The organism is Paenibacillus sp. FJAT-26967, assembly GCF_001541095.1.
GTDB lineage: Bacteria > Bacillota > Bacilli > Paenibacillales > NBRC-103111 > Paenibacillus_F.
The window spans coordinates 1-57,671 of the sequence record NZ_LMXH01000010.1 but is presented as its reverse complement, the minus strand read 5'-3'; the positions used below and the strand labels follow the sequence as shown (position 1 = coordinate 57,671).

Sequence of the window (57,671 nt, the reverse complement as noted above, 5' to 3'; positions counted from 1 at the left end):
GAGAGGATGCAACCTGCTCGGCCAACGCTTCAATTAATTTGAAGGTTCGCTTCTCGACGACTTCTTTTATTACCGCATATGCATCGGCATAATTGATCGAATCGTCGATATTGTCAGTCCGTCCAGGCTTATCGAGAGGAAGGCACATCTCCACGTCCACATAATACCGCTGACCTAATTTGTTCTCTTCCGCATAGACACCGTGATAGCCATAAAACTGCATGCGTGTAAGCGTCAATTTATCCATTGGGTCCTCCATTAGTTGCGTACAACTGATAATTAGATTCATTATTTATTCAGCAGCCACATATCGCTAAAGCTGTACACGCAGGTCCGACCCGCGGACAATCGCATCCGTCATGACGGCCGTACGCTTCATCTCCCGTACATCGTGCACGCGCACAATATCACACCCTTGTGCGATGCCAAGAACCACCGTCGCAGCCGTCCCCTCCAGAACATCCTCTGGAGGAAGCCCCAGCGTGGTGCGGATCATACTCTTGCGAGAGGTGCCGAGCAGAACCGGATATCCGAGATCCGCTATATCGCGGAGCCGGTTCATCAGCCACAGGTTCTGCTCGTGGCTTTTCGCAAAGCCGATGCCGGGGTCCAGCATGATATTCTCCGACGCCACTCCGGCATCCAGAGCAAGCTGCACGCTGTCCCGCAGGTCTTGAAGCACATCCGGCAGGAAGTCGTTGTAGACCGCCTCCTCACGGTTGTGCATCAGGATAACGGGACAGCAGGCTTCGGCCGCCACCCGCGCCATATCCGGATCGGCCTTGAAGCCCCACACATCATTGATGATGTGTGCCCCGGCCGCGATCGCCTGTCTGGCAACCTCCGCTTTGTACGTGTCTACGGAGATCGGCACATCAATGTACTTGACCAGTTCCTTGATTACAGGCACAACCCGCTGCAGTTCTTCTTCAAGAGAGACTGGCTCGTGGCCTGGCCGGGTGGATTCTCCCCCGATGTCAATCAGATCAGCCCCCTCTTCCACCATCCGAACCGCATGACGGACCGCCTGCTCTTGCGCGAGATAGGCGCCGCCGTCGGAGAAAGAATCCGGCGTAACATTAAGAATACCCATAATTTGAGTACGCCGGCCGAGCTCCAAATTTATTTTGCCCATCGAAAAAACGCGATTCATTGGCCACCAACCTCCTAACTCCTTGCTTCTAAAGCACTTTAAGGAAAAGTCTGCTATTATCCATGAAGCCTAGCCGCCCGTGCTTGTCTGTGTATGATGTTGATACAACTCTGCCAGACGTCCGGTCAGCCGGCCCGGTGTACCCGTCCCTATTCTGGTCTCATGCCCGTGTTCGTCAAGCAGCCGATCCACAGCGACTATTTCTTGAACAGAATTGGTCATGAAAATTTCATCCGCACCGGATAGAGTCTCCCTATCGAAGCATCCTTCGATTATTTGCAGCCCGCATTCCTCTGCCAGCCTCATCACGTAAGCTCTTGTAATACCAGGCAGTATACCCGTCTCCAAGGATGGAGTAAAGCAGATTCCGCCTTTGATCCAGAATAAATTGCTCACAATTCCTTCCGCTACATGACCGTCATCTGTCAAAAAAAGTCCCTCGGCCCCTGCCGCCCACGGATAGGTCATGAGTTCCCTTTTCGCGAGAATATTGTTCATATAATGAAAGGACTTGCGACGCAGCGTTCCTTCGGGCGAATTTCTTCTGACCTGCAGAAACTGAAGCGGACGGGTAGAAACATTGTCTGCTAAGCGGGCAGGAAGTTCTTTGATATAGAGAATTTCTGTAGGCTCTTTATAAGAAGAACCGGATGGCAGACCCAGCACATCTACTCCGGCAGAAATCGTGTACCGGATATACGCATCCTGAAGCTGATTAACTTTCAACAGATCATAGACTCGAAGTTGTATATCCTTCACGCTTGATCGCAGAGGTATACCAAGCTCCCGGCAGCCTTCCTGCATCCGATCCAGATGTTCTTGTAGCAAAAAGGGTTGTCCGTTATACGTGCGAAACGTCTCGAACAGCCCCATGCCATATAGAAAGCCGTGGTCATAGACTGAAACCACCGCTAGTTCTTCCTCTATGATTTGACCATTAAACCATATTTTCATGCTTTTACCTCCGCTGACACCTTCATGGACAAAAAATTATTCAAGAGCGCATGACCATGTTCGGTACTAATGGATTCGGGATGAAATTGCACACCTTCAATCGCATATTCCCTATGACGAAATCCCATGATTTCACCCTCCGGTGTAGCGGCACTGATTTCAAGACAATCGGGAAGTGTCTTCTTATCAACAATCAGGGAATGATAGCGAGTAGCGGTATAGGGTGAAGGAATGCCTGTAAAAATGCTCTTCCCGTCGTGTTGAATGAGCGAAGTTTTACCATGCATCGGCCTGACTGCCCGTATTACATCCCCGCCAAAGGCCTGGCCTATCGCTTGATGCCCGAGGCAGACACCGAGAATGGGGATTTGCCCCTTGAAACGGCGAATCGTCTCCAGACTAATCCCTGCATCATTAGGCGCGGCGGGACCCGGAGATATTAGAATATGGTCGGGAGCCAGCTGCGCGATCCCCATAATGTCTATAGCATCATTACGTTTTACGACAATATCATGTCCCAGTTCGTCCAAATACTGCACCAAGTTGTATGTAAACGAATCGTAATTATCAATGACAAGGATCATGCTCTCTTCCCTTCTGGCTCATGCTGTTCTTGCTAGGCCGATGCTGTTGTAGTGACAATGTCACGATTGTCACTTAGTATACTTGAATCGCAAGCAAATAAAAAGTCTTCAGCTGTAGACTACAGCTGAAGACTTGGAAGGGCGGCTTGCGTCCATCGCTATCTTTATTGCTCGTCGAACTGGTAAAGCGGCGTGCTCAGGTAACGTTCTCCGTTACTAGGAATTACAGCGATTACACGCTTGCCAGGTCCAAGTTCCTTGGCTACTTTGAGCGCTGCATAAATCGCCGCTCCCGATGAGATGCCACCCAAGATACCTTCCTCACGCGCTACACGGCGGGACGTTTCGAAAGCATCGTCGTTATCTACCGGAATAATCTCACTGTAAATTTCCGTGTTCAGAATATCCGGTACGAAACCGGCTCCGATACCTTGAATTTTATGAGGACCTGGTTTGCCGCCAGACAGAACAGGAGATGCACTTGGCTCAACAGCAACAATTCGAATTCCAGGGAAATTCTCGCGAAGCACTTCGCCTGTTCCTGTAATGGTACCGCCTGTACCGATCCCCGCAATGAAGGCATCCAGCTTACCGTCATGCCCTTTAATCGCTTCAACGATTTCCGGTCCGGTTGTTTCGCGGTGAACCTTCACATTAGCCTGGTTCTTAAATTGTTGAGGAATGAAATAACCCGGATTCTCAGCTTGCAGCTCCTCTGCTCGGCGGATCGCGCCCTTCATGCCTTCTGCTCCAGGAGTGAGGACAAGCTCAGCGCCATAAGCGCGAAGAAGGTTGCGGCGCTCCATGCTCATCGTCTCCGGCATGACCAGGATAGCGCGATAGCCCTTAGCTGCCGCTACCATTGCCAGACCAATGCCAGTATTCCCGCTCGTTGGTTCCACGATGGTATCACCAGGCTTTAATTTACCTTCTTGCTCAGCCGTTTCGATCATCGAAATAGCAATCCGGTCTTTCACGCTAGAACCCGGATTCTGGTACTCAAGTTTAACATAAATTTCCGCACTGTCTTCCGGTACGACCCGATTTAATTTAACTAGCGGAGTATCCCCGATTAATTGTGTAATATTCTGCACCAATTTAGCCATGCGTGTCACCCTCCCAAAATATAAAAAAAATGAAAGTTATTCCGAGTTGTTAGGTTGGTATTATATCCCTAATATTATCAGTGCTCGCGCCCCTTGTCAACTCTACACATTTCCAGCTAAGGTTTCAAAGTGGATTCCACAATAACCGCCTGCCATTTGGTGCGGATGTTAATCAAATATTCGTTCAGGGAGGGTCCTTCCTGTAAAGCAAGCATCTTACGGACCGATTCCCGGATCACGGTATTCTCCTGATCTTTCTTTTCCCTTTTCTCTGAAAGAAGAATAACGGCATAACCGTCCTTGATCTTAATCGGTCCGCTTATTTGTCCCACTTCCAGTTTACGGGCGGCCTCCATAATAGGCGCTGGTTGAAAAGGATCCCCCTCTTCCACCCATCCGAGATCTCCGCCCTGGCTGCCGCTTTCGTCAATCGAACGGTCCCGCGCCAATATAGCAAAATCTTCTCCACTGTTGTAAGCTTTGATCGCTTTCTTAGCTTGATCCAGTGTGGACAAGATTATTTTATGCAAATGCCATTCATCCGCTTGTTTAAATAATTCCGGGTTTGCCTGTATGTACTGGTCTACTTCCGTGTCGGAAACAACTATCTGACGGATTGCCAATCTCTCATGCAGCAGCTTGTAGTGCAAATCTTCTTTAATTTCTTCTTTACTCAAACCTAGCTGCTCTTGCATCGAAGCGAAATAAGCTTCTTCATTGTCATATCCCTGCTGCATTTGCTTTAATTCACGGTCCATCTCCGCTGCGCTTACTTCGACTCCCAATTCCTTGGCCTCTAAACGGAGCGCCTCTCGGTCGAGCATCCGGTTAAGCATTTCCGCACCATAGTGTTTGGTCAATTTCTCCGCTAACTCGCCTTGTGTAAATTCGCGGCCGCCTATTCTGGCCACGACGTGCTGGCTGGACTCAGCACCTGGTGACTGGTCTGCTCCCGGCTGCTTAGCTCCGCCCATCTCCGTCAAATACAGCGATAATAGGACAATAATCCCTACCGACAAAGCGAGGATGGCTCCCCACAACACTTTTACGTTGTGCATGCTCTCTCCCTCAAAACTATTTCTTTATATTCTTCACCATAGCTTGAAGCTGCTCGCCTTCAAATTGGTAAGCCTCGTTGCAAAAGTGGCAAACAACTTCAGCTCGTCCTTCTTCTTCCATGATGGCTTCTAATTCCTCATGTCCCAAGCTTATCAGCGTCTGTTCAACTCGTTCAGCGGAACATTTACACTGGAAGAAAACCGCTGAACGCTCCATAATTTCCACATCCGGCAGTAATCCCTTCAGAATTTCTTCCAGCGATGCCCCACTGTCAAGCAATGTGGTAATCGGTTCAATGGTCGATAATTGCGTTTCAATTGCTGTAATTTCATCATCCGTTAAACCTGGCAGCAGTTGAATAATAAACCCGCCGGAAACTTTGACAGTCCGGTCTACGTCTACAAGCACTCCAAGCGCTACTGCAGAAGGTGTTTGTTCGGATTTTGCAAAATAATAAGTAAAATCTTCAGCGAGCTCACCCGAAACAATCGGGATACTTCCTCTATAGGCTTCCTTCATGCCGAGATCCTTGATTACATGCAAAAACCCGTCCGTTCCGACGGCTCCAGCCACATCCAGCTTCCCTTTGGCATTCAGGGGTAAATCCACATCCGGATTGTCTACGTACCCACGCACTTCTCCTTTGGAGTTGGCATCCACAACAATCGAGCCGATCGGACCTCCGCCCTTAATTTGTAGAGTCAGTTTTTCTTCCCCTTTAAGCATGGCACCCATCATCAGACCTGCCGCTGCCGTTCTTCCCAGTGCGGCCGTTGCTGTAGGTGTCGTATGATGACGGCGGCGCAGTTCCTCTGTAATCGAAGTGGTCAGAACGGCAATCGCCCGTACTCTTCCTTCGAGAGCTGTTCCGCGGATCATATAATCATTCATCACATAACCCCGTTTCTTGTTAGTTGTCTGCTGAGCGTGATCTTAATCCTGTTTGGCATTCTTGGCATAGATAAAGCGCAGCCCCTCAAGGGTAAGCATGGGATCCACCACATCAATTACCCGCGATTCGCTGGCGATGAGCTCCGCGTGACCTCCTGTCGCGATCACTTTGGGAGTCACATTATATTCTTCCCGGATACGGGTTACAATACCATCCACTTGGCCTACATAACCGTAAATAATTCCCGCCTGCATGGCGGAAATTGTGTTACGACCCACCACACTCTTGGGCTTAATAAGCTCTATGCGGGGCAGTTTGGCTGCTCTTTGGTACAATGCTTCAGTAGAAATGCCTATGCCCGGCGCAATTGCACAACCGAGCAGCTGCCCGTTTGCATCAATATAATCATAAGTCGTGGCGGTGCCGAAATCAACGATGATGCAGGGCGAACCATACAACTCGATAGCCGCCACGGCGTTGACAATCCGATCGGCCCCTACCTCTTTGGGGTTATCTACGCGGATGTTGAGTCCGGTCTTGATTCCCGGGCCTACAATAAGCGGAGTTCTCTTCATATATTTTAAACAAAGCTGTTCAAGCGCAAACATGAGCGGCGGCACAACAGACGAAATAATGACGCCCTCAATCTGATCGTTGCGAATGCCTGCATATTGGAAAAGATTATGAAACATCATGCCATACTCATCTACCGTTGCCGAACGATTTGTGCTAAGTCTCCAATGATGCAGCAAATCCGAGCCTTTGTAGATACCCAGAACAATATTCGTGTTGCCGACGTCTACGACTAAAATCACAAGGAAACCCCTTTCTGTTCGTTCAGATCGAGGCTGATGTCAAGGGCAGAGACCGAGTAAGTAAGCCTTCCGACGGAAATGACATGCACACCTGTTTCCGCAATTGCTTTAATGGTTTCCAATGTGACCGAACCTGATCCTTCAATTATGATATGGGGAGCCTGACTCTTAATGATAGCGACTGCCTCGGCCATTACTGCGGGCTTCATATTGTCCAGCATGATAATATCGGCTCCCGCGGCGATTGCCTCGGCCAGCTGATCAAAATTCTCCACTTCTACTTCGATTTTCATCGTATGCGGTATACGTGAGCGGGCCGCTCTTATCGCAGGAGTAATTCCACCGGCTCCTTTAATATGATTATCCTTAATCATCACCGCATCATACAAACCGAAACGGTGATTGTATCCTCCGCCTACACGAACCGCGTACTTTTCTAAAAGCCTGTGTCCCGGCGTTGTCTTACGGGTATCCACAAGACGTGTCGGAAGGCCCTCCAGAGCGTTCACGTACTGCCTGGTACGCGTCGCAATGCCCGATAACCGCTGCAGCAAATTCAGAGCAAGTCTCTCTCCCAGCAGAATACTGCGGGTATTGCCTGTCACGATCGCAATGACGGTGCCTTTCGGAGCAAATTCACCTTCTTTAATTTGCGCATTAAATTGAAGCGAAGAATCCACTTCAGCAAATACTTCGGCTGCAATGCGCAGGCCGGCTACAAAACCGGACTCCTTCAGGTGAATGAGAGCTTTACTATGTTGATCAGCAGGAATCGTACTCATGGTAGTCATATCTCCGGTTCCGATGTCTTCATCGAGCCACTGCCGAATGCTTTGTCTAATTTGTTTAAAGTTTAATTCCATCATTAAGTATCCACTCCTCCGTCAGACCGCATTCACGATTGAATACGGTATGCTTCAGCCACTGCTCATCGCTGCGCAGCGGGTAATCTTCACGATAATGACCGCCGCGGCTTTCCTCGCGCCTAAGAGCAGCCTCTGTCGTTAACAAGGCACATGTCAACAGGTTGGCAAATTCATAATCCTCTCTCCGGGACAAGCAGGAGTCAAACATCGGCAGGTGCCGCTGCAGCTCCTCCAGGCCTCGTTTCAGACCTCTTTCATCCCTGCGGACTCCTGCATAACGAACCATAACTTTTTGCAGCTTCAACCTTTTCTCCACCATAGCCTGCTTGGGAGGTTCCAGACGCAGATTGTGTGAAGGTATGTAATCCAGTATAACGGGTCCGAGCGAAGGAAGCGATTGAATCCGCCTAATGATTCGCTTTCCGAATACGATTGCTTCCGAGAGCGAGTTACTGGCGAGACGGTTAGCTCCATGAACACCGGTGGAGGATACCTCGCCGCAGGCAAATAGGCGCTTGATATTGGTTTCTCCATGAAGGTCTGTCTTCACTCCACCCATCATATAGTGGGCGGCAGGAGCGACAGGAATCCAATCTGTGGTCAGATCCAAGCCTATGCCGAGACAAGTCTCGTAAATGGTCGGGAACCGGTGTTTGATCATTTCCTCGGACTCATGCGTAATATCCAGGTAAATAAAGCTTGATCCGGTTTCTTCTATTTCACTGACAATAGCTCTAGCCACAACGTCACGGGGGGCAAGCTCCAGCTGCGGATGGTATTTTTCCATAAATCGTTCGCCTTTAATATTACGCAAATAGGCCCCTTCACCGCGAACAGCTTCCGATATAAGAAATCGGGGAGCACCTGGATAAAAAAGCACCGTAGGATGAAATTGAATAAATTCCATATCTTGAATATCTGCGCCCGCCCGGTAAGCTATCGCAACTCCATCTCCTGTAGCCACGTCCGGATTCGTCGTATAGCGGAATAGTTGGCCTGTTCCGCCCGTACATAAGACTGTAGCGCTGCCTTGTACGTAAATACGCTGGCCATCCGGCTTCTGGACAAGAGCCCCCCTGCATTCGCCATCTACCGTGATCAGATCAATGACGATGTGATCGTCCCACAACTCAATGTTCTCACTACGCTTTGTTTCCTCCGATAGAGCTCGTACGATTTCTGCCCCGGTCGCATCTCCATTGGCGTGTAAAATGCGGCGCTGGCTATGAGCGCCTTCTTTAGTTAAGGCGATTTCACCATTCTCTAAGTCAAACTTGGTTCCCATCCGGATCAGATCCTGCACCCCCGCAGGACCCTCATGAACAAGGATATCAACGGCTTCGCGTGAACAAAGACCGGCACCAGCAGCGAGCGTGTCTTGTGAATGGTATTCGGGTGAATCATCATCCGATATGACAGCTGCAATCCCGCCTTGCGCATATCTCGTATTGCTGTCCAGCAGTGACTTTTTAGTGATTAGCAGAACTTGCTTAGTCTCACTAGCCTGCAGAGCCGTGTATAACCCTGCAATACCGGCACCAATGACAATAACATCAGTGTGGTAGTGCGGGATCGCGCTTAGATCCGTATCTGTTAAATATCTAGGTATCATTCGGTCCCACCCGTACCTTAACAAAGAGAGTAGCGCATGCTACTTGACTTGTAACATGCGCTCTAAGGACAATCTTGCTTTTTCAGCCGTTTCCGGCGTTACATAAATCTCCGGCTGCATCGTCTCGAGGCACCGCACTACTTTTTTAAGATTATTTACTTTCATATTCGGACAAACCAAATATTTGGTTGCAAAATGAAACGTTTTATCCGGACTGTCTTTACGTAATTGATAACCGGTCCCGTCCTCTGTGCCCACAATAAATTCCTGGCACTCCGATTCACGGCAATATTTGATGATCGCTGTTGTGCTTCCCACAAAGTCACCCAATTGAACGACCTCAGGCCGGCATTCGGGATGAACAACAAATTGTGCGTTAGGATGGGCAGCTTTCATCTCTTCCACATCTTTAACGGTCAGCATATCATGGGTGTTGCAGTAGCCTTCCCAGATAATCATTTTTTTGTTTGTGAATTTTGATACATAGTCGCCCAAATTTTTATCAGGTACCCAGATAATCTCTTCTGCATCAATAGATTCTATGACTTTTCTTGCATTAGCAGAAGTACAGCAAATATCCGTTTCTGACTTTACTTCAGCAGAGGTGTTGATGTAAGCAACGACTTTGGCTTTGGGATGCTGCTGTTTGAGAGCACGAAGCCCGTCTACATTCACCATATCCGCCATAGGACAGCCCGCTCTCTCATCAGGAATGATCACGGTCTTACCGGGTGCCAGAATCTTAGCGCTTTCTCCCATGAAGTGTACACCACAGAAGACGATGACATCCGCATCGGTTTCCGCAGCCTTCTGAGCTAGAAGAAAGGAGTCTCCACGAAAATCAGCAATCTCTTGAATTTCGTCACGCTGGTAGTAATGGGCTAGAATAATTGCATTACGTTCTTTCTTCAGCTCTATAATCCGCTCTTTAAGCAGCTTGTTCTGTTCTGCTTTTCTTTCAAGAGCCAATGCCTCCATAATTGCATCCTCCTTATATGAAGCGGCACGCCTATAGCGGTGATTGGCGATAGCGGCTATCCTTACGATCCAAAAACTTGTGTATAAGTTTTAAAGTTTCACAACTAAATTTACACAACATGCTCGGAAGTGTCAATCCGTAATTGGTTATCTGAATATAGAAAAACCGGGGGTCCAGCAGGACCTCCGGTTCTATAACTATCTATTTCAACCGCTTCGTTTAAGCTTGATTTTTACCGTCATCATCCGGTTTATCCGGTGGGTTCAGCGGGGTGCGTTCCGGTGTCTCTGTTTTTAGTTCCACTTCAGGAGTCGGCTCCGGTTTGTCGCCCTGGCTCTGAATTGTCACTTTCACTTCGTCGTCTCCGGAAATTTTACCACTCTCAAGCAATTCCACGATCTGCTCTTTGTCCAGTGTTTCTCTTTCGAGAAGCGTCTGTGCAACGAGATGGACTTTATCCTTGTGCTCATTCAGAATCTGCTTCGCACGGTCGTAACATTCGCGAATAATAAGCTGCATTTCCTGATCAATCTCATAAGCAATCGCGTCACTGTAGTTCTGTTCATGACCAATATCACGGCCCAAGAACACTTGACCTTGACTGCTTCCAAACTGCATCGGTCCAAGCTTATCGCTCATACCGAACTCCATCACCATTCTACGCACAATGCCTGTCGCCTTCTGGAAATCGCTATAAGCACCTGTCGCGATTTCACCGATGAAGATTTCTTCCGCGACACGACCACCGAGGAGTCCCGTGATTTTGTCGAGCAGTTCATTCTTGGTCTGCATCATCCGGTCTTCGCCTTCTTTAGGCAGCATCATTACATAACCGCCTGCACGTCCGCGAGGTACGATCGTTACCTTATGAACCATATCTGCATTCTCGGCATAGTAACCGATAATCGCGTGTCCGGATTCATGGTAAGCAACTGTGCGCTTCTCGCGCTCGCTGATTACGCGGCTTTTCTTCTGCGTACCTACAATGACTCGGTCGAATGCTTCTTCGATCTCCGCCATCGAAATATCCTTGCGGTTGCGACGGGCTGCGATCAAAGCTGCTTCATTAAGAAGGTTCTCTAAGTCCGCGCCCGTAAATCCGGTGGTGTAGCGGGCGATCGATTCCATCTTCACATCTTTGGCCAGCGGTTTGTTCCGTGCGTGTACTTTAAGTACCGCTTCACGTCCTTTAACATCCGGGCGGTCAACCGTAATTTGACGGTCAAAACGTCCCGGACGAAGAAGCGCCGGATCCAGAATATCCGGACGGTTAGTCGCGGCTACGATGATGATTCCTTCGTTCGCACCGAATCCGTCCATCTCGACGAGCAATTGGTTGAGCGTCTGCTCACGCTCATCATGTCCGCCGCCGAGGCCTGCGCCACGTTGACGGCCGACGGCGTCAATCTCATCGATAAAGATAATACACGGAGCGTTCTTCTTAGCGTTCTCGAACAAGTCACGTACACGTGATGCACCGACACCGACGAACATTTCGACGAAGTCGGAACCCGAGATGCTGAAGAAAGGTACCCCTGCTTCACCGGCTACAGCACGAGCCAGAAGCGTTTTACCGGTTCCCGGAGGACCGTTGAGGAGTACGCCTTTAGGAATACGCGCTCCTACTGCAGAGAATTTACGCGGATCTTTAAGGAATTCAACAACTTCGATCAATTCCTGTTTCTCTTCGTCCGCGCCGGCCACGTCCTCAAACGTGACGCGTTTTTTCTCTTCATTATATAAGCGGGCACGGCTCTTGCCGAAGTTCATGACTTTGCCGCCGCCACCCTGGGCCTGATTCATCAAGAAGAAGAAGAGAACAAAGATAATCACAAACGGGATAATGGAGGTCAGGAACGAAATCCAGACGCTATCGCCTTCCATTTTGAGATATTCTTCTTGAACACCGGCTGTTTCGACTAACTTTACAACACTGGAATCAAAGGGACCACGGGTAACGAATTCTTTCTTATCCGCTTCCTTAGGCGCCTTATAACTTCCGTTAATCAGGTACGTACCCCCGTCGACTTTAATCTGTAGTTTCTCGACGTTCTTGGCCGCTATTTCCTGCCGGAACTCGTTGTAGGTAATCGGGTCTTTTTGATCGTTCTGCGTACTAATGAAATGCACAATACCGACAGTTACCAGGAAAATCAATAAATAAAAACCGGTATTCCGGATAAAGCGATTCATCCGCTACCTCCTCTCAAACGGCACACTTTTTATATTTTACCACAGCATGTCTCAGCATCACAACAAAGCTGGCCATGGGACATACTCGACACGCCTAGGTGGAATAAATTTCGGGTTTAAGAACGCCGATGTAAGGTAGATTGCGGTATTTCTCCGCATAATCAAGCCCGTAGCCGACAATAAACGCATCCGGAATTTCGAAGCCGGCATAATCCGGCTGTAAATCCACCGTTCTTCTTGCAGGTTTGTTGAAAAGCGTTACAACGGAAACGGACTGCGCGTTCCGTCTTTCGAGTACATCGATCAGGTAGCTGAGCGTTAAGCCGCTATCTATAATATCTTCGACGATCATGACGTGACGTCCTTCTACGGACACGTCTAAATCTTTGATGATTTTGACGACCCCTGAAGATTTGGTCGATTGTCCGTAACTCGAAACCGCCATGAAATCAATCTCAAGCGGAATCGTTACTTGTTTAACCAGATCCGCCATGAAGATAAAGGCTCCTTTGAGCACACAAATGACCAGTGGATTGCGGCCTTCGAAGTCTTTGGATATTTGCTGCCCGAGCTCCTGTACTTTAGCCTGAATCTGTTCTTCTGAGTAGAATACTTCTTGAATGTCTCTAAACAAGGATGCTCCCCCTACTTTATAATATGAAAACAGTCAAAAATCATTCTCAGGGTCCTTCTGCCGCGCCATCCCCAGCTTCAATCCGCAGATAAAGCGAGCGTATAGTTCCAGGCCTGATTAAAGCATGACGGGAACGGCGAATGCCCGGTATCCACAGTACAGTGCCTTCCGCATCCACAAGCAACGGAAGCCTGGCTCTACGGCTGGGCGGTATTTTGGCATCCATGAGAATATCTTTTACTTTTTTGGTCCCGTTTAAACCAAAAGGCTCCAAACGGTCCCCGACTTGCCGGCTCCTTACATACAAGGGCAGCCGAAGGGCATCGAGGTCAAACCAAACCCCTTCCTCATCAGCTTTCGCTGCAGCATCGGCTTCCTCCGTAATCAACTCACCAGATAGGGTCTTAAAGGTTAAGGCAGCATCGGCTTGAGGAATAAGAAGGTAACTCTGGCTTAAATCCAATGGATACAAAAAAGCCGCATCGGCTGAATCTGACATCTTGGACCGAAAGCAGATGCAATCGTACTCACGAATCAAGTGAAAAGCCCCGTCAATAGGCATTGTAAAATTAGCAGGCTGCTCCTGAACGATACCCGTACGAATCGCCTCTAATCTTACGTAATCGACGTTTTCCGCTTGAAAAGTAAGATAATTTAATATTAGTTTAATCACACGCCTTTGTAAAGCGACGTGCAATTGAACGAAGTCAGCCCGCTGCATGGTGACAGCCCCTGACTCCAAAGCAGCAATAGAAGCGAATGCACCTTCCGCTTCTTTCTCCATGTAAGCATTCTCTTCCGTCATAATCTCACCAAGCCGGTTCAGAGATTCGGGGAGCTGTCCGTTGAATTGCTGCAAAAACGGCATCGCATCCAACCGGATGCGGTTGCGATTATATTTGCGCGACTCGTTACTGCTGTCACGGCAATAAGCAAGCTCCTCGAAACGACAGTAATTACTTACCTCTTTCTTGTATATACGAAGCAAAGGACGGACGAGTTCCACTTTTTTTTCGAATCTTCGTTGAGGAATTCCCGTTAAACCTGCCGGACCGGTCCCCCGTAAAATCCGCATAAGGATAGTTTCCGCTTGATCATCAGCATGGTGGGCAAGCGCGATCCGGCTAGCACCGTACCGCCGGGCAGTTTCATATAGAAACTGATAGCGTTTCTTCCGGGCGGCCACCTGAGAGTTCAAAGATGTTTCTTCTATATAAGCGGGAACATCGATATTCCCCACTTCACAGGTAAGCCCGAGCTTCTTTGCAAAAGAGGCTACAAAATCAGCTTCACGGTCGGACTCCTCACCGCGGAACCTGTGGTTGACGTGAGCGACGATGAGCTTCCAATCCCATGCTGTGGAAAGCTTATGCAGCAGATGCAGCAGCGCTACCGAATCAGGACCTCCAGAGACACCGACCACTATCGTATCGCCCCGCTCGAGCAATCTTTCCTCGCGGATGACACGCTCTACCACAGCACGAAGCCGGAACCCCGCATCCAGGCCTCCGGTTAAATGTTCCCTATCCGCTCCCGCAGCATCCGGCTGCTTGGGTCCTTTCATTGTGACTTCCCCGCTTTCCGTGCAGACGGGTACATTTTGACATCATGCACTCATCCTGATTACTTACTGCACTTAGATATAACGGACATACTGGCACATTCATTACCAACCTGCTTGCCTAACGGCTATTGATTAGCTCAAAAGCAGGGTCTACGGTTATTTCCAGTAGAAATAACCAAGTGTGCCAAGGAGAGCGATAAGAGAGGCCGCCAAAGACAGCAGCATCCAGGGGGATGCATGGCTGTCAGGTGCCTGTGCAGCGGCCCGGAGCCTCTTCCCCTGCTCTCTCCAGGCGATCAAGGCTTCATTCGAGTTTGCGAACTGCCCTCTCAAAGCCCGCAGAAGAAACGGAGCCATCTCCTTTAAGCGGTCATTGCGCTGCACGATTTCCTCCAGCATAGATAGACATCTATTCTGAGGAAGCGATTGAATGGCAGAACGGAATGAATCGTTCTTATCCAGCGTTTTGATGATCAGGACGGCAAAGGAGAACAGGTCGTAACTATCCTCGGCGATCCGCTCTCCCGCATACCAATACCCCCGGTCAAAAATCTCCGTAAATTGCTTGATCGCTCTGCCCTTAGCGGTCATACCGCCAAAATCAACGATTTCAACACGGCCGTGTTCCATCACAACCAGATTATCTGATTTGAGATCCCCATAGATATAACCACTTTGGTGAAGTTCCACCAACTTTTTAAGCAAATTAGAGCCAATCACGTAAATCCAGCCAGTACCATTAGCGCGTATGTATTTGGATAATGAAGATCCCTCAATATACGGCATGACAAAAAAAGAGAGCCTTTTTCCCTCGTATTCCGCATCATCGGTGTCCAGTAGAAATTGCCCAAACGATGTGTCAGTCCTGGAAAGTGACTGCAGCGCGTTGACCTCGAACTGGTGATCGAGCGGATCATACCCGATCTTCATGGCATACCTGCGCCCACCGCGCCGCACCAGAAGCACTTGCCCGTTAGAGCCGGAACCTAGTCTGCGTTCTACCGTATAGGTTCTGCCATTCCATCGCCCGCTGAGAGTCGTTCCGAAAGGCAACGAGGGCTCATACGACGTAGTCACGAAGCATCCCGTCCTCATCATCGCTTGAATAAGCAGGCTTCTCCGCGACATACTGCACAACCTTAAGCAAGGCAGGGCCAGTCGGGGTTGTACCCTTCATGTTTAATTTATAGAACATCCTATCCAAATTTGCAAGGTTGGCGGTCCACCCCGAGTCCATCTCCACCTCGGGATCCGTACTGTGGTGGCCGGGAAAATGAAACACGGCCAGTTCGCTTGGGCCCGACCTCGCGCGCAGGCTCAGCAGCAGGTCCGAGATGGCCTCGCGCACAGCTGCCATCTTGGGCTTCATGCTGGCGCTGGCATCTACGAGGAGCGCCACACGGAGCGATCCTGTCTCTGCGAGGTCGTCAATGACGCGCACGACTTCGGAGCGCTGAGCCGGCGGCAGCTCGGTCACGTCACCGCTGCCGAGGATGCTGTGCAGCTCGCGGCTGACTGCCTGCTGCACCGTCTGCGACACCGTCCTGCGCGTCATCATCTGGATGGTCTGTGACAGCTGCTGGGAAGTGGCGATCCTGCTCATCCCGCCGCCTGCCCTTGCAATGTCACGAATCTCCTCGGCGCCGAGCAGGCCGAGCTCCCCCTGGTCAACCACGCCGATCACATTGACCGTAATCCCTTCAGCACGCGCTTGTGCAGCTGCTGTTGTCGGGCTGATCCCGACGTTAGAGCACCCGTCGGTGATTAGTAGAATTTGTTTCATGCTCTCTTCGCCTCCAGTCTATGATTGTTCTTACTAGTTTCGCCAAGTATGCGAGATTCTAATCATAGGAACACATCTGGGCAGCGGGATATCTTCAATGTGATTACAAGCAAACACAGCCCCATACAAACCAAATATAAAGCGCCCCTCAAGGGAGCGCCTATATCCTTTCATTCACGACCTTCATTCATACCCCTCATCCATGCTCTGCTTTCTTAGCCTTCTTTCATGTCTTACTATCCACCAAATCCCTCCTTCGTTTTTCCAGTTCCTATCCTTCTTATTACCAGTAGCCACTAGCTAATATCACCATCCCCTCAAGGTCACGTCCAGCCGGACTACAACCTTCCTGAATCAGCTCACCACCTTAGGACGCTCGATGCGGTTCACCCCCGGCCAGCGGAACGTCGCCCATTCGGGCTGATGTTTCTCGATACGGGCGGCAACGACCGTCATATCATCAATAATCTCACCATGATGGCAGCGGACCACGCGATCCAGCAGACAATCGGCAAAATCCTGCGGAATGTCCGTTTCAATCTCCTGAATAACCCGCTTCATCCACAACTCCTTATTCACCGCATGACCCGGCGCGTCATAAATGCCATCTGTCATCATTATGAGAAGATCCCCGTGCTGCAGCGGCTGTGATACCAGATCTACCTCGATGTCTTGTAGAATACCGACAGGGAGATTGTTGGCCTTGATCGGTATCACCTCATGTCCACGCTTAATGAAACTGGGCGTCGAGCCGATTTTCATAAATGTTGTTTGTGCGCTGTAGAGATCAATTAAAGCCATATCCACGGTGGCATATACTTCGTCGGAGGAGCGAAGCAGCAGAACAGAGTTGACGGATTTGATGGCAATTTTCTCATCCATACCCGATTGAAGGAGCTGCTGCAAAATATTCAACGCCGCCGAGCTCTCGGCGCTTGCCCGCTCCCCGTTCCCCATCCCGTCGCTTAGTGCGACCACAAACTTGCCGTTCCCCAATTCTGCCAGCGAAAAGCTGTCCCCGGACAGCAGCTCTCCGCCCTTAGCGGCTCCTGCTATCCCCGTCTCTACTTCGTATTCCTTAGCCGAGCCGAATTGAACCATGCTGTACCCCTCACCCCTAGGCATCATTTCTTCATTCTTGACAGCTATATGCTCGCCCAGGATTTCACTTAGCAGCGGAGCAATGATCTTGCGGCATTCATCGAAACCTCTGGTATACTGATGGATAATTTCGATTTCCACATTTCCTTCGTCTAAGGAAACGACATCAATGCTGTGTATGGATAGTCCCAGATCCTCAAGAGCCTGGCGTATTTGTTCTTCCTGTAAAAACAGCTCTTGTCCCTCCCGCTTGATCTCCTTCGCCAAATCCTCCATGACTTGAGATACACCGCTGAGCTGGTCGGCTACAATCTGCCTGCTGTCGGAAATTTGTTTTTTCCAATGCATATCATTCTGATACATCGCATATTGATTCTTCATCACTTCCAGCACTTGATCCGGTTTCGTACAAGCCTGTCTCCATTCCAGCGGTATTTGCCTCTTATTAAAATCAGGATTAAGCTCAATCTCCGTCATCATACCCGTCATATATTGATAGGTCTGATAGAAGCGCTGATCCCAGCAGCGGACTCTTTTGGAGCACATCTGGCAAGTCTGGTTAGAGACCGCTTCCATGAAGTGGCTGATTTCTTCCTCCTTCTGCAAAGGCTGGCTCTCGACGGTCAACTGCTTGAAGCTGCGGGCCAGCTGCATAAAAACTTGCGAGAACTGTTCCACCCTGCCCGCCGTAATATCCCGCACTCTTTTGGCATAATCCTGTTGTGACTTCAGATTCTCTTGAGTACCGGGAATATACTTGGCCAGCGTCTGAAGCACGCTCTTCGGCGTGAGAAGGAACAGGACAACCGCCGCTACAGACTCCCAGGTAGAATTCATAACTTCTCCCTGCGTGCCTATGTAGATCGATAGAATGGATGAGCCCAGCAGCATGCCGAATGCAACGGCCATCCGCCTGCCCTCTTTAAGCAGCCCTGCGAGCAGGCCCGAGAAGGCCAGCAGACTCATTTGATAGATTGCGTTGGCATTGGCCAAGCTAAGAATGAGTCCCGTGACAACTCCGACTGATGCGCCGAATGGGGCGCCGCCAACCAGAGCAAACAGAAGAATCAGATACCTCGACACGACATGCTCAACTGTAACGGGTCCTATTGTCCAGCCAACCGTTCCAGTCATCATAGAAGCCAGTAAGATGATCAAACAGATTATTTCTTCATGTTTGAGCTGATAGTTTTTGCGGGTCAAGGTAAAGACAGGGACAGCTTGTACAAAAATAAGGGTCAGAACCAGACTTAGCAGGGACTGTACACCCGTCATGGTCAAGGAGAACCAGGTCAGATCCGAGTTGACCAGATGGGCAAACATTTGGACCAGCAGCGAAGTGATGAAAACAAGAACGGGCGCGAGCGAAAGATCCGACCGCTCATATTTCTCAAGTGCTTTCTGGATCAGTACGAACACAATCATTTCGGTCAGCATATATCCGCTTTGAGGCTGTACGGCCAGCATGCTGCCTGCAAATAGAAAAGCTCCCGTCCACAAGAGTAAGTCGCGGCGCTGAAAGTACATGACGGCAAAAAAGGCCAATGAAAAGGGGGCAAGCTCTTCCAGAATCATGGCTCTTCCGAGCAGGAAGGCCATGATCAGAAGCAGTATCGACCACTTCTTGGCTACCATGGATTGAACCATCCTATTCTCCACAACTCGGTCATGAGCCGCTGATTTCGTCCGCTGCATCGCGCCTGCCCACTGCAGACCGATGGAAAGTGCACCATTTCGTTTTTCCATGTTCAGACACCACCATTTCTCTTAGTGGGTTTATTATAGGAGCCTTCTCTCATAAATTTTGTCACAATGAGTTACTAGAGTCCAAGAAATTTCCGACAAAAAAGGGGCCTTGTCAGCTTAACGCAAACGCAGCCCTATCAGGGGCTTGGCCCCATCGTTCCGAACGCCCGTTCCTCGGAGGATTCGCTTCATACAAGCCGCTTACCATGCATATGCGGTAAGGTTGTGTCGATTCCCCGAAAAACGTTAGTTCAGTCGACGCAAAAAAACCACATCCGCCTAAACGGAGTGTGGTTGTAAATTCTTGTAATCATATAAGTAGAGCAAGAGGAACGATTAGTCGCGTCTTCCGCCACGTCCACCGCGTTTGGAATCCTGCTTCTTGAGTGAAGAGATGCGCTCTTCACTATCTTTGAGAAAGCGACTCATCTTGTCCTCAAAAGTAGGTTTACCTGGCGGGTTACGGAAACCGCCACCGCGTCCACCGCGATCTCCACGTCCGTGTCCACCGCCGCCACCAAAGCTTGGACGGTCTCCGGAACGAGAGGAGTCGAACTTACTATTGCCTGGTGGTCTTTGAGGGCGAGCAGGTTCAGCGGGCTTTTCGATCGTCTGCTTGATGGATAAGCCGATTTTCCCGTCCTTGTCCACGTTGATGACTTTGACCAGAACTTTGTCTTCGAGTTTGAGATGGTCGTTGACATCCTTTACGTAGTTGTCGGCGATCTCCGAGATGTGCACCAGTCCGGTAACACCCTGTTCAAGCTCGACAAATGCCCCAAAGTGAGTGATCCCGGTCACTCTTCCTTCTAATTTGCTGCCCACTTCAATTGCCATAAAATACAATGTTCCTCCCTTAAATTGTTCAAAAAGAACGGCTACGCCGATTATACCCCATTGCTGAATCTACGGTCAACATGGAGAAAAGCCCAATTAATCCGGAATTTTTACGGATTCTTTGATTTGGGCGCCGGTGATATAAAGCGTGTTTCTCCCTCGCGTGCATAATTCAGCTCGCTGCGGATTACTTGTTCCAAATACTCAGGGTCGTTCAAGCGGGCAATTTCTTTTGTAATATCCGCTTTACGCTTCTGCTCATCCGCCAACTGCTGCTCGACTTGCTGCATTTCAGCACGCTTCTCGCCTAGTTTACCGGATTGATCCCAGTATGTCACTCCAGCCCATGTCAAAACACCGAGCGAAATCACTGCAGCAATACGGAATCTGCGACGAGTGCCTTTGCTATTCGATTTGGTTTGAGATTGTGATGATTTTGATGGGACAGGCATGGGAATTTACAGCCTCCTGATCTTATGGCCGCTAATCGGCCTTTACTTCACTTCTTACCCTTAGAAAACCACTTCTGAAACAGCTGTTTCATCCAGCTGATCCACCCCGAAATGCGGGCAGGTACACGAAGCTTAGCGTATAGAGGACGTAACAGCCAGAGAATTAATCTCCAAACAGGATAACCTAATTGTACCACAACTCGGAACAGGAACATAGCAGCGCCCGCCAAAACTCCCAAGAGAAGCAGAACCAGCTTGTAAATACCTACTGCTGGTTTGAAGAGCAGAAGCACCATCACTCGCCTGCAGAAACGAAGCAGCCATTTCACAGCCTGAATGCAAACTCCGATTAATTTACGGACCGTACGGCTAAAAGCCAGTAAATAAACGAACAGCCCCAGAAGCAACCCGATAAATACAAAGAGCCGGACTTGTCCCTGATTACTGCGGATCAAAGTACCGAACACGAGAATGATTCCGATGATCCAATAGGCGAGATCCGCAAGCGGGAAAGTCCAGCGCGGCAGCCTCAGCTGCACGAACACCACCCGGAAGGCGTCATAAAGCGCACCGAGGCCCATCCCGCTGACGAACATCAGCCACAGCGTTACGAATTGTACGTTCAGAGTCACTTAAACAATTTACCCAAGAACCCTTTGGACTTCTCCGGGGAATTCGCATCGACATAGGCAAGAGAGTTTACATAGCCCTCAATCGCTACCAGGCCCTGATCCAGGCTAAGATTCTTAATGTGCAGATTCTGCCCCTTAATTAGCAAAAAACCACAGTCCGTTTCCAGAAGGAACTCTTCGCTGTCAAAACTCTCCACATTCTTCACGCCCGAGATCTCGAGCAGTTTACGGTTCAGCATTTTAACTTCCTGCCGCTTGGTCTTTCCGGCCTCCATCATGGCAAGTCCCCCCTACAGCTTTTCCTACCACTACGATATGGGGGGATGTCCGTTTTTAGAACACCCTAACAGGCCTTCTCATTCGATTCCGCATAAAAAAATTACAGAAAAAAAAGACTGAGGACGGCAAAATGCCGTGCTTCAGTCTCTTTGCTGATCAGAGCGCTTCTTCGCGAAGGAGCGTGTACATATGAGCCGCATCTTCCTTGCGAGTCGACTCCGTAAGAAGTTCTACGCGAACCGTCACTTTTTTCTGCCCGAATTGAATCGTCAGCTCATCGCCGACTTTCACCGTCGAACTCGGTTTGGAGTCCCTGCCATTAATCCATACGCGGCCCTGGTCCGAAATGTCCTTGGCTACCGTACGGCGTTTAATAAGCCGGGATAATTTAAGAAACTTATCCAGTCTCATTACTTAACAGCTTCTTTAAGCTTATTGCCTGCTTTGAAAGCAGGAACATTCGATTCTGGAATTGTAATTTCTTGACCGGTTTGCGGGTTGCGGCCAGTACGACCGGAACGTTTACGGGTTTCGAAAGTACCGAAGCCGATCAGCTGTACTTTATCTCCTGTGGACAGAGCGTCCGTAATTTCCCCGAGGAATGAATTCAGGACTGTTTCAACGTCCTTTTTGGTCAGGCCGCTTTTAGTGGAAATGTTGTTGATCAGATCTGTCTTGTTCATTATTAGTTACCTCCTAAGTGGATGACAATTTAAAGCTTATCTGTTCTGTGCATAGCTGCTTTCGCACTATGTATTCTGGATGGGCACGTAAAATCCTGCTGAAAACCCGCAGTTTACGGAAGTTTTTTTGCTTCTTGCCACAATTTTTCCATTTCATCCAGTTTCGTATCACGAATCGATCTTCCATCCGCTTCCAGACTTTCCTCGATGTAGCGGAACCGATTCGTAAATTTACGATTCGTTGAAGCAAGCGCTTCTTCCGGATCGATTTTCAGGAAACGGGCCAGGTTGACAACGGCAAACAGCACATCACCAAGCTCATCGAGTCGCTGTTCCGGAGTCCCGTCCGTCACCGCTTCCTGGAGCTCCGCCAGCTCCTCCTGGATCTTGGCCGAAACTTCGGCAGTTTCTGACCAGTCAAAACCGACACCCGCCGCTTTCTTCTGCAGCTTATAGGCTTTCATTAAAGCCGGCAGATCGCGCGGAATGCCGGCAAGCACGGACTGCTTCTTTGGATCAATGCCCTTGAGGCGCTTCTCCTCATCCTTCATCCCCTGCCAATTGGCCAAAGCTTCCTCAGCATTACCCGCTTCTCGGGTTCCGAAAACATGAGGATGCCTGCGGATAAGCTTCTCGTTCAATCCGGCGATCACATCATATACGGTAAAGGCACCTGTTTCCTCTTCCATTTGGGCATGCAGCATTACCTGCAAAAGCAAATCGCCAAGCTCTTCACACATATGGTCAGGATCGTCTTCATCGATCGTTTCCAGCACCTCGTAAGCTTCTTCAATCAAATTTTTGCGCAGGCTTGCATGGGTTTGCTCACGGTCCCATGGGCAGCCCTCTGGACTTCGCAGAATCGCGACAATCTCATGCAAACGTTCCATGGTGCGGTTGCGGAGATCGTCTTTATCGCTCTTCGGAATCCATACAAGCGACAAGTTCCCGTAGCCTTCCGTACGGTCAAGCTCGTACAGGGGAAGCTCCACTAGAGACTCTTCTCCTGCCACACCGAGCGAATGACCGACGACAACCGGATAATCATCCGGGTACATGTCCATCAGCGTCAGCTTCACATCGGAAGCCGTGAAGGTATCATACACTTGTCCAATAATCGTATGAAGGCGGGGATTGAGCATGCCGGTCCGCAGGTCCGTTGCATCCAGCAGCTGGAGCCCCTCAATCGGATCAAAACCGAACCTTAGAAAAGCCTGATCGATAAAACTCTCTCCGCCGATAATATCAAGCTTTATTCCCTCTTCCGGACACCGGGTCCTGAGCAGCTGGACGGTATACTCCGCCACCATCGGGTGTCCGGGTACGGCATAAACGACATTCTCCGTCCGCGCCGACTCCAGCAGCGCCGATACAATGGCTTCGTAAGTATCATCAAAACGGTCTTTGGATTCATAGACTGCATCGAAAGTCTCGTACCGGATACCCTCAGCCTGCAAAAATTGCGCCACCGGATGTTTCTCCGTCCGCAAATACAACTTCGCAGCCTGCTGCAGCTTGCGCAGCACGCCGAGCGTTAGCTGGTTCTCGTCGCCCGAACCGAGTCCGAGGACCGTAATGGCTTGCGTCATGGCCGACTAGCCTCCTTCATAGTGGCGGCCCGCCTTCAAGCGGGACCGGATAGGTATTATCGCTTCTGCGGCGGAAGCAGCCGCAGCTTCTCCAGCGCCGGCACGAGCTTGCCTCCGCCCGGCAGCTGCGCGAGTTCCGCAGCGCCCAGTGCGCCGAAGCGCAGCAGCGCGAGCGCGTACACCGCAGCGCCCAGCGCGATGCCGCTGAGCGCCAGCAGGCTCGCCTGAGTCCGGCCGGACAAGCCCGGCACGGCTGCGGCGAGCAGCGGGCCCCCGCCCAGCTGCAGGGCGGCGAGGGCCGCGCTCATCAGCGCAGCGGCCGCAAGCGGCGCGAGCGCGAAGCGGCGCCATGGGAAGGCGGCGCCGGTGAGCCGCTTCACCTCTGCAAGCCCGAGCGCCGAAGCGGCTGCGAAGGCCAGAACGGCGCTCACGCCGGCGCCGGCAATGCCGATGTGCGGCACAAGCAGCAGGCTGCCGCCGATCTTGACCGCCGCCGCCGCAAGTAAGTGCAGGGCAGGCGCGTTCACGGCGCCGAGACCCTGCAGCACGCCAGCGAGCACGATGTTGAGCGTACCGAGCAGCGCGGTGAAGGCAAGGATAGCCATCGTGCCGGAGGCTTCGCTGCTCATGTAGAGCATCGCGTTCACCGGCACGGCCAGAACCGCCAGGCCCGCAGCGGCTGCGAGGCCGAAAACCGCCGTGACCCGTACCGTAAACTCGGTACGTGCCAGCAGCAGCGCCGGATCGCGCCGGGCTTTGGCTGAGGCGACGGCAGGCACGAGTACAGCAGTCAGCGAAGAGGCGACCATCGCAACGGCCTGCACCAGCGGCAGCCCGTGGTTGTAGAGCCCGAACTGCCGCATGCTTTCGGCTGCCGCCATTCCCTGGCTCTGCAGCAGCCTCGGCACTGTAAAAGCATCGATGAGATTGAGAATCGGTGTCATGATCGTGCCAAGGCAAATCGGGAGCGCAACTAGAGCGATTCGCTTCATGAGCCGGAACATCGATTCCGGGGCGGCATCCTGATTGATGCAGCCATCGCGGATTCCAACGGAGTTATCCGCTGCGTGGACTCCCGTCCGCGAGCCGGTTTGCCCTGCTCCGTGTACAGAAGCGGCAGCTTCTTCCCATGAGGCCTTCTCTTCTCCCATGTCAGCGCATGAATCGGGCCGTTTATTCATCACTTGTCCGGCTGCAATCGGACCGGCGCGCTGCGCCTTGCTCCTACTCCGCCGCCAATGAAACAACAGAAGCAGCAGTCCCCCCGCTGCTCCTGTGACGGAGCCGAAGGTTGCGCCTGCCGCAATATCCGCTTCATCGGCTCCCCTGCTCGTCAGCACAACCAAGAGCAGAATCATGGTCGTAACCCGTACGCTTTGTTCCACAACCTGTGATACCGCTGTAGGGAGCATGTCCTGATAACCTTGGAAATAACCGCGCAGAACGGAAAGAGCCGGTACAAGCAGCAGCGCATACGATACACTCCTTACAGCAGGGGCTGCCGCAGCCGTACCCATCCAGCCTGCTAGCGTATCCGCGCCATAATAAAGAAGAATAAAGCAGATCAGTCCGGTCCCGGTCAGCAAAGCGGCGGATGCCACTGCGACCTTTCGCGCCCCTACGTGATCACCCGCTTCCGCCCTCTCAAGCACAAATTTCGAAACGGTTGTAGGAAAACCGGCCGTAGCCAGAAATAAAATGAGAATATAGAGAGGATAGACGGCATTGTAAATGCCAAAAGCACCATCCCCCGCTATATTCTGAAGCGGTATTTTCTGCAGTGTTCCGAGCAGCTTGGAAAAAACGGCTGCGGCGGCAAGTATTGCGGCCCCCCTAAGCAATCGTGACCCTCGGGGCGCTGCCTGCCCGGTCTGCCTCCGTTCTTCCATGAGCTTCTCCCCCTGCTACCCCTCACTCAGTCCAACTTATAACTGCGTCTGCTTGGCCAGGAACGAAGCCGCCATTTCAACCATGGCCCGTTCTGTCCCGCCCATTACGACGCCTTCTTCCTTACTCAGGAGAAGAACGGCTCCGCCGGACTCCCCGCCATTTACGATGGGGGCAATAACAAACGAGCTGTACGTGTCAGCAGATCCTCCACAAATTTCGAAACTGCCTGACGTTTCTTGGAGGGTAACCTCCTGCTTATTCATCACACGATCAACGAGCTCTCCGACCGGTTTGCCGCTCATTTCCTTGCGGCCTCTTCCTGCTGCAGCGATGAATGTTTCACGGTCACAGATAAGAGCCAGATGATTCGTACTTTCACTTAACGACTCGGCGTATTCTACAGCAAAATCCCCTAATTCACCTACCGGGGAATATTTTTGAAGGATAACTTCTCCGTCCGGGTTCACGAAAATTTCCATCGGATCGCCTTCCTTGATGCGCATGGTGCGTCTTATTTCTTTCGGAATGACAACCCGTCCTAAATCGTCTATACGTCTAACAATTCCTGTAGCTTTCATACCTCTTTGTTGCCTCACTTTCATGGAAGAAATATATACTTGATGTATCGAGATGCGGTGAAGAGGACTCTTTTTATTATATATAAAAATGAGCATAAAACAAAAAAAGGCCCTTACCGGGGAAAATAATTTTCCAAGTAAGGGATGATTACACTCATTGTTCCATCTGTTTTGCCAGAAAGGCTGCTGCCGTTTCCACCATCTTCGACTCCATGTTCCCCATTTCAACGCCCTCGTCTTTGCTCATAAGAATGACAGATCCGATAGGATCCCCGCCCGCTACGATAGGAGCAATTACAAAAGAGCTGTAATTTTCGGGATTGTCTTTGGAGATCTCATAAGAACCTGATCCGGTTTCAATCGCCGCTTTGCGGTTCTCCATCGTCGTCTCGACGATTTGGCCGATCTGCTTGTCCATATACTCTTTCTTGGAGCCACCTGCCACGGCAATGACGTTATCACGATCTGTGATCAGCGTAATATGGTTAGTGCTCTCGTAGAGAGACTCGGCATATTCTTTGGCGAAATCGCCTAATTCCCCGATTGGAGAGTACTTCTTTAAGATGACTTCACCGTCGCGATCGACGAATATTTCAAGCGGATCGCCTTCCCGAATGCGTAGTGTACGACGTATTTCTTTCGGGATGACAACTCTGCCCAAGTCATCGATGCGACGAACGATTCCAGTTGCTTTCATGACTCATGTTGCCCCACTTTCCTTGAAGTTTTGGATACGAACTGGATGCCGAGGTGCCTGTATTTAAAAAGTAGAGAGTGTAACTCTTTTTTGATTCTGACCATAGTATTCATCTGGGCCCAAATTCTTATACATTTCCCTGTTTCCATCACCCAGTAAAGTTAACGCCTCTTCGCAGGGACAACTCGTTGGAATTCTGTTGTCCAGCCCCACCCGCCATGCTCCTAGTGATGCCCCGGTCCAACAAAAAAATACCCGCACCAACGAAATGTTGGCACAGGTATTCCTTTGTTTATTTTGCAGCAGGGGACGCACTCGGTGAAGCAGCCGGTGCTTCAGGCGACGCGCTTGGCGATGCAGCTGGCGCTTCAGGCGATGTCGCAGGTGCCTGAGGGGAAGCACTTGGAGCAGGTGTTGCTGTCGGTTTCGGCAGCGTATTCGTTTCAATCAGGCTCGGGAGCTCTTTTTCAACGAAATCCTGCATTTTAGGCTGAACCAGAAGGGATACCAGTTCCGGCTTTGCCTCTTCTACAGTTTGCTTCTTACGCTCTTCTACCTTCATGACATGGTAGCCGACTTCTGTCTCAACAGGATCGCTGATCGTGTTAACGGGCAGCTCGATCGCCGCTTTCTTGAAGCCTTCCATCCATTTGTTTACGTTCTCGTTCTCGTATTTGCCGCCCTTCTCTTTGGATCCTGGATCGTCAGAGAACTCTTTGGCAATTGCATCAAAATCTCCGCCGCTCTTCAGCTTCGCTTGAACTTCCTTCGCACGCTTCAGAGCTTCTTCCTTGGTACGTGTTTCTTTACCCGTAGCCGGGTCCATCGTAGCAACTAGGACATGGCGTACAGTCGCCAGATCGTAGGCATTCGGGTTTTCTTTCAAGTTCTTATCGTAAGCGGCCTTAACTTCTTCATCCGTGATTTGTTTCTCAAATTGTGCAGTCGAATAGATGCTCAGACGGATCAAATTCTCAACATCTTTCTCTTCAAGCTTCTCATCCTTCAGCTTCTTCTCTAAACCGCCCTCTTGAGAGCCCAAGAACGTCTTGATTTGTGTAAGCTGTTCCGTTACCTGCTTGTCCGCTTCTTTCTTCACATCTTCAGATGCGCGTCCGGACAGTACTTTGAGCATTACATATTGCTCCAGCATACTTTGCTGGTAAGCAGGATCTGATTCAAATTGCTTATATTCCGGGTACAGCAGACGGTTAAAGCCCAGCAGTTTATCGAACTCTCCGCGGGTAATCTTACCTCCGTCTTTGTATGTCGCTATTACTTCTTCGGGGCTTCCTGCCGCAGGTTTTTTATCTTTACCGCATCCGCTGGCCACGGACAAGACAAGGACCAGTACGACAAGCATTAGCCACTTACTCTTGGCCAATCCTGATTTATTACGTAGCATTTTGCAATTCTCCCTTCGTTTTCAAAGCCTCCCTGTATTGTAACAGAAAACGTTCCACCAATGCGATTGTGTCTTCAGGAGACAGCCCTTTGCCGCGGATGTTGATGTGGATCTGGGGTCCTGAAATCAGCTTGACGCGTCCGTCGAAGCCACTCGCTATCGTAAACAGCTTCTGTCCATCCAGCAAGGCGGTCTGGTCGGAATGAATCTTAATGTTGTAGTCGTCACCCTTTTGCGAGATCGTCTCAATCTTGTACTCCGACCCGAATACTTTGAGTCTTGCAACGGCGAGCAGATTGGATACGGCAGATGGCAGATCGCCGAAACGGTCCACCAGTTCCTCATGCAGGTCTTCCGCTTCTGTGAAGGAGCGAATGTTTGCCACTTTCTTGTAGATCTCGATTTTCTGCATGCTGTCATAAATATAATCCGAAGGCAGATAAGCGTCGAGATGGAGATCAAGCTGAGTAATCCATTCCTTCTCAGGCTCCGCAGCCTCTCCGTCAAGCTCCAGCTTACGCTTCGCGATTTCCTCACTCAGCATTTGGGAATACAGGTCAAAACCGACGGAAGCGATAAATCCATGCTGCTCGGCACCGAGCAGGTTGCCGGCTCCTCGGATGGACAAATCCCTCATCGCAATTTTAAACCCAGATCCAAGTTCTGTAAATTCTTTTATTGCCTGGAGACGTTTCTCAGCCACTTCATTCAACACTTTGTCCCGCTGATAAGTAAAATAAGCGTACGCGATCCGGTTGGACCGGCCAACCCTTCCACGCAGCTGGTAGAGCTGGGAGAGCCCCATTTTATCCGCATCATGGACAATCAGCGTGTTGACGTTCGGGATGTCTACCCCGGTTTCAATGATACTCGTGCTGACCAGGACATCGAATTCGCCATCCAGAAAATCAAGAATGGTTTTTTCCAGTTCTTGTTCGGACATTTGCCCGTGAGCAACTGTAACGCGGGCGTCCGGAACGAGCATAGAAATCTGCTCGGCCATCTGATTAATACCCTGAACTCGGTTGAACAGATAATACACCTGTCCCTCCCGCGCAAGCTCCCTTTCAATCGATTCCCGGACGAGAGACGCGCTGTATTCCAGCACGTACGTTTGAACCGGGAAGCGATTTTCCGGCGGAGTTTCGATGACGGAGAGATCCCGTACACCTAGCATAGACATGTGAAGCGTACGCGGAATAGGTGTCGCTGTCAGGGTCAGCACGTCCACATTCGTTTTCAGGCGCTTCAGCTTTTCTTTGTGGGACACGCCAAAACGCTGCTCCTCATCGACGATGAGCAGACCCAGATCTTTGAACTTCAAGTCCTGCGACAGCAGACGGTGAGTGCCGATGACAATGTCCACCGTACCGGCTTTCACACCCTTGATAGTCTCATTCTGCTCTTTTTTGGAACGGAACCGGCTGAGCACTTGGATGTTAAAAGGATAGCCCGAGAAACGTTCGCGGAAAGTCTCATAGTGCTGCTGGGCAAGGATAGTCGTCGGCACAAGAACCGCAACCTGTTTGCCATCGATTGCGGATTTAAAGGCAGCACGGATCGCTACCTCCGTTTTCCCATAACCAACGTCGCCGCACAAGAGACGGTCCATAGGACGGGGCTTTTCCATATCCTTCTTAATTTCCCCAATTGCCCGAAGTTGATCCGTTGTTTCGTCATAAGGAAACATGCTCTCAAATTCTTGCTGGTAGGCAGAATCCTGGCTAAACCCGTAGCCGGTCGTCGCCTGACGGTCCGCGTACAGCTTGATCAAATCATCTGCAATATCTTTGACCGAAGTGCGGACTTTGTTCTTGACGCGATTCCAGTCCGCGCCGCCCAGCTTATAGATCTTCGGTTCTTTCTCTTCGGAACCGACATATTTCTGAATGAGATCGATCTGATCAATCGGAACCGACAATTTGTCGCCTCCGGCATACACAATATGTAAATAATCTTTATGAATGCCGCCGACTTCCAGTGTTCCTATGCCCACATATTTACCGATACCATGATTAACATGGACGACATAGTCGCCGACCTTCAGCTCCTGGTAGCTTTTGATTCGTTCGGCGTTCTCGATTTTCTTATCTACTTTGCGGGCTTTGCGCTGCTTCTGCGTGAACATCTCGCCCTCTGTGATGACGACAAGATGAATCGAAGGCAGTTCAAACCCGGTTTGAAGATTGCCGTTCATGATTTCCGGCTCATCGATCTGGTAATCCCCCAGCACGCGGCGGACGCGTTCCATACGCTCTTCGCCGTTGGCCAGAATGATGACACGGCTCCCTGTTTTTTTCCAGCGTTCCATCTCTGCTTTAAGCAGATTCATTTGCCCGTGGAAATTCTGCATAACCCGCGACATGAAGTTGACGATGTTCTGCGGCTGAGTCTGCGGAACCTGACGCAGAAACAGCGACATATACAGCGTCGGATACGTGTGCCGGATCATCAGCGTTTCAAGCTGCTTGGAGAGCGTGAGCGCCGGCAGTCCCGTCCCATCCTGGAGCGAGTGCATGATCCACTCGGATTCTTCCCGCTCCAGCTGCTTGGCGGTTTCCACCAGCCGTGCCGGCTCGTCGATCAGCAGGACGGTGTCATCCGGCATATAATCGCTGAGCGTCTGCTTTTCCGGATAGAGCAGGGAAACATATTTGAACAGGCCCTGGAAAGTATGGCCTTCGCGGAGACGCTCGATATCTTCGCCGATACCTTCCAGAAGCTTATCTTTAGCCTGACGGTCCGTCATTTTGGCAAGCTGGGCCTGAAGAAGCTCATATGCATGCTGGGCAGCGCTCTGAAAACGCTTTCCATTCACGAGAACTTCCCTGCAAGGCTCAATCACAAATGCATCCAATTTATCAATTGAACGTTGGTCAGCAACATCGAAAGTACGGATCGAATCTACCTCTACATCAAACAACTCAATACGGACAGCAGTAGCGGACGTCAGCGGATACAAATCGATAATACCGCCTCTGACACTCATCTCGCCTTTGCCTTCGACTCTCTCCACCCGCTCGTATCCCAACTCGTTGAGCTGTTTCAGGAACACGTCCAGATCAACGGTATCTCCCAATTTGACTGTAACCGATGCTTCGGCGAATACTTCTTTGCTTGGAAGGAGGCGGCGGAAGCCGGCATAAGGCACAATAACGGCTCCCCGGTAACCCTGGGCCAATTTCGTCAGCACATCGATGCGCTGGGCCAGCATTTCAGGGCTGGCAATAGCCGCCTCTGCAGCCAGAAGTTCTTGTGCGGGATATAAGAGAACGCCGTCTTCCGGCAGACATTCGCTTAAATCTTCGTAAATTTTCTGCGCGGAAAACATATTATGCGTAACGATCAGCAAAGGACGCTCAAGCTGCTGCTTTAGCGAGGCCAGCATCACCTGACGAGAGGAGCCGGTTAATCCAGCGATCAACTGCTCTTTCATGCCGGAACGAATACCCTCGGTGATACTTTGAAAATCACGGTCCGTTGAAAAAGCTTGTATTAAAGCTTGCAATCCAAGTACACTCCTCTCACAAAAAGAAGCCTGGGCGCTTGCCTAGGCTGTCATGACAAATTTCTACACGGGTACGGGGTGTGGATTGTTATAAAGAAACGCTCCGCAGCAGCTCGCACGCAGTACCGTATAAGGATCACTGCAGCGGGCTGCTGATCAAGTTCAGCTCCGGATTCGCGTCCAGAGCCTGTTTGCAATAATCGCAAACAACCTTGACCGTAACGCCTCCGTCCACGTTATACGCTATTATATCGCTCCGCTCTTCGGGGGTCAAGAAATGGAAGCCGAGCTGGTATTCACTGATCTCGCTCTGGCTGATTTCCCCCACCTTGGATTGACAGTGGCGGCAAATATACTTCACTGACATCAATGTATGCCTCCTCACGAGTTTCAATTACTTCTTAGTATGGCCGCCTCATCTAAAATTTAGCCTTAGCCCGAATAAGTAATTTTCATTCCCTTTGTCAGCATACAATGTGTCTTGGATCTGCGCAGCGAGTAATCCTGCGGGATTCAGCTCCCGTTGAACACAGCCATGGTCTTCTCGAATGGTTCGGTCAGGCAGTGCTCCATCGCTTCGCAAGTCTTATCCAGCAGAGCCGGGAGCTCAGTTGTTTCCGCTTTACTGAAGTTAGCGAGTACATAATCGACAATGGAATATCCCGGCGCAGGCCGGTTAATCCCTATCCGGATCCGGTTGAATGTCGACGTGCCCGTATGGGCAATAGCCGACTTGATTCCGTTATGGCCGCCAGCACTCCCCTGATAACGGAGTCTAATGCTGCCGAATGCTGTATCCATATCATCGTAGAGAAGCACCAGGTCGCTTACGTCGACTTTGTAGAAATCCATGAAAGCCCGGATCGATTCTCCGGATAAATTCATATAAGTCATCGGTTTCAGGAGATAAGCCTTCGTCCCATTCACTCTCACTTCCGCCAGTTGACCCTTGCATTTATTTTGAAAAGAGGAAGCCCCCCACTTCTGTGCAAAACGGTCTATTGCCATGAACCCTATATTATGTCGTGTATGTTCATACTGTTTCCCAGGATTGCCTAAACCGACAAAACACTTCACGTTTCATTCACTCCCAAAAAAATTTTACTTTTTTTAACCAAACTCTGTAACGATTCCCTGTTGAAACTTGTCTACATATATGCAGGTTTGTCTTCTTTTACGCAAAATCCGATCCTTTCCAATCGAACCACACACATATACAGACATTTAGAAATAAAAATATGAATAGCAGGTGATGAATCTATGTATGACAATGGCCAACCTCTTTACCAGGACGATCATTTCCAAGATCATTTAGATGCCGAAGTTCCAGTCCAAGTATACTATCTTGATGCGCACAAAGATATAGGGTTCGTACACCACTATTCTCCCCATTTTATCAAAATCAACAACATTCTGTACAACCGGGGCATGTTTACTTTTATCTCCAGACCAGGCTACTGATTTTAAAAAGCTTGTTCGCAAGCGCTTACAAAGTCGTGAAAAAAACATTCTAACATCTTATCTCCATTCACGTAAGAATTGTAGCGTTGTACCTGCCCAAGCCCGTACAAAAAAGCTGTTTACCGCATACGGTAAACAGCTTTTTATCAGCCGATGAGATCGGGCTATTCCTTCGTTTCCCCAGCGGATTTATCCGATTCGGCTGCTTCAGCTGCCGGCTCGTCCTCCGTAGTTTCTTCTACCTCTAAGCGAGGTTGAAGAATCGTAACTACGACATCCTCTGAGTCATTCTTCACTTCCACGTCTTTAGGAAGCTTCAGATCGGATACCAGGATGTTCTCCCCGATGCCCAGCTTGCTGATATCCGCTTGCACGGAATCCGGAATATCGTTCGGCAGACAACGGACATCCAGAGCCGCCGTCTCCACTTGGAGAATACCTCCAGCTTCGACACCAGGGGCCTCACCGATAATTTCAATCGCTACGGTCGCTTTAACCAGCTCGTTCATTTTGATTTGGTGAAAATCAATATGAACGACTTCCTGGCTCAGGCTATCGCGTTGGATACCACTTATAAGAACAGGGCGCTTGCCAACGCCTTCAATGTTAAGATCGATCACCGCATTGGGGTGACTTCTCAGCAGCGGTGTAAGCTCCTTACGTTCCAGAACTACGGTCAAGCTGTCTGCATCTTTCCCGTATACCACGCCAGGCACTTTACCTTGTTTGCGTAGTTGCTTCACCTCTGATTTAGTGCTGCGTGTTCTCGTGTTTCCTTTTAGAGCTACTCCCATAAGAAAAGACCTCCCTTGTGATAACTAAAGATAAATTACCCACAATCAGGAGATTTAAAACATTTTTATAACCATTTCACGATTTCTTACTGTTCTTCTTCGCTTGGAGCTTCCCACGCATACGGTCCGCATACCCTTTTTTGTTCGTTTGACGCTCACGTGCGATGGCCAGATCGTTCTCTTCCACGTTGGTTGTAATCGTCGAACCTGCCACGACATAAGCTCCTTTTCCGATCTTCACAGGGGCGATCAGATTGACGTTGCTTCCTACGAAAGCATCATCGCCAATCTCAGTCAGACTCTTATTGAAGCCGTCATAGTTGACAGTAATGGCCCCGCAGCCGAAGTTAACGTTCTTGCCCACTTCAGCGTCACCCACATAACTGAGATGGGATACTTTCGAACCATCCCCAAGCTTAGCGTTCTTGATTTCTACGAAATCCCCGATTTTCACGTGTTCCCCGAGATCCGCTCCCGGGCGCAAATACGCATAAGGGCCTACACTCGATTCATTACCGACAGATGCTTCTTGCAGAACCGAGTATTTGATCACTACTCCATCATGGATGGTGGAATCGGTAATTTCCACATTCGGTCCCAGGATACAGTCGGATCCGATTACCGTCCTGCCGCGAAGCACAGTGCCTGGATGCACGATAGTATCCGGGCCGATGACGACATCTTTCTCAATATACGTCTGCGCCGGATCAATAATCGTCACGCCTTCTACCATATGCGCCCGGTTGATCCGTTCACGCATAAGACGCTCCGCCTCGGATAAGGCGATTCGGTCATTGACACCGATTGCTTCGGCTTCATCCGGTGTGCAGTAGGCTTCTACATTCTCACCCATACTCTTGAGGATCGAGATTACATCTGTTAAATAATACTCCCCCTGTACATTTTCATTCTTCACGTTCTCCAGGGCCGCAAACAATTTTCGATTATCAAAACAATATGTACCGGTATTGATCTCACGTACAGCCGCCTCATCGGGCGTGCAATCCTTCTGCTCGACAATCCGGTCTACACGGCCGCCTTCGCCACGGATAATACGGCCATAGCCGGTCGCGTCCGTCATTTCCGCTGTCAGAATCGTACCCGCAGCTCCACTGTCTTGATGCAGCTGCATCATTTTAACCAGCGTCTCGGCTCTTACGAGCGGCGTATCACCGCATACCACGAAAGTAATGCCCTCTTCGCTGCCCAGAACCTCTTTGGCTTGCAGAACTGCATGTCCGGTGCCCAGCTGCTTCTCCTGAAGCGCATACTCTGCTTTATCTCCAAGATAGCCTTGAACAGCTTCTGCCCCGTGCCCAACAATTACCAGAGTTTTCTCTATTTCTATATGTGCAAGCGTATCAATTACATGCCCTACCATCGGCTTCCCGCAGACAGAATGCAATACTTTGTACAGCTTGGATTTCATTCGTTTTCCTTGTCCTGCCGCCAGTACGATCGCCATAAGCTTCAAGATCAATCCACTCCTTATTCTCCTCTATTATCATCCCTGACTATATCTTATCTGCCGAAAAAAGAAAAGAGAGCCCTGTCGGAACAGGACTCCTTCTGCCAATGTGGCCGTATTAAGCGCCTTCTTCGATGACTTCCTCTTCCGCAGCTGCGCGGTCGTACTCGGACAGGACCGCAGCCTGTATCTTCTCGCGGGTTGTGGATGAAATCGGATGGGCAATATCGCGAAACTCCCCATCTGGAGTCCGCTTGCTAGGCATTGCCACGAACATTCCATTATTGCCATCAATCACACGAATATCGTGTACGACGAATTCGTTATCGATGGTAATAGAAGCAATCGCCTTCATTCTTCCTTCGGAATTCACCCGGCGAAGTCTGACATCTGTAATTTGCACTTGTGTTCACCACCTTTTTCCATTCGCAGGACTTGGTGTATACTTCCACATTTTCGTGCAAATTCCTTCTGGATAAAGAGGAAAAAATTAGATTTTCCAGAAAATAAATGTCTTCTTAAACGTTTTCGACAGGTATCGCCGCAATCAGTTCGATTTCGACAAGTACATCTTTCGGAAGCCTTGCCACTTCTACGGTAGAACGGGCAGGCTTGTGCTCACCGAAATAAGACGCATATACTTCATTAATCTGTCCAAATTGGTTCATATCCTTGATAAAAACAGTCGCTTTTACAACGTGCTGCAAAGAAGTACCCGCTTCTTTGAGAACCGCCTGGAGGTTACGGAATACTTGATGCGTCTGTTCCACAACATCGCCTTCCACCACCTGTCCCTCTGCGTTCAGCGGAATCTGTCCCGATGTAAATACCATATTCCCGATATGGATGGCCTGTGAGTAAGGTCCGATTGCTGCCGGTGCTTCCTGAGTAGCTATAATACGCATGAATCATTCACTCCTTATCAAAGTAATTTCCCAGCTCGACGCTGATTTCCTTCGTTTTGGAATCGACACCCGTCAGCTTAGCAAGGGAGATATAATCCTTAATGAGATGCTCCTCAACTTCACTTGATTCCACGAATACGGCGACACCGCCTATGGTGGCTTTGAATTCGTCAAGCAGATCAATCATGCCTTGAATGGTTCCCCCGGCCCGTTTAAAATCATCTACGATTAACACCCGGGCTCCCTCCTGAAGGGAACGTCTGGCCAGAGACATTGTTTGAATCCTCTTGCTTGAGCCGGACACATAGTTAATACTCACGGCAGAGCCTTCCGTTGCATTACTGTCACGGCGTACCGTGACGACAGGCAGATTCATGAAAGAAGCCGTTGCATACGCAAGCGGGATTCCTTTGGTCTCCACGGTCATTACGACATCCAGATCCTTCCCGGCAAAAGCCGATGCGAAGGTTTTCCCGATCTCATTCAGAACCTGGGGTCTGCCCAGAATATCCGCCATATACAAATAACCGCCAGGAAGGACCCGTTCCGGCTGCCGGAGCTGTTCACACAGATCCTGCACAAAAGCCAGCGAAGCTTCTTTGGCGATCTTCGGTATAAATTTGACGCCTCCTGCGGCGCCTGCGAGTGTATGAAGCTCTCCGAGTCCTTCGTCCTCGAAAACTTCCTTTATAATCGCCAGATCTTCGCTTATAGAGGATTTGGCTGAGCTGTATCGTTCTGCAAACGTGGTTAATGGTATAAGCGTGTGTGGCCGAAACAACAAATATTGCGTCATTTCTACCAACCGAGCGCTTCGCTTCAACTTTTTCATGACGCACCCCTAAAATCCGAATATTATGTAGTAAATATACCATTTTTGTACGTCTTTGTCCAAGCTATACAAATAAAGCGTTTCATTTGTGCCTTTAAAGACTCCTCAGGGACGTCTTCATCCCTCTGCCTGCCATAACAGGCAGCAAAAAAGCTCCGCTCGGGAGCTTTATCCGCCTTCTGCTGCTTTAACCCCATCTGCTGTGAACACCATGATATTAAGGAAGCATGCGCACCGCGTACACATCTTTACAGAACCCGCGCAGGCCGTTGTAAATCCGGGCTACTTTGGCTTCTTTAGATACCAGGCCGAATACGGTCGGTCCGCTTCCCGACATTAATACCCCGTCGGCCCCCAGCCTTTCCATAACTTCCTTCATCTGACGTACCTGAGGGTACAGCTCCAGCGTGACTTCCTCAAGCACATTGCCCAGCCTGTGGCACAATTCGTCGAAACGCTTGCCGCGTATCGCCTCCAGAATACTCTGCGTATCCGGATGATTGCGTACGTGTGCCGCATTCAGCTTCCCGTAAACTTCAGATGTTGATACGTTAATGGGAGGCTTGGCCAGAATCACCCAGCACTGAAGCGGATTATTCACGGGCTGCAGCTTTTCACCTCTTCCGGTTGCAAGCGCAGTTCCCCCTGTTACACAGAACGGCACATCCGAGCCCAGTTCGGCTCCGAGGACCTGTAGTTCTTCAGTAGGGATTCCTAAGCCCCACAGCCTGTTGAGGCCGCGCAGCGTTGCAGCCGCATCGCTGCTTCCGCCCGCCAGTCCCGCGGCGACGGGGATTTTCTTATCCAAATGTATGTAGACACCTTTACGTACATCATACCGGTCTTTGATCAGCCTTGCAGCCTGAAAGGCCAAGTTCTTCTCATCGAGCGGAATGTAGCCAGCCTGGCTGGATATGATGATCGTATCCCGCGGAAGTTCCTGCATTTCTATGCGGTCCGCCAGATCGACCATAGTCATAATCATTTCTACTTCGTGGTACCCGTCTTCCCGTTTACGGAGTACGTCCAGGGACAGGTTGATTTTGGCCGAAGCTCTTTCGTATATTTTCATAAGCGGGTCACCTTCTTTTGGGCGCTTTTGCCGATAATTGCTTCACATATTATAGCAAATGCCCATAAGAAAAGCTAAAGCTAATGCGCTTTAGCCCAAATAGGTGGTACCTGCTGTCATGGACGGCGTTTAATTGATTGCTCTGCAATTTGCAGAGCTCTTTTGACCATATTGCCCGCATCCTTGCTCCGTATACCGCCCCAGCCCTCGCGCTCCACCGTTTCATAGAAGCCGAGATCCTTCGCAAGCTCGTATTTAAACTCCTCCGACATCACGCTGCGCCTTCTTCTGCTCACGCAAGTAAACCTCCTCATGGTTCAGCATTCCGTTCAGCTTGTAGTATGCGAACAATCGGACGTATTCATTCGGCTCCTTAAGGAGAGAAGAGATCCAGTGCCGCGGGATATGCAAACTATTGCAGTGCCAATGGGTATATACATTCGTCACATAGTTCTTTGACCGGACACATCCCCAAGTAGTTATGCGGGCTTCCCTTGGTTACCAGAGATTCGCAGTCTATAAAAAAGTAAAAACGGCAGTTCCCTGAGGAACTACCGTTGTTCTTAATGGTGCATATACGTAATGCGGAGCTCTGCGTCATCGTCACAAACCGTAACTTCAACGGACTCAGTTAAAATATCCGCGTAACTGTAAGACACCCTCTTAAATGTTTGTTGTTCTTGGTCCAATTTCACAATAAATACAGAAGGGTAGGTCTCTTCCAAAACACCGAAACGCTCAATGGTTTTCCGACGGCCGCCATTTGCTTTCAACATGATTTTCTGCCCTACGTGAGGTTCGAGACTGCGTTTTATTTCCAACAGCGCATTTTTAGCCATTGTAGCTACCACCTCTTTCCTAATCTATTATACCTTATCCAAGTCATTTTGTCAAACAAACTAAATATTATATCAGTCTGTTTAATCGGTTGTCAACGGTATAACTTCCTAATTTTTCGTGTCCCTTTTCAAAGCATTTGTCAAATCCGGTAGAAATATGCATGCAAGAATTCTATCGCATTACCCATGGTTAAGAAACATCCCATAATCGCTTCCAGAAGCCTCCTGCAAAGCTGGAGGCTTACTACCGTTAACAAGGAGGTCCGTACTATAAACAGCTCCCTCCCGTGACTTGAGAGCCATTCTTTGTAAGCCCCTATCGCCCTAAATAAGTTCTACAGAACTATAGTGATGGCCCGCGGTGTTTTCGGTTGGGACGCTGCATAAAGAGCTTCTGAAGGCAAACCAGGGCTTTGGAACTGGCGCTGGACATCCCTTGTAAGGCTTGTACATCTGAAGAACGATCCGAACTAAGCAGCCATAAAGTCCCGGCGGTCAGCTCTAATCATTGGGGTTCGTTGAATAAGGGGGCGCACATAAGGAGATTTCAGGCAAATAAAAAAAGCTTCAAAAGAAGCTTTTACAGAAATCATGACGAATATGAAAGTTACAAATAGCCGCATCCATCCCCGCAGTAAGTAAACTAGTAACCCAACTGCGGGAACGGTTTATACTCCTTAACCCCATTAGAGCATCCGGCGGCGGCCGGCTATACGGTTGGCTCCGCCTTAAGGTTAGATAGACGCGGAACGCCCATCCGGTAGCTGCCACGCGTCTCCAGTCCGCCAATGCCATCAAGACCGGTGACGGTCATTCCTGCCAGATCGACCATAGAGACCGTATCCCGTATCGAGGTGTAGGACACTTTGGCGGCAATACAGAGCGGATCCAGAGCATGGATGAGCACGCGAGCGGGAGAACTGGCAAAATTAGCTCCAGCCTGCAGCAGTGCCTCAAAGTGGGATTGGCAAGCGCCGGCGACGATAGTCAGAGCATCCCTGTTGCTTTGATATTGCCTTGCGACTTGGACCGCTTTGACAAAGTGGATCGAATTCTTATAGCTCTCTAACTCATGAACATTATTATTTTCTCTGTTCTTGAGAAGCCCGTCATGGCCGGTAACGACCACGATATCCGGTTTTAGCTGCGGAAGCAGACGTTGTAACGTAGAAGCCATCATGGATTCCGTCACATAAAAACCGTCGGCCGGTATTCTCAGCTCCCCGTATAAATTCATGCTTTTGCGCAAATAATTCGGGTCGCCATCCAGGTGAAGCACCTTACCGGGCACCTCAAAATACTGTGTACCGCTGGAAAGGGCCGTTCTCACCGTATCTTCGTTCTGCCGATGCAGCTGCTGGCGGAAATGCCGCATACTGCGGATCGTTTCATTTACCCGCGGCAAATCGTATCTGGGGAAATCCAAATCGCGTGCGGGGGCCATGAAGGATAAATCGGCTATGGGCGCATCTGCCAGAAGCCGAAAATCGACACCTCGAAGGACTGCCCTTGTCGCATCCAGCTCCTGGACCCTAAAGATGACGTCATTGCCGTAGGATTTGCGGGTCGCCAGATCTCCTTGCCTCATGAAGCCATCCCCTCCTAAGCCTATCTTATGGCGGGAATGGGCATTTGGTGATTAGCCCCCGGCTATTTGCTCCGGTTGCAGCTCGGGCAACTTAGCAGCGCTTCTGTGAGCCGTGCATATTCTTCCATGCTGAGTGTCTCGCCGCGGCGGATCGGCTCGATGCCGGCCCCGAGCAGCAGAGCTTCAAGCTCAGGCTTGGTCTCTTTCGTGAAGAAGCGGGCCGCGAGGTTGTTGTAGATAGTTTTGCGGCGCTGCGCAAAGCTGGCCTGAACAACTTCGAAGAAGAAAGCTTCATCCGTGACCGCAACGGCCGGCTCCTTGCGCAGGCGCAGGCGTATAACAGCCGAATCCACGTTCGGCTGCGGCACGAACACCGTGCGCGGCACAATCGCGACCTGCTGCGCCTCGCAGTAATACTGCACGGCAATGCTCAGGCTGCCGTACTCCTTGCCGCCCGGCTTGGCCGCCATGCGGTCAGCCACTTCCTTCTGGATCATCACGACGATATTCTCAAGAGGAAGCTTTTCTTCCAGAAGCTTCATGATAATGGGCGTCGTGATGTAGTAAGGAAGGTTGGCGACCACACTGATACCGGATATGCCGGCGAATTTCTCGGAGATGATTTTGCGCAAGTCGAGCTTGAGCACATCTCCGTGAATGACCTCCGCCGTCTCATACGGTGCCAGCGTCTCCTCCAGAATCGGCAGCAAGCGCCTGTCGATTTCGACGGCCACGACCCGGCCCGCTTCTTTGGCCAGCTGCTGAGTGAGCGCGCCGATTCCAGGCCCGATCTCGAGGGCCCCTTTGTCCGATGCAAGCTCAGCCGCGGAAATAATGCTGCGAAGCACATTGCCATCGGTCAGGAAGTTCTGACCGAGGCTTTTTTTCAATACGAGATGATTCTTCTTCAGAATCTCTTTGGTTCTACCAGGAGTCGCAACGTCCTGTGCGGACATGGACAAGCCGGTTCCTTGTTCATTCTGATTCATACTAGTTCCTCCAAGCTTTCCTGTCTGAAAGCAAATAACATGTAATTACCGTTCCGGTGGCGATATTAATTCTAACGCAGCTTCGAACTCTTCGCGGGAAATTTGAAAAGCAGCACAGCGTTTATAAAACTGCTTACCATTACAATACCCGATTCCGAGTTTTTTTCCCACCGCAAGACGTCTTGCCGCCGCATCCGGATGAACAATGAGTCCCGCTTCGATCAAATCCTCCCAGGTAAGCTGGGATACAGCCCCTTCATATTCCGTCTTCACATTGTTTAATGCAATGCGGATCGACTCCGTTGACGCATTCTCGACACCGATGTCCCCGCGGCGTTCAGCTAGCTCCTGAGGGAGAAAGGCATGCTTGCAGCCCGGAACTTTACTGGAGATAATTTTGCGGATACGCTCACCGGCATGATCCGGATCGGTAAATACAATGACACCGCGCCTCTCCTGGGCTAACCGGATACGTTCCAGTATCTCCCGGTTGATCGCCGACCCGCCGGTTTCGATTGTATCCGCGTCTACAGCCCGTTTGATCGCGGTTGTATCGTCTTTTCCCTCGACTACAATGATTTCTTTAATCATACAGTTTGTCCTTTCTTGAACACGCAAAAAGAAGAGGCAAGCCTCTTCTTTTTGACATACATTTTGTTACCAATTTGTAAATCAATCTACCTGGTAACATGTTATCCTAATCTTGAGTCGGTTTATTCGGACCGATGACATAAACGGTGTAGCCACGCTTCACACCGAACGTCTTCGCATAGCTCATGCTATCGAAATAAACGTCCATCTTTTGTCCTTTAATGGCGCCACCTGTATCTTCTGCACGGCGGTAGCCGATTCCTTCAATGTATACCCACCATCCCATAGGAATAACGGATGTGTCAACTGCAATAGTCCGGCCTTGTGTAGGTTTCGTTCCGCTGGCGGTTCTGTTACCAACTCCCGGTTCTTGCGATGAATATGCGGTCAATGTAACATTCTTTAATATTTTCTTTGCGTCCATTTCGGAGCTTGCTGCACTTGCTTTAGCTGCCGTTTTGGGTTTAACCGGTTCGGATGCGGCTGCCACCGTAACGACCGGATTTTTTGTGCCTATTGCCACGATTTTATCTACGCTCTCGTTCTTCACTGCTTGATCTACGACTTGCTCGGATATGAGTTTGCCGTTCTCAAATACCTTTTCTTTCTTCTTGACGAGCAAACCTTCCTTACCTTCTTGAACAACCTGCTCCTTGCCTTTCAGCAGATCAGCGTCCGTCTTCTTCACCACATTAAAAGCGATCGGTTCCGAGATATCCTCGGTTTCCTTCTTAACACGGACAACCTCAATGGCGGTATTAGCCGCAAGAGATGCGTCCTTAGCCGGAGTCACTTTATCAAGCTCTCCAAGCGAAATATTTGAATCCTGCAGTACTTTTTCTACCGTTTTCGCTGTGGTGTGCACAGTTTGCGTCTGCCCATCGGCAGTCAGCTGTACGGGTGTAGCATGATCGATGACAATCTGCTGACCGTCTTTAATCTTACCGTCAAGCGGCATGGATACCTGATCGTGCTCCCCAATTGTAATGGCTTGTTCATCCAGTAGGCGCTGCAGGACTCCCTGTCTTGTTTCGACAACGGTTTCTTGTCCATTCACTACCAAAGATACGCTCTTGCCGGCCGTACCGTATAACAATACCAATAACATGAACATCAACGCGAATGAAATGATAGCTGCAAGGATGATCATACGCAAGTTTACATGTTTCCATCGCAGTGCGAAGGACATACTGGATGATCGCTTTACATGGGTATCTTGTTGCGAGATATTTCCCACTTCTTCGGTCCTCCTTCGAAGCCCCGCCTTGGTGATTCACATAGTACTTCAGACGTGACTCAGGGTTTATTTGGCGGTTCCTAACGGAACCCTTGCATTTGTCTTCTTTTCCCGCAGACGCCCTTCACGGGAACCATCAGCCGGGTTCGACATCACCTCCATGTGCTAACTTGAGTTTATGCCGGGTCGAATACCCGTCCGAGAATAATCAAAAAGGCCATCGGAAAGAGGAAGCTTCCGTGGCCTGTGTGTGAGCGCAGTTAAGCAGAATAACACGACAGTGGTTACCTCTCCCGGTACGCTTACGAGGTTAGCTGACGGATTCGGGCCCTGAGAGCTGCCCTACTCGCCGGCGACGCTGCCTGCGCCTGCCATTGAGATTCACCCCAAATTGTTCTGTTGTATCGGTTCAGAATAGAGCCGACCTTGACAGCGGTTCCCCCGTTTCCCTGTTACGGAAACTCAGCGTTTAAAACTTGGCGTTTTTATTAAGTTATTATGAAAGTATATTACGCTCAAATATCCAACCTGTAAAGGGGGCATATTCCTTAAAAATAAGCAAATTTAACCAATAGATTCTTGTATATCTCACTTTATTGCACGAATCCTCCTTTTTACTCCTCTTTACGAACAATTCATTATTGACCTTCCGCTAAATCCTTGTGTGATTGGGCTTTCCGGCATTTTTTGACTATAATAAATTTACGGTAAAAAAGCGTTTCACTGATCCAAAAGCGCTGCTATCGATAAGAAAAAAGCAGGTGAAAGCATGAATCCCATTCTTGACATCTCTAAACTCAGCGGAGGTTATCTCCCGGGCAAACCCATTATCCGCAACCTGGATATCCGAGTCGGAGAAGGTGAGATGGTCGGCCTGATCGGACTTAACGGTGCGGGTAAAAGCACGACGATCAAACACATCCTTGGCCTGTTGAAGCCCCAGGAAGGATCTGTAAGAATCGGCAATAAAACGTTAGAAGAAGATCCGCTTGGCTACAGGGCTTCCTACTCTTTTGTACCGGAATCGCCTGAACTTTATGATGAACTTACTATTGAAGAACACCTGGAACTGACTGCCATGGCTTACGGTGTCTCCGATGCGGAATATCGGGCACGCTCACAGAGGCTGATGGACGAATTCCAGATGCAAGCCAAGCGTACCAGCTTCCCAAGTCAGCTCTCCAAAGGCATGAAGCAGAAGGTCATGATTATGAATGCATTTCTGGTAAAACCGTCTCTGTACGTCATTGATGAGCCGTTCTTGGGTCTCGACCCGCTCGCCATGCGTTCGCTGCTCGATATGATGGATGAGTTCAGGAAAGAAGGAGCCAGTTTTCTCATTTGTTCCCATATTCTGGCGACCATCGAGAAATACTGTGACCGGTTCGTAGTGCTTCATCACGGTGAAATTCTGGCGCAAGGAACGCTACTTGAACTTCGACAGCGGGCCGGTCTGCCTGAAGCGACACTGGACGAGCTGTTCTATCACTTTATCCGGGGGAATCCGGCATGAAGCACGCTACAATTGCGTATCCGGGAGGAACCGCCAGCGCCGTCCGACAATTATGGAAGCGCAGATTCGACCAATACCGCAAAGAAGCTTCCGGGTATTGGGCCTATGTCGCAAGAAGCCAGTTTTTCGGCTTTCTTTTCCTTCTTTTTATTGTTTCTTCCTATTACTATGCAAAAACCCTGGATCAGCTTCCGACAACTTTCCCTTACCTGTGGATCGTTCTGGTCCTCCTTACTCCCGCTCTTTCGGCAGGCTCTGTACGAACGCTGCTGAAAAATGCCGACCGGGTTTTCCTGCTCCCGCTTGAACCCGTCATGAGCGCATTTTTCCGTCCCTCATTCCGCTACAGTTTAATCATCCAAAGCTTGCGGGGAATCGTGCTGACTCTGGTCATTTGGCCGCTCTATAAGCACTGCACAGGGGAGAATGCACAGCCCCTTCTGCTGATGCTTCTGTTCATTCTTCTAATAAAAACAGCCAACCTGCTTGGATCATGGCAGGAAGGCCGCTTTTCATCTCCGGGATGGCGATTGCTGTCGCAAGGGTACCGCTGGCTTCTGACGGGAGTTGCTCTTTACGTGTTGTTCGGCAAGGGACCTTTTATGGGAGGCATTGTTCTGCTTGCCGCTCTCCTTCTCTGGACCTTGATCTATAAGCTGCTGCCAGCACGCCAGGTTCACGGAGTCGCGTGGGACTTTTTGATTGATAATGAGAAAAGACAACAGCACAGGCTGTATCTGTTCTTCAGCGGATTTGCCGATGTCCCCCAGTTGCCTGTCCGGGTCAAGCAGCGGAGAGTGCTGGCCGGTATAACCCGTCTGTATCGGTTCAAGCGTTCGTCTCTTTATCTGTATCTGTTTACCAAAACATTCGTCCGGTCGGAACTGCTGGGAATTGTAGTCCGCATCACTTTGATTGCCGCTTTGGTTATAATCGCCGTTCAATCGGTTGTAGCGGCAGCCTTAGTCAGCGCTGCGGCCATGTTCATTACCCTGATGCAGCTCACATCCCTGGAGCAGTCCCACCGGTATACCTTCTGGCTGCAAACCTATCCGGTCAACGAGCGGATGAAAATCGGAGCTGTACTCCGGATTGTGGCCGCAGCCTTTACGGTCCAAGGAGTTATCCTCTCCCTGCTGATGCTACTAAGCGGAGCAGGTGTATACTCGGCAGCGCCGCTGGCCGCTCTTGCATTGGGGCTCCTGCTGTGCGCGACCGTCATGAAGCGCAAATTCACCGCTTCATTTGAGACCGAGTAGACGCACCGCGTTCTCTGTAGTCGCCTCCGCCAGCTCTTCGAGGCTCATGCCGCGAAGCTCTGCAGCCGCTTCGGCTACGAGCCGTACATAGGAAGTCTCGTTGCGCTTCCCGCGGAAAGGATGCGGAGTGAGATAAGGTGCATCCGTCTCGATCAGCAGACGGTCGAGCGGCACCTGCTGCAAGACTTCCTTCGGCTGCTTCGCATTCTTAAAAGTAATAGGGCCGCCGAAGGAAATATGGAAATTCATATCCAGACACTGCTTCGCCGTTTCCCAGCTGCCTGAATAACAGTGCATAATGCCGCCGACTTCGGCGGCTTTTTCTTCCCTCAGAATATCCACAATATCCTTATGAGCATCACGGTTGTGTATAACAATCGGCAGGCCCATCTTACGGGCAAGACGGATCTGTTCACGGAAGACGCGGGCTTGTACATCCTTGGGGGAAGTGTCCCAGTGATAATCAAGACCGATTTCTCCTATGGCAACCACCTTCTCGTGACCGCATAACTCTTCGATCCACTCCAGATCACCAGGCTTCATATCAATAGCATCGGTCGGATGCCAACCTACGGTTGTCCAGATAAAATCGTATTTCTCGGCAAGTGCAATAGATGAAGGAATCGTCTCCCGGTTAAATCCTACATTAACAATGCGTGTAACCCCATTCTCCCGGGCGCGGAGGATCGCCTCATCCCGGTCTTCGTCAAAAGCCTCGTTGTTCATATGAGTATGGGTGTCCGTCAACATAACTTAACAGCTCCTCTAATCTTATTCGTTGGTACCCTATCTTTTCTTCCATGCGGACATCTTCTTTCATGTGAACATTTCTTCTTTCAATCAAACAGTCTCCGCCTTAGAACATCTACCTTCGGACCGCTAGTCTCAAATAATTCAGCCGGATAATAGATACGATGCTGGCCCATATGAAGACCAGAGATCGATTTGACGATTTCGGAACGCTCTGTAATTTCGCTCAATCTGTCCTGGCTGTCCAAAAGAAGGATCGGAAGCTTATCATCTTTGCCGAATCCCGGTCTGTATACGTCATAGGATTGATCGGAAGGAAAGTCCATCTCCATATAATAGTTAGGATCAAGTCCCGCTTCCTCCAGCGCATCCTGAAAGTCCGTCAGCAGACTAATTTCCTGCTCATCCACTGAGGTGAATTTGAACAAACGGCGGTGCAGGAATCTTCCCGAAAGATCTGCCAGTACGGGGTCTTTTTCTAAAGTCCAATACATCAATACCGTTTGCATCAAAGACTCATCCAGCAGGAAATAATCAGATAAGGACAGTTTACCCTGAAACAGGTGAAGAATCGGCTCCGGCATAAATTCAAAAGAATAGCCCTCTTCAAAAAGCGCCTTTGCGCATTCCAAAGCTTTACCGAGCAAAATTTCGGCACTGCGGGTGACAGGATGAAAATAAACCTGCCAGTACATTTGATAGCGGGACATCAAGTAGTCTTCAACTGCATGCATTCCGCTTTCTTTCACGACAATTTTCCCCTGATACGGACGCAGGACCCTTAATATCCTCTCCAAATCGAAAGTACCGTAATTAACCCCTGTAAAATAAGCATCCCTAAGCAAATAATCCATACGGTCCGCGTCAAGCTGAGAAGAAACCAAGCTGGTTACAATCTCACGGCGGTACGTCTTGCATATAACACCGGCTACATCATGAGGAAAGGTTGGCGACACTTGTGAAAGCACTTTGTTAACATCCGTATCGCCTAAAATAATCCGGCACGACCAATTTTCATGATTCGTTCCGAATACTTTCTCTATGGAGTGCGAAAAGGGCCCGTGTCCCACGTCGTGAAGCAGTGCTGCACATAGACAGAGCAGCCTTTCCTCCGCCGGCCAGTCTGCGTACTGGTTTCGTTCGAACTGTGAAATAATCTTTCTCGTGATTTCATAAACCCCAAGCGAATGTGAGAACCTGCTGTGCTCCGCCCCATGAAAGGTCAAAAAGGAGGTGCCAAGCTGCCGAATCCGCCGAAGTCTTTGAAATTCCTTGGTATTAATTAAATCCCATACGATCCGGTCCTGCACATAAATATACTTATGGACGGGATCTTTGAAAACTTTTTCTTCTATCATCCATTTCCGGCCTCCTTTTTCGACATTTAAGCATCAAATCAGATCAGTTTTAGTGGTATTTTGTCGAATAATGTTTTGTTTCGATTTCCAGACAGAATCTACTTTGTCGCACAAATAAAACCTTTGTCAAACTAAGAAAATAAAATAATTTTCAAAAACCCACTTATTTCTCACGAATAAAGAAGGATTTTTGCAATTCACAAAGAATTCATTAATTATAAAAACTGCAATTAGAGACCAATTTTGGGTTGACTATTTTGGGAATGCTTGGTATCATGAATATCGAAAACAATGTCGAATAATGACGATTAATTATCCCAGTAGATTGGAAGGAGCTTTCATATATGATGAAGTCCACAGGTATTGTAAGGAAAGTTGATGAATTGGGTCGTGTCGTAATCCCGATCGAATTGCGCCGTACGCTCGGTATCGGAGAAAAAGACGCGCTTGAAATTTATGTAGATGGTGAGCGCATCATGCTTAAGAAATACGAGCCTGCTTGTATCTTCTGCGGAAACGCGGAGAACGTAACGTATTTCAAAGGAAAAATTGTTTGTCACGAATGTTTAAATGAAATGCCAATACCTGTGACAAAATAAGAAAAATAGTATATAATAAAAACTAGTAAAGTTCCTTTTGGTAATTCTAACCTTTTTCATATCTCCTCTACGTCTCTAAGACCGTTAGCTCTGCTCTCGGACTTAGAGACCTTTTTTTTGTTCATCTGCAGATAGAGGAGAACTGGGATCTTCAATCCCGCAACAGTTCGTTATATACCTCCCGTTTGGGCAGACCGCGATCGGATGCGGTTTTCTTGATAGCGTCCTTCTTGCTCAATCCCTGCTGAACGTAATGCTCGGCGTGATCCTCTAGCGTCAGCTCCTGCCACCATGCCGCTTCCGCCACCGCAGCCTCCGCCTTGCTGCGACCTTCGACCAGAAGAACGTATTCTCCCTGCGGCGGGTGTTCGCCCAAATACTCCAGCGCCTGACTGACTGTGCCGCGCGCGAATTCCTCGAAGCGCTTAGTGAGTTCACGCGCGAGGCAGACCTGACGATCCCCCCATACTTCGAGCATTTGCTCGAGCGTGCGCATGACTCTATGGGGGGACTCGTAGAACAGCAGCGTGCCTGGTGCCGGCATAAGCCGGGTCAATTCCCGCTGCATGTCTTTCTTCTCTCGGGGCAGGAATCCGATGAATGTGAATTCATCGGTCGGAAGCCCGGATGCAATGAGCGCAGACAAGGCCGCATTCGCGCCCGGGATCGGCACGACCGGGATGCCGGCTTCGATTGCCAGACGGACAAGGTCATGTCCGGGATCGGATATCGCCGGCAGCCCCGCATCGCTGATGAGTGCGATAGTCTGTCCCTCACTCATCAGTCTGACCAGCTCAGGCCCGCTTGCCTGCTTGTTATGCTCGTGATAACTGACGAGACGGCCCGGAATATCAAAGTGCGTCAGCAGCTTGCGGGATTGACGCGTATCCTCGGCTGCGATGAGATCCGCTTCCTTCAGCGTACGTACCGCCCGGTACGTCATATCCTCCAGGTTCCCGATCGGGGTACCGACCAAATATAAAATCCCTGTATCATTAAGAGCTTCATAGCTTTTCTGAATTTGCATGGTTATGGTCCTCTATCCTCGAGTTCTTCATTACAGTATCCGTGTTATCCAACTGGCTCTTCTCTCCATAGAATACCGAGTGGAGTTCGCCGCAATATTTGCCGTCTTTGCCATGCACGATGAGCGGAGGCAAAGTCTTTAAATCCGGTTTACCGTCCCGGATTCCTTCAACTAATACCATCATAGCTTCTTCACCCTGACGCGGATGAACGAAACGCACACGTTTGGGCTCTACCCGGTATTGCCTCATCAGCGCTACAATATCCACAAGCCGATTCGGACGGTGAACCATCGCCATCTTCCCTCCAGGACGCAGCAATTTGGCCGAAGCCGCAACTACATCTTCGAGTGTACAGAAAATCTCATGTCTCGCGGCAGCCACATGTTGATTACGGTTTTGTTCTCCAGCCGGTACTGGCAGATACGGGGGGTTCACCGTTACAAGATCATATTGCGAAGCGCCCAGTGTGCGATGTACATTTTTCAAATCCCCATGTATCATATGAAGGTTGTCTTCAAGCTGATTCAACTCAATATTGCGCCGGCCCATATCGGCTAATCTCTCCTGAATTTCAACCGCCCAGATCTTTGCCTTGGTACGCGTAGTCAGCAGCAGCGGAATAACACCATTGCCCGAACACAAATCTACAATTTTACCGCGCGGCGGCACCGAACAGAATCGTGCAAGCAGAACAGCATCCAGCGAGAATGCGAATACCTCTTCACTTTGAATAATCCGCAGATCGTGGGTGAGCAGGTCATCAATCCGTTCCGTATTTTGCAGTACAACCTGCATAAATAGTTCCTCCTTAGACGTGTTTCTTCTATTAAAAGGTACAACATTGATATGGAAAAAACCGTAGAGAAGATAACCTCCCTACGGCTCACGTTATTTATTTAAGAAAGACAGGCAGAACAAACAATCTCCTTCCGTCCGCAAATGCCCGTAATAGACATTGCAGATGTGAAAGCCTTCATAATACAGACGGGCCAAATTGTCATACCCTTCCCCAATCACCGGCTCTATGCCCTTCTCAGGTTCAAGTTCCACAGGTTCAGCATCCCCCTGTTTGAGCAGTTTGCGCAGCTGCTGATTCTCCATCGTTAGCCGTTGATTCTCTTCGAGCAAAGTAATGATGGTCTTCTTCAAATCTCCCAGTTCAGCATGCGCTTTACCGATCTGCTCTTCCAATCCATCGATTTGTGCAAACATTTCGTGTTTCTCCACTGTCTCACCTCAAGTAACGCTTCCCGCTTCCGTTAAACTTAATCTTGCTCCGCTACATCGTCAAAAGGCAAATCCATAATCTTGCCAATATCGTAAAGCTGGACTTTGCAAGTTCTTTCGTTCATGTTCAGCGACAGTACTTTACCATTTCCAAGCGAGGTAATGACAAAAGTTCCTACGGTAGGCACACTGTCTTTGGCGCTCTCGTAGTTGTCATGTTCGAACTTCAGGCAGCACATAAGACGTCCGCATAAGCCTGAAATTTTGGTAGGATTCAAAGATAAATTCTGATCCTTCGCCATTTTGATCGACACCGGCTCAAAGTCGCCCAGGAAAGACGAGCAACACAGAATTCTTCCGCAAGGCCCAATTCCGCCAAGCATCTTGGCTTCATCCCTGACACCGATTTGACGGAGTTCAATCCGCGTTCTGAAAATACTGGCCAAATCTTTGACCAGTTCGCGGAAATCAACTCTTCCCTCCGCAGTAAAGTAAAAAATAATCTTATTGCGATCAAACGTATATTCCACATCAACCAGCTTCATTTTGAGCTGATGATCCTTGATTTTGTTCAAACAGACGCCGAATGCATCTTTAGCGGCTTTCTTGTTCTCTTCCACAAGCTCAGCATCCGATGGATTCGCGATCCGAATTACCTTTTTAAGAGGAAGAACAACATCGTTCTCCTGTACCGTTTTCTTACCTATGACCACTTTGCCGTACTCAATACCTCTTGCGGTTTCTACAATTACAGCATTCTCTTGTTCCACAGGAAGGTCAATGGGATCAAAGTAATACACCTTGCCCGCCTTCTTAAAGCGGACACCTACGACGGAATACATGTTACACCCCCTGTATGTCCACTAACATTTTCTCAACAACCAGCTGAGGATTGGCATTAAAACGAAGGCGCTTCTGCAGCTCCACCGCCCTTGCCAGCAAGCGGACCCAATCTTCGGTCTCCCGCTTAAACGACAGGGATGCCATCCAGTCTAACTGGTCGGTATATACGAAATTTTCCTTGCGTCCAATCCGCAGGGAAACCATGTCTTTCAACCATAAAATCATAAGATCAAAGAGCAGAGCCGTATGTTCGGCCAGCCCGGCCTTCATCCATTTCTGCTGCAGCGTTACAAAGGAAGACGGATAGCGTGTGAGCGTTTCCCTCAACAATTGTATCATTGTGCTGCGTATTTCGGCAAACCCATTCTTTCCAATTAATTCTTTAGCCGCCTGGATTCCGGCAGTCAAATGAATCGCGGGCTGAACAAGTGCAGCAGGATGACCTTCTTCAAGAAGAATCCGAGCCATGTCCGCACGAGGCATAGGCGTGAAAGAAATCCATTGCGATCGCGATTGGATCGTCGGCAGCAGGGCATGTCCATTCTCTGTAATAAGAATAGCCACCACTTTTGAGTTTGGTTCCTCTAGAAATTTCAGCAGACTGTTGGCCGCCTGGACGGTCATCTTCTCCGCTTGATTCAAGATATAAATCTTCGTTCCCGAACCGGAAGAACGGTAAGCGAACTTTTTCTGTAGTTCTCGGATCTGATCAATCTTAATAGAAGCCCCATCAGGCTCAATGGAATAAAGATCCGGATGATTGCCATGCTCCACCTTACGGCATTCAAGACATTCACCGCAGGCGTCATCCGTCATTTTAGTGCAATATATGGCTTTGGCGAGCACAAGGGCGGTTTGTTTCCTTCCCGTACCTACAGGCCCGCTAAATATATAAGCATGCGATATTTTATCCTGCCGCAAGCCGCTTTGCAATATGCGTTTGGCCGTTTCTTGACCTGGGATCGTTTGAAAAGACATTTGTATACGCTCCACGGTATTAAAATAATAAGTGGATCAGCATGCCCCTTATTTCGCCGATGCGCTGGAGAATTTCCAGACGGCCTTGTTCAGTTTCCAGCAGTTCGTCAGCCATTGCAAGCAGTGTACTATCCGCTTCTTCAAGCAGTTTATACCGCTTGGTACGCCCGCGCCGGTCCCAACCTCGCGTATCCCGCAAGGTTACGCCCTGGCGTGCCGTCTCTTCCAGAAACTGTTTGATGAGAAGTTTATACTGTCTCAGCTCACGCAGAGTCATGGATCTGGAAAGCCGGTCACCCTGGAGCCCGATTTGTTGAAGCAGCCGGTTTAACTGCTCCATAGTGACCTTTTCATCCTGTTTGAGCATAAAGGCAGAAAAATCTTTGGGAGGCGACTGTAGGGGAGGCGCCGAATCCGTAACTTTAACGTTCTTGCCGATCGGATGCCAACCCGGATTGATTTTCAACGAGATGCTCCCCTTTACCTTTTATTACATGGCTTGCGCTTCACTATATGGGACAAGCCCCTCCGGATCAGTAATGCTCGAAACGCTCCACCGGAAGCAGGAATACAGCTGCGCCGCCGACCTGCACTTCAACCGGGAACGGAATATATGAATCTGTCGTGCCACCCATAGGCGATACAGGTGTGACGAGCTGATCGCGTACTTTGCAATTTGCTTTGATCACTTTAAAAACTTCCGGTACCCGTTCATCTTCGATCCCGATCATGAACGTTGTATTGCCTGCACGGAGAAATCCTCCGGTACTGGCCAATTTAGTCGCACGGAACCCCTCTTTGATCAATGCATTGGATAGACGGTTGCTATCTTTATCCTGAACAACGGCGATTACGAGTTTCATCGCAGATCCCCCTCTTTTATTATACCTCAGGCTGTGGAAAAAAGACACGATCTAACAGTTCATTACAATCCCGTAAAATATCGGCCGCAATTTCGTCTTCCGAACGATTCGCATCGATAAGCCGCATACGATTCGGGTTTTCCTCAAGAAGAGTCATAAAACCATCCCGAACGCGGCTGTGATACGTTTCGCCTTTCAGCTCAATGCGGTCTAGTGCCTCACCGCCGCTGGCTTGAGCCCGGCTGTACAGGCGCTGTAAACTGGTCTCTACCGGCACGTCAAGCAAATAAGTCCGTGTCGGTTTCAACCCGCCTGTTGCGAAAGAATTGACTGCGGCCACCTGCTCCACGTCCAAACCAAGACCGTAAGCTTGGTAGGCGATGCTCGCATCGACGAAACGATCGCAGAGCACAATACGATTGGCTTCAAGAGCCGGAACAATAAGTTCACGAACGTGCTGAGCCCTGGAAGCTGCATAGAGCAGTACCTCCGTCTGATCTTTCATCTCTGCATGCTCCGGATCAAGAATCAAACTGCGTATTTTGTCGCTGATCGATGTGCCTCCCGGTTCTCGTGTAACCACAATATCATATCCGAGTTTAGTCAACGAATCGGCTAACCGGCGCAGCTGGGTTGTTTTGCCGGCTCCATCCGGACCCTCAAATGTAAGGAATATATCTTTCACTTTACCCTCCTAAAAATATAAACGAAACCAACCTGACGGTCGGAAGTCAATCTATGGTGTTTGCAGTCTTCTCATCCGGGCCGTCTTGCCTAACCTTCAGGTATCCTCTCAAGACCTCAGCACTTCCATGAAACCTCGCTCCTGATGCTACGAGCTTTTTGAGCTGATTTGTCATTTCTTCCGTAATAATCTCCCCTGGATATAAAAGCGGGATTCCTGGCGGGTAAGGAATCACCATCTCAGCGGAACGTTGTCCGGTGGAATCACTTAAGGAAGCCAGGACGATACTCTCATTCTTTTCTTGGTTATTGGTAAACAGTGGGCTGCTCATCGGAACAGGCTCGGAAACGGAGAAAACAAGAGGCTTATACATAGTATTCGGGCTGGTGTCCCGAAGTTCCTGCCTTTCAATTAAGTAACGCGTTGAAATGCTTCTGCAAACGTCCAGAGCTCTTTGCGCATCCTCCAGTGACGTAAAGATCGTCAATAAGAGAAGGACATACGCCCCTGAAGCGAACTCTACATAACAGCCCGCTTCTTCCAGCAATTCCTGAAGGTCAGTACCCGTGAGAGTTCCCGTTGAGTCGTATAGGGTTATCTTAAAAGGATCCAGACTATCGTAAGCTTCATGAGCAGCAGGAGGTTCGAGAACCTTCAGACCATGCAGCGAATGAATTCCGCAGTGCAGCAATTTTACAGCAGCGAGTCCTTGATCAATCAGCTCTCTGCCGCGGGTATGCATCTGCTTCCTCGCTAAATCAAGGGAAGCTAGAATTGGGTACGATGGGCTCGAGCTTTGCAGCATTGCCAGCAGTGTCCGTATCCGTTCGCGGTCCATACGGTCCCCCTGCAGGTGCAGCATCGCTCCCATCGTCATCGCACTGAGCATCTTATGCGTGGACTGAACCACCGCATCTGCCCCGCTTGCGAGAGCGGACTCCGGCAGCTCCGGGTGAAAACCGTAATGCGCCCCATGGGCTTCGTCCACCAGCAGCGGGATGCCCCTGCTGTGCGCAAGCTCCGCATATGGGCGCAAATTCACTCCCATCCCATAATAGTTGGGATTGGTCAGCAGCAGCCCCTTGGCCTCCGGGTAACGGTTCAGCGCGTCTTCGACATCGCTCCGTCTCACGGAGGCCGGTATTCCGCTATCCCCGCCTAGCACCGGGGATATAAAAACCGCGCGCGCGCCAGCCAGCATTAATCCGTGAAGCACGGATTTGTGTACATTGCGCTGCACGAGAAGAATGTCGCCAGTCCCGCACAGCGACATGATCATCGCCAGGTTGCCGACCGTGCTGCCACCGACGAGGAAGAATGTCTCATCCGCTCCGAAGCAGTCTGCCGCGAGTTCCTGCGCCTCGCGAATCACGCCTTCCGGCTGATGAAGATCGTCGAGCCCGCTGATCTCAGTATAATCGAGTGCCATCAGCGGCTCAAAAAAAGAAGCGGCCGCCGGGTCCGCTCCTCTGCCAGATTTATGGCCGGGCACATGAAAACTCGCCGGCAATTTATTAAAATGCTCCCTCATCCGCTCAAAAAGGGGAGCTTCGTCACGCTTTTTATTCGACATATCCAAGCATCCTTTAGACCTGTATAATCTCTATAAATATAGAAGTAAGTCAAGCATACCTGTCTGTCCGCGATGAATCAAGTCAAACCATCTCTAAATAGTCAGAAACTACGCATTTTTCTTATAAAATATCTGTTTTAACTGCCGGATAAAGAAAGAATATTTAACATCCAGCACATCCGTATGTACAATCTCAGACTCGCAGGCTTCGCAAATAAATTCCGATACAATCTGGATGCCTTCTTGTTTGGTTTCGCCGCACACGATACATTTAGGTTGAACGGATTCTTCCATACGGATCACCTCTACTCTTTTTTCTATTAAGCAGTATGTCCGGTTTACGATATTTTTAGACAAGATAGCAAGATAAACTCACATGTTTCTGCGCTTATCGGCCTAAAACCTTCAAAAGAACATCCGGTTCACCGATATAGCTAATAGAGAACATTCTCCACTGCGTCTTCTTTTGAGAGATTAGCTTATCTTACGGAGGTTTATCTTTGTGAAAAATACATCATCCAGCGATGCGGTCATTTATACTTACACCCTTCTTCGACGAATCCCGCATCATTTCCTGCTGCTCGGCAGTTATTATGCCTTTGTTGCAGTCTGGGGAATTAAAGCTGTATTAACAGGCAGCCTCCTGTCGCTTATCTTCGGCTACCTCTTTATACAATTGCTGTATGCACTTGTTATTCGGGGTTACCTTTATTTTGTACGCAATGCCGGCCTTCAGGGCTGGTCGTACCGGCTGGCACACCTGTGGACAGGATTTATTCCGTCACAATATGTAATGCTTCGAACCTTTATCCGGCTGCATCTTCATCTGCTTGTATCCGGTTGTGCCGGAATACTACTGCTTTACCCTTGGCTTTCTGCCGATTCCATATCAAATTTTTTATTTGTGCATCTTTGGATCATGGGCGGGCGATTCTATCTGTTTTTTATGTTCCGAAAAGAGTATAAGATCGGTTGGCTGCGATTGCGTTCAAATGAAACATCCTGTTACAAACAATAAAATTGTTTTACAAAGCATGAGGCTGTAGCAGCAAAAGCCTGGTGCTTTTTCATTTTCAAACGCCCTTATAACCGTAACAGATGAGCATTAATCCCGTTCACACTCAATTGCAGGGACAAGTTGTCCTATCACAACGTGAATTACAAAATGTATGTGTACTGACTTTCATCAACCCAGTAGAGCAACCAGATAATAATAACCTTTATTATAAAACAAAAAGCCTTCTCGAACTTTCGTTCGAAAAGGCTTTTCTATCTCGCTTGGCAACGTCCTACTCTCCCAGGACCCTGCGGTCCAAGTACCATCGGCGCTGGAAGGCTTAACGGTCGTGTTCGGGATGGGTACGCGTGGTTCCCTTCCGCCATCGTCACCAAACAGGATGTTCCGAAGTGTTAGAGACTTCGAAAATCGCAGCATCTCCTTGCGGACATACTACTCATAGCAGGGTTGTACCCTGAAAACTAGCAGCGAAAGATGTACTAAGATCCATCCAAAGATCTTGTGGTGCACAGCCATAGGCCATGCTTTAGATGTTGGCCTCTACTCGCGTAAAGACCTGTAGGTCAAGCCCTCGACCGATTAGTATTGGTCAGCTCCACACATTGCTGTG

Annotated in this window: 60 protein-coding genes, 1 rRNA gene and 1 riboswitch (1 of these 62 running past the window's edge); of the genes, 5 read left to right on the top strand and 56 right to left on the bottom strand. The window is 49.6% G+C overall.

The features are described from left to right. The 31 genes from folB to pth form a co-directional block, all read right to left on the bottom strand. On the bottom strand, positions 1–247 hold the 5' portion of the coding sequence (gene folB / locus AR333_RS22625; RefSeq protein ID WP_068777639.1) for a dihydroneopterin aldolase. Its footprint begins 122 nt before the window's first position; 247 of the gene's 369 nt are visible here — the first part of the coding sequence; its start codon is at positions 245–247; its stop codon lies beyond the left edge, outside the window. A gap of 66 nt (positions 248–313) precedes the next feature. Next, a complete protein-coding gene (gene folP / locus AR333_RS22620; protein WP_068777638.1) occupies positions 314–1,153 on the bottom strand; it encodes a dihydropteroate synthase in 840 nt (279 codons plus the stop codon). 69 nt (positions 1,154–1,222) lie between these two features. Continuing rightward, positions 1,223–2,107, bottom strand: a complete 885-nt coding sequence (gene pabC / locus AR333_RS22615; protein WP_068777637.1) for an aminodeoxychorismate lyase — start codon at positions 2,105–2,107, stop codon at positions 1,223–1,225. After that, on the bottom strand, positions 2,104–2,691 hold the full coding sequence (locus AR333_RS22610) for an aminodeoxychorismate/anthranilate synthase component II (RefSeq protein WP_068777636.1): 588 nt from the start codon (positions 2,689–2,691) through the stop codon (positions 2,104–2,106). Before AR333_RS22610 ends, pabC begins: the two co-directional genes overlap by 4 nt. Before the next feature lie 164 nt (positions 2,692–2,855). Then, on the bottom strand, positions 2,856–3,797 hold the full coding sequence (gene cysK, locus AR333_RS22605) for a cysteine synthase A (RefSeq protein WP_068777635.1): 942 nt from the start codon (positions 3,795–3,797) through the stop codon (positions 2,856–2,858). A gap of 116 nt (positions 3,798–3,913) precedes the next feature. Beyond that, positions 3,914–4,855, bottom strand: a complete 942-nt coding sequence (locus AR333_RS22600) for a peptidylprolyl isomerase (protein ID WP_068777634.1) — start codon at positions 4,853–4,855, stop codon at positions 3,914–3,916. Between the two features lie 16 nt (positions 4,856–4,871). Beyond that, positions 4,872–5,747 carry an Hsp33 family molecular chaperone HslO gene (gene hslO, locus AR333_RS22595; RefSeq protein WP_068777633.1) on the bottom strand — a complete coding sequence of 292 codons (876 nt, stop codon included), beginning with the start codon at positions 5,745–5,747 and terminating at the stop codon, positions 4,872–4,874. Between the two features lie 42 nt (positions 5,748–5,789). Continuing rightward, positions 5,790–6,563 (bottom strand): type III pantothenate kinase, encoded by a 774-nt coding sequence (locus AR333_RS22590; protein ID WP_068777632.1) that lies wholly within the window; start codon positions 6,561–6,563, stop codon positions 5,790–5,792. After that, a complete protein-coding gene (nadC, locus tag AR333_RS22585; RefSeq protein WP_068777631.1) occupies positions 6,560–7,429 on the bottom strand; it encodes a carboxylating nicotinate-nucleotide diphosphorylase in 870 nt (289 codons plus the stop codon). The genes AR333_RS22590 and nadC overlap by 4 nt, the downstream gene beginning before the upstream one ends. Next, complete coding sequence (nadB, locus tag AR333_RS22580) at positions 7,410–9,041, bottom strand: L-aspartate oxidase (protein WP_068777630.1); 1,632 nt, start codon at positions 9,039–9,041, stop codon at positions 7,410–7,412. The genes nadC and nadB overlap by 20 nt, the downstream gene beginning before the upstream one ends. Before the next feature lie 39 nt (positions 9,042–9,080). Continuing rightward, positions 9,081–10,019, bottom strand: a complete 939-nt coding sequence (gene nadA, locus AR333_RS22575; RefSeq protein WP_068777629.1) for a quinolinate synthase NadA — start codon at positions 10,017–10,019, stop codon at positions 9,081–9,083. A gap of 220 nt (positions 10,020–10,239) precedes the next feature. After that, positions 10,240–12,213, bottom strand: a complete 1,974-nt coding sequence (gene ftsH, locus AR333_RS22570; protein WP_068777628.1) for an ATP-dependent zinc metalloprotease FtsH — start codon at positions 12,211–12,213, stop codon at positions 10,240–10,242. A 94-nt stretch (positions 12,214–12,307) separates the two neighbouring features. After that, positions 12,308–12,847 (bottom strand): hypoxanthine phosphoribosyltransferase, encoded by a 540-nt coding sequence (gene hpt, locus AR333_RS22565; RefSeq protein ID WP_068777627.1) that lies wholly within the window; start codon positions 12,845–12,847, stop codon positions 12,308–12,310. Positions 12,848–12,893: 46 nt separating this feature from the next. After that, positions 12,894–14,411 (bottom strand): tRNA lysidine(34) synthetase TilS, encoded by a 1,518-nt coding sequence (gene tilS, locus AR333_RS22560; protein WP_068777626.1) that lies wholly within the window; start codon positions 14,409–14,411, stop codon positions 12,894–12,896. A gap of 156 nt (positions 14,412–14,567) precedes the next feature. Beyond that, entirely contained in the window at positions 14,568–15,488 is a 921-nt protein-coding gene (locus tag AR333_RS22555) for a protein kinase (protein WP_068777625.1), read from the bottom strand. Beyond that, a complete protein-coding gene (locus AR333_RS22550; protein ID WP_068777624.1) occupies positions 15,472–16,194 on the bottom strand; it encodes a VWA domain-containing protein in 723 nt (240 codons plus the stop codon). Before AR333_RS22550 ends, AR333_RS22555 begins: the two co-directional genes overlap by 17 nt. Positions 16,195–16,548: 354 nt before the next feature. Beyond that, the gene (gene spoIIE / locus AR333_RS22545; RefSeq protein WP_253735951.1) at positions 16,549–18,990 is read right to left on the bottom strand and encodes a stage II sporulation protein E; all 2,442 of its coding nucleotides are present in this window, start codon (positions 18,988–18,990) and stop codon (positions 16,549–16,551) included. A gap of 387 nt (positions 18,991–19,377) precedes the next feature. Continuing rightward, positions 19,378–19,878 carry a S1 domain-containing RNA-binding protein gene (locus AR333_RS22540; protein WP_068777622.1) on the bottom strand — a complete coding sequence of 167 codons (501 nt, stop codon included), beginning with the start codon at positions 19,876–19,878 and terminating at the stop codon, positions 19,378–19,380. 110 nt (positions 19,879–19,988) lie between these two features. Beyond that, positions 19,989–20,330 (bottom strand): septum formation initiator family protein, encoded by a 342-nt coding sequence (locus AR333_RS22535; RefSeq protein WP_068777621.1) that lies wholly within the window; start codon positions 20,328–20,330, stop codon positions 19,989–19,991. A 47-nt stretch (positions 20,331–20,377) separates the two neighbouring features. After that, positions 20,378–20,962, bottom strand: a complete 585-nt coding sequence (gene yabQ, locus AR333_RS22530; protein ID WP_068777620.1) for a spore cortex biosynthesis protein YabQ — start codon at positions 20,960–20,962, stop codon at positions 20,378–20,380. Then, positions 20,959–21,240, bottom strand: a complete 282-nt coding sequence (yabP, locus tag AR333_RS22525) for a sporulation protein YabP (protein WP_068777619.1) — start codon at positions 21,238–21,240, stop codon at positions 20,959–20,961. Before yabP ends, yabQ begins: the two co-directional genes overlap by 4 nt. A gap of 157 nt (positions 21,241–21,397) precedes the next feature. Next, a complete protein-coding gene (locus tag AR333_RS22520; RefSeq protein WP_068777618.1) occupies positions 21,398–21,652 on the bottom strand; it encodes an RNA-binding S4 domain-containing protein in 255 nt (84 codons plus the stop codon). Beyond that, positions 21,652–21,924, bottom strand: coding sequence for an HU family DNA-binding protein (locus AR333_RS22515; protein WP_068777617.1), 273 nt, complete (start codon positions 21,922–21,924; stop codon positions 21,652–21,654). Before AR333_RS22515 ends, AR333_RS22520 begins: the two co-directional genes overlap by 1 nt. Positions 21,925–22,037: 113 nt before the next feature. Then, positions 22,038–23,513, bottom strand: coding sequence for a nucleoside triphosphate pyrophosphohydrolase (gene mazG, locus AR333_RS22510; RefSeq protein ID WP_068777616.1), 1,476 nt, complete (start codon positions 23,511–23,513; stop codon positions 22,038–22,040). A gap of 56 nt (positions 23,514–23,569) precedes the next feature. Further along, positions 23,570–25,402 (bottom strand): oligosaccharide flippase family protein, encoded by a 1,833-nt coding sequence (locus AR333_RS22505; protein ID WP_068777615.1) that lies wholly within the window; start codon positions 25,400–25,402, stop codon positions 23,570–23,572. Between the two features lie 36 nt (positions 25,403–25,438). Then, positions 25,439–25,981, bottom strand: a complete 543-nt coding sequence (locus AR333_RS22500; RefSeq protein WP_068777614.1) for a stage V sporulation T C-terminal domain-containing protein — start codon at positions 25,979–25,981, stop codon at positions 25,439–25,441. A 154-nt stretch (positions 25,982–26,135) separates the two neighbouring features. Next, the gene (spoVT, locus tag AR333_RS22495) at positions 26,136–26,678 is read right to left on the bottom strand and encodes a stage V sporulation protein T (protein WP_068777613.1); all 543 of its coding nucleotides are present in this window, start codon (positions 26,676–26,678) and stop codon (positions 26,136–26,138) included. Positions 26,679–26,970: 292 nt separating this feature from the next. Next, the gene (locus tag AR333_RS22490) at positions 26,971–28,083 is read right to left on the bottom strand and encodes a peptidylprolyl isomerase (RefSeq protein ID WP_068777612.1); all 1,113 of its coding nucleotides are present in this window, start codon (positions 28,081–28,083) and stop codon (positions 26,971–26,973) included. Continuing rightward, complete coding sequence (gene mfd, locus AR333_RS22485; RefSeq protein ID WP_068777611.1) at positions 28,073–31,591, bottom strand: transcription-repair coupling factor; 3,519 nt, start codon at positions 31,589–31,591, stop codon at positions 28,073–28,075. Before mfd ends, AR333_RS22490 begins: the two co-directional genes overlap by 11 nt. A 136-nt stretch (positions 31,592–31,727) precedes the next feature. Next, positions 31,728–31,958, bottom strand: a complete 231-nt coding sequence (locus AR333_RS22480) for an anti-sigma-F factor Fin family protein (protein ID WP_068777610.1) — start codon at positions 31,956–31,958, stop codon at positions 31,728–31,730. Between the two features lie 146 nt (positions 31,959–32,104). Beyond that, positions 32,105–32,668 (bottom strand): aminoacyl-tRNA hydrolase, encoded by a 564-nt coding sequence (pth, locus tag AR333_RS22475; protein WP_068777609.1) that lies wholly within the window; start codon positions 32,666–32,668, stop codon positions 32,105–32,107. Positions 32,669–32,851: 183 nt separating this feature from the next. On the opposite strand from pth, the gene AR333_RS22470 reads away from it, so the two are divergent. Further along, positions 32,852–33,052: a hypothetical protein gene (locus AR333_RS22470; RefSeq protein ID WP_068777608.1), complete on the top strand. Its 201-nt coding sequence runs from the start codon at positions 32,852–32,854 to the stop codon at positions 33,050–33,052. Between the two features lie 164 nt (positions 33,053–33,216). On the opposite strand, the gene AR333_RS22465 is transcribed toward AR333_RS22470, so the two are convergent. The 12 genes from AR333_RS22465 to AR333_RS22410 form a co-directional block, all read right to left on the bottom strand. Beyond that, complete coding sequence (locus tag AR333_RS22465) at positions 33,217–33,846, bottom strand: 50S ribosomal protein L25/general stress protein Ctc (protein WP_068777607.1); 630 nt, start codon at positions 33,844–33,846, stop codon at positions 33,217–33,219. Between the two features lie 76 nt (positions 33,847–33,922). After that, positions 33,923–35,320, bottom strand: a complete 1,398-nt coding sequence (gene glmU / locus AR333_RS22460) for a bifunctional UDP-N-acetylglucosamine diphosphorylase/glucosamine-1-phosphate N-acetyltransferase GlmU (protein WP_068777606.1) — start codon at positions 35,318–35,320, stop codon at positions 33,923–33,925. 112 nt (positions 35,321–35,432) lie between these two features. Beyond that, on the bottom strand, positions 35,433–35,717 hold the full coding sequence (gene spoVG / locus AR333_RS22455) for a septation regulator SpoVG (protein ID WP_009671859.1): 285 nt from the start codon (positions 35,715–35,717) through the stop codon (positions 35,433–35,435). A 115-nt stretch (positions 35,718–35,832) separates the two neighbouring features. Next, entirely contained in the window at positions 35,833–36,219 is a 387-nt protein-coding gene (locus AR333_RS22450) for a RidA family protein (RefSeq protein ID WP_068777605.1), read from the bottom strand. 7 nt (positions 36,220–36,226) lie between these two features. Further along, a complete protein-coding gene (gene purR / locus AR333_RS22445) occupies positions 36,227–37,051 on the bottom strand; it encodes a pur operon repressor (protein ID WP_068777604.1) in 825 nt (274 codons plus the stop codon). 217 nt (positions 37,052–37,268) lie between these two features. Further along, entirely contained in the window at positions 37,269–38,123 is an 855-nt protein-coding gene (gene ispE, locus AR333_RS22440) for a 4-(cytidine 5'-diphospho)-2-C-methyl-D-erythritol kinase (protein WP_068777603.1), read from the bottom strand. Positions 38,124–38,239: 116 nt separating this feature from the next. Further along, the gene (locus AR333_RS22435) at positions 38,240–38,419 is read right to left on the bottom strand and encodes a small, acid-soluble spore protein, alpha/beta type (protein WP_068777602.1); all 180 of its coding nucleotides are present in this window, start codon (positions 38,417–38,419) and stop codon (positions 38,240–38,242) included. Between the two features lie 267 nt (positions 38,420–38,686). Next, a complete protein-coding gene (gene veg / locus AR333_RS22430) occupies positions 38,687–38,962 on the bottom strand; it encodes a biofilm formation stimulator Veg (protein ID WP_068777601.1) in 276 nt (91 codons plus the stop codon). Positions 38,963–39,671: 709 nt separating this feature from the next. Further along, positions 39,672–40,550 carry a sporulation peptidase YabG gene (gene yabG, locus AR333_RS22425; RefSeq protein ID WP_068777600.1) on the bottom strand — a complete coding sequence of 293 codons (879 nt, stop codon included), beginning with the start codon at positions 40,548–40,550 and terminating at the stop codon, positions 39,672–39,674. A gap of 62 nt (positions 40,551–40,612) precedes the next feature. Beyond that, entirely contained in the window at positions 40,613–41,539 is a 927-nt protein-coding gene (gene rsmA, locus AR333_RS22420) for a 16S rRNA (adenine(1518)-N(6)/adenine(1519)-N(6))-dimethyltransferase RsmA (RefSeq protein ID WP_068777599.1), read from the bottom strand. 45 nt (positions 41,540–41,584) lie between these two features. Further along, positions 41,585–42,130, bottom strand: coding sequence for a ribonuclease M5 (gene rnmV, locus AR333_RS22415; protein ID WP_068777598.1), 546 nt, complete (start codon positions 42,128–42,130; stop codon positions 41,585–41,587). 106 nt (positions 42,131–42,236) lie between these two features. Continuing rightward, the gene (locus AR333_RS22410) at positions 42,237–43,367 is read right to left on the bottom strand and encodes a 3D domain-containing protein (RefSeq protein ID WP_068777597.1); all 1,131 of its coding nucleotides are present in this window, start codon (positions 43,365–43,367) and stop codon (positions 42,237–42,239) included. Between the two features lie 283 nt (positions 43,368–43,650). Further along, positions 43,651–43,845, bottom strand: a riboswitch (cyclic di-AMP (ydaO/yuaA leader). Positions 43,846–44,136: 291 nt separating this feature from the next. Between AR333_RS22410 and AR333_RS22405 the strand changes: the two genes are divergently transcribed. Together AR333_RS22405 and AR333_RS22400 are read left to right on the top strand one after the other, a co-directional pair. Continuing rightward, positions 44,137–44,880, top strand: coding sequence for an ABC transporter ATP-binding protein (locus AR333_RS22405; RefSeq protein ID WP_068777596.1), 744 nt, complete (start codon positions 44,137–44,139; stop codon positions 44,878–44,880). After that, entirely contained in the window at positions 44,877–46,139 is a 1,263-nt protein-coding gene (locus tag AR333_RS22400) for an ABC transporter permease (protein WP_068777595.1), read from the top strand. The genes AR333_RS22405 and AR333_RS22400 overlap by 4 nt, the downstream gene beginning before the upstream one ends. Here AR333_RS22400 and AR333_RS22395 read toward each other — a convergent pair. Beyond that, positions 46,122–46,889 (bottom strand): TatD family hydrolase, encoded by a 768-nt coding sequence (locus tag AR333_RS22395; RefSeq protein ID WP_068777594.1) that lies wholly within the window; start codon positions 46,887–46,889, stop codon positions 46,122–46,124. The genes AR333_RS22400 and AR333_RS22395 overlap by 18 nt on opposite strands. A gap of 86 nt (positions 46,890–46,975) precedes the next feature. Beyond that, positions 46,976–48,247 carry an HD domain-containing protein gene (locus AR333_RS22390; protein WP_068777593.1) on the bottom strand — a complete coding sequence of 424 codons (1,272 nt, stop codon included), beginning with the start codon at positions 48,245–48,247 and terminating at the stop codon, positions 46,976–46,978. 344 nt (positions 48,248–48,591) lie between these two features. On the opposite strand from AR333_RS22390, the gene AR333_RS22385 reads away from it, so the two are divergent. Continuing rightward, a complete protein-coding gene (locus AR333_RS22385; RefSeq protein WP_009671874.1) occupies positions 48,592–48,846 on the top strand; it encodes an AbrB/MazE/SpoVT family DNA-binding domain-containing protein in 255 nt (84 codons plus the stop codon). Between the two features lie 151 nt (positions 48,847–48,997). Here the strand turns inward: AR333_RS22385 and rsmI are convergent, their stop codons facing one another. The 10 genes from rsmI to AR333_RS22335 all read right to left on the bottom strand — a co-directional run bounded on the left by rsmI (position 48,998) and on the right by AR333_RS22335 (position 56,337). After that, positions 48,998–49,873 (bottom strand): 16S rRNA (cytidine(1402)-2'-O)-methyltransferase, encoded by an 876-nt coding sequence (gene rsmI, locus AR333_RS22380; RefSeq protein ID WP_068777592.1) that lies wholly within the window; start codon positions 49,871–49,873, stop codon positions 48,998–49,000. Beyond that, positions 49,851–50,669, bottom strand: a complete 819-nt coding sequence (locus tag AR333_RS22375; RefSeq protein ID WP_068777591.1) for a tRNA1(Val) (adenine(37)-N6)-methyltransferase — start codon at positions 50,667–50,669, stop codon at positions 49,851–49,853. The genes rsmI and AR333_RS22375 overlap by 23 nt, the downstream gene beginning before the upstream one ends. A 93-nt stretch (positions 50,670–50,762) precedes the next feature. Continuing rightward, entirely contained in the window at positions 50,763–51,101 is a 339-nt protein-coding gene (gene yabA / locus AR333_RS22370; protein ID WP_068777590.1) for a DNA replication initiation control protein YabA, read from the bottom strand. A 38-nt stretch (positions 51,102–51,139) separates the two neighbouring features. Further along, positions 51,140–51,943 (bottom strand): stage 0 sporulation family protein, encoded by an 804-nt coding sequence (locus AR333_RS22365; RefSeq protein WP_068777589.1) that lies wholly within the window; start codon positions 51,941–51,943, stop codon positions 51,140–51,142. Between the two features lies 1 nt (position 51,944). Continuing rightward, on the bottom strand, positions 51,945–52,922 hold the full coding sequence (holB, locus tag AR333_RS22360) for a DNA polymerase III subunit delta' (RefSeq protein ID WP_068777588.1): 978 nt from the start codon (positions 52,920–52,922) through the stop codon (positions 51,945–51,947). Positions 52,923–52,941: 19 nt separating this feature from the next. Further along, on the bottom strand, positions 52,942–53,388 hold the full coding sequence (locus AR333_RS22355; RefSeq protein WP_068777587.1) for a YaaR family protein: 447 nt from the start codon (positions 53,386–53,388) through the stop codon (positions 52,942–52,944). Positions 53,389–53,455: 67 nt separating this feature from the next. Beyond that, positions 53,456–53,785: a cyclic-di-AMP receptor gene (locus tag AR333_RS22350; RefSeq protein ID WP_068777586.1), complete on the bottom strand. Its 330-nt coding sequence runs from the start codon at positions 53,783–53,785 to the stop codon at positions 53,456–53,458. Positions 53,786–53,804: 19 nt separating this feature from the next. Next, entirely contained in the window at positions 53,805–54,470 is a 666-nt protein-coding gene (gene tmk, locus AR333_RS22345) for a dTMP kinase (RefSeq protein WP_068777585.1), read from the bottom strand. A gap of 46 nt (positions 54,471–54,516) precedes the next feature. Next, on the bottom strand, positions 54,517–56,043 hold the full coding sequence (locus AR333_RS22340) for an aminotransferase class I/II-fold pyridoxal phosphate-dependent enzyme (protein WP_068777584.1): 1,527 nt from the start codon (positions 56,041–56,043) through the stop codon (positions 54,517–54,519). Positions 56,044–56,151: 108 nt separating this feature from the next. Further along, complete coding sequence (locus tag AR333_RS22335; RefSeq protein WP_068777583.1) at positions 56,152–56,337, bottom strand: sigma factor G inhibitor Gin; 186 nt, start codon at positions 56,335–56,337, stop codon at positions 56,152–56,154. A gap of 208 nt (positions 56,338–56,545) precedes the next feature. Between AR333_RS22335 and AR333_RS22330 the strand changes: the two genes are divergently transcribed. Further along, positions 56,546–57,061, top strand: coding sequence for a hypothetical protein (locus AR333_RS22330; RefSeq protein ID WP_068777582.1), 516 nt, complete (start codon positions 56,546–56,548; stop codon positions 57,059–57,061). 258 nt (positions 57,062–57,319) lie between these two features. Here AR333_RS22330 and rrf read toward each other — a convergent pair. Further along, positions 57,320–57,436, bottom strand: a 5S ribosomal RNA gene (rrf, locus tag AR333_RS22325). Between the last annotated feature and the right edge of the window lie 235 nt (positions 57,437–57,671).

Bases quoted from the DNA above. Each gene is read 5' to 3' on its own strand.
- AR333_RS22480 (WP_068777610.1), bottom strand. From the start codon at position 31,958: ATGTCAGTGAAGTATATTTGCCGCCACTGTCAATCCAAGGTGGGGGAA.
- rsmA (WP_068777599.1), bottom strand. From the start codon at position 41,539: ATGAATCAGAATGAACAAGGAACCGGCTTGTCCATGTCCGCACAGGAC.
- holB (WP_068777588.1), bottom strand. From the start codon at position 52,922: ATGTCTTTTCAAACGATCCCAGGTCAAGAAACGGCCAAACGCATATTG.
- AR333_RS22600 (WP_068777634.1), bottom strand. From the start codon at position 4,855: ATGCACAACGTAAAAGTGTTGTGGGGAGCCATCCTCGCTTTGTCGGTA.
- AR333_RS22385 (WP_009671874.1), top strand. From the start codon at position 48,592: ATGATGAAGTCCACAGGTATTGTAAGGAAAGTTGATGAATTGGGTCGT.
- AR333_RS22490 (WP_068777612.1), bottom strand. From the start codon at position 28,083: ATGCTACGTAATAAATCAGGATTGGCCAAGAGTAAGTGGCTAATGCTT.
- purR (WP_068777604.1), bottom strand. From the start codon at position 37,051: ATGAAAAAGTTGAAGCGAAGCGCTCGGTTGGTAGAAATGACGCAATAT.
- hslO (WP_068777633.1), bottom strand. From the start codon at position 5,747: ATGAATGATTATATGATCCGCGGAACAGCTCTCGAAGGAAGAGTACGG.
- tilS (WP_068777626.1), bottom strand. From the start codon at position 14,411: ATGAAAGGACCCAAGCAGCCGGATGCTGCGGGAGCGGATAGGGAACAT.
- pabC (WP_068777637.1), bottom strand. From the start codon at position 2,107: ATGAAAATATGGTTTAATGGTCAAATCATAGAGGAAGAACTAGCGGTG.
- AR333_RS22400 (WP_068777595.1), top strand. From the start codon at position 44,877: ATGAAGCACGCTACAATTGCGTATCCGGGAGGAACCGCCAGCGCCGTC.
- cysK (WP_068777635.1), bottom strand. From the start codon at position 3,797: ATGGCTAAATTGGTGCAGAATATTACACAATTAATCGGGGATACTCCG.
- AR333_RS22540 (WP_068777622.1), bottom strand. From the start codon at position 19,878: ATGGCAATTGAAGTGGGCAGCAAATTAGAAGGAAGAGTGACCGGGATC.
- AR333_RS22535 (WP_068777621.1), bottom strand. From the start codon at position 20,330: ATGCCTGTCCCATCAAAATCATCACAATCTCAAACCAAATCGAATAGC.
- spoVT (WP_068777613.1), bottom strand. From the start codon at position 26,678: ATGAAAGCAACTGGAATCGTTCGTCGCATCGATGACTTGGGCAGAGTT.
- AR333_RS22470 (WP_068777608.1), top strand. From the start codon at position 32,852: ATGTATGACAATGGCCAACCTCTTTACCAGGACGATCATTTCCAAGAT.
- nadB (WP_068777630.1), bottom strand. From the start codon at position 9,041: ATGATACCTAGATATTTAACAGATACGGATCTAAGCGCGATCCCGCAC.
- ftsH (WP_068777628.1), bottom strand. From the start codon at position 12,213: ATGAATCGCTTTATCCGGAATACCGGTTTTTATTTATTGATTTTCCTG.
- AR333_RS22520 (WP_068777618.1), bottom strand. From the start codon at position 21,652: ATGAGACTGGATAAGTTTCTTAAATTATCCCGGCTTATTAAACGCCGT.
- rsmI (WP_068777592.1), bottom strand. From the start codon at position 49,873: ATGCAAATTCAGAAAAGCTATGAAGCTCTTAATGATACAGGGATTTTA.
- ispE (WP_068777603.1), bottom strand. From the start codon at position 38,123: ATGAAAATATACGAAAGAGCTTCGGCCAAAATCAACCTGTCCCTGGAC.
- mazG (WP_068777616.1), bottom strand. From the start codon at position 23,513: ATGACGCAAGCCATTACGGTCCTCGGACTCGGTTCGGGCGACGAGAAC.
- AR333_RS22390 (WP_068777593.1), bottom strand. From the start codon at position 48,247: ATGATAGAAGAAAAAGTTTTCAAAGATCCCGTCCATAAGTATATTTAT.
- rnmV (WP_068777598.1), bottom strand. From the start codon at position 42,130: ATGATTAAAGAAATCATTGTAGTCGAGGGAAAAGACGATACAACCGCG.
- AR333_RS22515 (WP_068777617.1), bottom strand. From the start codon at position 21,924: ATGAACAAGACAGATCTGATCAACAACATTTCCACTAAAAGCGGCCTG.
- AR333_RS22505 (WP_068777615.1), bottom strand. From the start codon at position 25,402: ATGGAAGAACGGAGGCAGACCGGGCAGGCAGCGCCCCGAGGGTCACGA.
- nadA (WP_068777629.1), bottom strand. From the start codon at position 10,019: ATGGAGGCATTGGCTCTTGAAAGAAAAGCAGAACAGAACAAGCTGCTT.
- AR333_RS22395 (WP_068777594.1), bottom strand. From the start codon at position 46,889: ATGTTGACGGACACCCATACTCATATGAACAACGAGGCTTTTGACGAA.
- yabP (WP_068777619.1), bottom strand. From the start codon at position 21,240: ATGATGGAGGCCGGAAAGACCAAGCGGCAGGAAGTTAAAATGCTGAAC.
- veg (WP_068777601.1), bottom strand. From the start codon at position 38,962: ATGGCTAAAAATGCGCTGTTGGAAATAAAACGCAGTCTCGAACCTCAC.
- AR333_RS22500 (WP_068777614.1), bottom strand. From the start codon at position 25,981: ATGAAAGCTACAGGAATTGTTAGACGTATAGACGATTTAGGACGGGTT.
- AR333_RS22405 (WP_068777596.1), top strand. From the start codon at position 44,137: ATGAATCCCATTCTTGACATCTCTAAACTCAGCGGAGGTTATCTCCCG.
- nadC (WP_068777631.1), bottom strand. From the start codon at position 7,429: ATGATGGAATTAAACTTTAAACAAATTAGACAAAGCATTCGGCAGTGG.
- AR333_RS22335 (WP_068777583.1), bottom strand. From the start codon at position 56,337: ATGGAAGAATCCGTTCAACCTAAATGTATCGTGTGCGGCGAAACCAAA.
- AR333_RS22610 (WP_068777636.1), bottom strand. From the start codon at position 2,691: ATGATCCTTGTCATTGATAATTACGATTCGTTTACATACAACTTGGTG.
- AR333_RS22350 (WP_068777586.1), bottom strand. From the start codon at position 53,785: ATGAAACTCGTAATCGCCGTTGTTCAGGATAAAGATAGCAACCGTCTA.
- folP (WP_068777638.1), bottom strand. From the start codon at position 1,153: ATGAATCGCGTTTTTTCGATGGGCAAAATAAATTTGGAGCTCGGCCGG.
- yabG (WP_068777600.1), bottom strand. From the start codon at position 40,550: ATGAGGCAAGGAGATCTGGCGACCCGCAAATCCTACGGCAATGACGTC.
- AR333_RS22375 (WP_068777591.1), bottom strand. From the start codon at position 50,669: ATGCAGGTTGTACTGCAAAATACGGAACGGATTGATGACCTGCTCACC.
- AR333_RS22340 (WP_068777584.1), bottom strand. From the start codon at position 56,043: ATGTCGAATAAAAAGCGTGACGAAGCTCCCCTTTTTGAGCGGATGAGG.
- AR333_RS22450 (WP_068777605.1), bottom strand. From the start codon at position 36,219: ATGCGTATTATAGCTACTCAGGAAGCACCGGCAGCAATCGGACCTTAC.
- spoIIE (WP_253735951.1), bottom strand. From the start codon at position 18,990: ATGCAGCGGACGAAATCAGCGGCTCATGACCGAGTTGTGGAGAATAGG.
- AR333_RS22365 (WP_068777589.1), bottom strand. From the start codon at position 51,943: ATGTATTCCGTCGTAGGTGTCCGCTTTAAGAAGGCGGGCAAGGTGTAT.
- AR333_RS22550 (WP_068777624.1), bottom strand. From the start codon at position 16,194: ATGAAACAAATTCTACTAATCACCGACGGGTGCTCTAACGTCGGGATC.
- AR333_RS22465 (WP_068777607.1), bottom strand. From the start codon at position 33,846: ATGGGAGTAGCTCTAAAAGGAAACACGAGAACACGCAGCACTAAATCA.